The organism is Acinetobacter sp. Brlt_5, assembly GCF_051949055.1.
Taxonomy (GTDB): domain Bacteria; phylum Pseudomonadota; class Gammaproteobacteria; order Pseudomonadales; family Moraxellaceae; genus Acinetobacter; species Acinetobacter indicus.
In genome coordinates this window covers 1-57671 of record NZ_JAYJLP010000018.1, presented here as the reverse complement: position 1 = coordinate 57671, position 57671 = coordinate 1, and the positions used below count along the sequence as shown (strand labels likewise).

Here is a 57671-nt window from a genome sequence, read left to right as displayed (position 1 = left end):
CGACGGGCTGACCCCATCGACATAGGGCTGTTCCGCCAGCGCATCGGCATCTGCGGGAATCAGGGTTCTGACCTGAGAGGAACGTGAATTGTCCCCGAAGCCCCGGCCCTGATACACGGTGATGGTATTGGTACCCAGACTGCTGATGTTTTCCAGAATCTGTTTTTGTGAACCATTGCCGAGTGCCACCACTGAAACCACCGAGGCAATCCCGATAATAATCCCGAGCATGGTCAGAAAGGTTCGCATCCGGTGTGCATTCATGGCCAGTAAGGCCATACGGAAGGCTTCTCCCAGACGGTCCACCGCGGAGCGCCAGGACGAAATTTTCTTTTGTGTATTGCGTTGCAGTTGCTGTTTTTCTAGGGGCGCATCTTCAGTTTCTGGCGTATTCGGCTGATCGGAAATAATATTCCCGTCACTGATTTCAATAATCCGGCTGGCACTTTTGGCGACATTGTGGTCATGGGTGACCAGAATAATAGTATGACCCTGGGCATTCAGCTCGCGCAGAATCCGCATTACCTCAATGCCGCTGTTTTTGTCCAGCGCACCGGTCGGTTCATCGGCTAGAATCACATCGCCGCCATTCATTAGCGCACGCGCAATCGAAACACGCTGTTGCTGACCACCAGAAAGCTGGCTTGGACGGTTCTGGGTTTTCTCACCCAGACCCAAATCGGTCAGCAGTTTTTCTGCACGCTGATGACGTTCATCGGCATCGGCACCGGCATAAATCGCCGGCACTTCGACGTTTCCCGCTGCAGTTAAATCGCCCAGCAGATGATAGCGCTGGAAAATAAAACCAAAATATTCACGCCGTAACTGGGCCAGTTCATCGGGTTCCAGTTCACGGGTTTCGCGGCCATTGACGCGGTAGCTGCCCGAGGTTGGTTTATCCAGACAGCCTAAAATATTCATCAGGGTCGATTTGCCCGAACCGGACTGGCCGACAATCGCGACCAGTTCGCCGGGGTAAATCGCCAGATCGACACCCTTGAGAATCTGCACCGTTGATTCACCTGCCGGGAATTCACGAGTCAGATTCTTGACCTCGAGTAGAGGTTGCTGTTGTTGACTCATGCTTACATTCTCATTGGGCCGGAAGGACCACCACGGTTACTACGTTTGGCGCCATCGTTTGAAGTATCTGAACCATCGGCAATAATGACCTGATCACCCTCTTTCAAACCTTTGATGATTTCAACGCTAACCCGGTTATTTAAGCCAGTCAGGACCTGTTGCGGTTTGGCGCTGCCATCGGCCTGTAAGACACGTACCATTGCCAGTGCAGCTTTGCCTTGATCAATCAGGGCACGTTCCTGTTCGGTCAGGGTTAAGCGCGCAGGACGGTCACCGGCCGGGCGTTGACCACGAGCTTCAGATGCACCGCGTTCAGCCGGCGCCTGATCTGCACCCGGGGCACGGCTACGCTGTGGACGGTTAGAGGCCTGAATGGCTGCCGCTGGAATCATCAGGACATTTTTCGCTTCATCCAGCACAATTGACACCTGTGCGGTCATGTCAATACGCAACTTGCCATCTTCATTCGGAACATCAAACAGGGCGTTGTAATACACCGCAGAGCTTGAAGTGGATGAACTGTTATTGGTCTCGGTATTGATTGAATTTGGTGCCGGTTCAACCTGACGCAAGGTGGCGTAGTGTTTTTTCTCACTGTTGCCCAAGGTGGTGAAGTACACACGCTGGCCTTCTTCCACTTTCATAACGTCGGCTTCAGAAATCTCCGATTTTACGGTCATGGTGTCGAGCTTGGCCAGTTTGACAATAGTCGGCGCACTCTGGTTGGCGTTTACAGTCTGACCTTCTTCCGTAACAATCGCCACGACCGTACCATCCATGGGTGCAACAATACGGGTATAGCCTAAATCTTCACGTGTGGTGGCTAAGGTTAAGCGGGACTGTTCAATCTGGGCATTAATGGCAGCAATATCGGCCTGTGCGGTTTTGTAGCTGGCCAGTGCGGCTTCCAGTTCTGCACGTGAGGTCGCATCCTGGTCATACATGGCCTGTTGTCGGCGATATTCAGCTTCGACTTTGGCAAGATTGGCCTGACGCACCGCCAGTTGGGCCTGCTGGTTTTTAATGCTGGCTTCTGCGGTTTTTAATTCGTTTTCCTGACGTACCGAATCAATCTGGGCAATCAGCTGGCCCTGTTTGACCTGATCGCCGAGTTCAACATACATTTTTCTGACCTGTCCCGACACCTGGGCGCCGACACTGACCATTTTGGTGGCTTCAAGGACACCGGTGGCCAGTACTGAATTTTCAATATCGCCACGGCTGACGGCAGCGGTAATGTACTGTGGCTGTTCCTGTTTAGGTTTTAAAAAGAACCAGGCTGCAGCAATAAGTGCCACAATGGCCAGCGCAGCAAGCGCGAGTTTGGTTGGTTTTATTTTAGGCATGATCATCGAAACAGGTAAAAAGAATTAAACGGAATTATAAAAGCGAATTAAGGATAAATCGTGAATATTTTGAAGACATTGCAAATGATAATTATTCTATGTAGGTCCGGATATCCTGTTAAACAGCAAATAAAGGCCGACCACAGAGACTGGCAATGGCTTGCTGCACCAGCTGTTCCGGGTTGTCCTGACTGACGCCTTTAATAGCCGCATCAATATTTAATAACAGCGCTGGCCAGCTTAAAAACGTTTGTGGCGACAAACGGCGTACTGCCTGCTGGTAAGTGCTGACCTTGTTTTTCCAGATCCCCAGTTGCAAGGCATTCTGTGGTTGCTCAAACAGTTGCATCAGAAGCCGCATTTCCTTGCTGATACTCCATAAGATCAGGCTCATCGGCTCGCCAGAGGCAGTCAGATACTGAAAAATCTTGATAGATTGAGCCAGATTTCCGGCTAAAAGGGCATCGCTTAAATCATAAGTGGTATAGCGCGACTGGTCTTGCAGGCAGGCATATAAATGCTCAATCTGAATCTGTTCAAGGTCCGGAAATGTATCGCGCACCCGCATCAAGCTATTTTTGGCCGCCAGCAAGTTGTGTTCATGATGCTGTTCCAGCCATTGCCAGGCATCATTGGCCAGTTGAATCCCCAGTTTTTGTGCTTCAACTGCTAAAATCTGCTGACGATCGCGTGGGTAATTTGCCGTTAAGGCGACGCAAACGCCATTGGCCTCCACCGTCTGGAAAAAGCTTGACTTGAGGCTGCTGGCATCCTGCTTGGGCATGACCACCAGCAGCAGGTTATTGCTGTCTTGTTGTAAGTAGTTTTTCAGCAGTTTTAAGCTGCTGGCATCGGGCTTGATGTTGCCATGCACTTCAACTGCCAGTTGGGTGGAAAATAAAGACAGGCTGTTTAAGGCATTAAAGACATTTTTCCAGTCACTGACGCTGCTAATATCATAGCGCTGACGTTCAATGTCCTGCTTCTGCCAGCTTTGGCGAAAAGCATCAATCAGGTTTTGTTCTAGTAATGGTTCCTGACCATGCAGCACCCAGGCCCCCCGGGCATCATCAATCCGTTTCAGGGCCTGTAAGTAATCCAGTTTCATGGTGCAGCAGTTTGGCTGGTCGATGCGGCAGGTAAGCGGTTTGATGAAATCTGACGCACAATTTGCTGGGCCACATCATCAATGATCACATCACGCAGGAATTTCTGTTCCTGATCATCGGTGTTCACTGTTGCGACATCATATTGATAGCTTCGGGTGGCGACTACGGTACGCGGTTCAGTTACCGGATTGCCTTGTGCATCTTCAATACGGAAAGTCACATTTAAACGCAGCATGGTTTCGACCAGCTTGCCATTTAATTCCAGACGGCGCGGGCTATAGTCGAGTACCCGCAGCAGATAGGCATCATTGCTATTGCTGAGCTGGACACCGGCGGCACCCAAATAAATCGACAGTTTTTCCTGTAATTCTTCCGCTTGGGCAGGCAGCGCCAGACGCATTTTCGAATAGGCCACCGGGGCGACGGTTGGGTTGGTGCCTTTCAGATGAAAACCACAACCGACCAGGCTAGTAGCTAAACCGCATGTAAGTACAATAGCTGCGACACGTTTGCCCAAATGCATGTGTTGTCCTCTGTGTTGGCCTGAATCAAGCGAAAAATAAAATGAGGTTTTGATTGTATGTGCAAAGCCCGTTGACTGGCAACGGGCTTTGTGTTTTTTAAGCCTCCCTTTGGTAAAGGGTGAGAAGCATTGCTTCGCAAGGGAGGGATTCGTCCTTAAAGGTCCCCCTCTTGCGCCATATATGGCTCACCTTTTACAAAGGGGGACTTCCACGGTCCATATTATAAAAAATGGGTTCTCCTCCCTTTTTTAAAGGGTGAGAAGCATTGCTTCGCAAGGGAGGGATTGTTCCTTTATATTCCCTTCTCCCTTTGGGAGAAGGTTAGGATGAGGGTGCTTTTAATATTTCACCTCTCCCTAACCCTCTCCTGAGAGGAGAGGGAACCTAAGGAATTAAACCACCAAATTCACTAACTTATTCGGCACCACAATTTCTTTCTTGGTTGGACCGGTCAAGAATTGTTGAACTTCAGGTAATGCTTTTGCTTGTGCCAAAATGTCATCTTTCGATGCATCGACAGACACTTCAAGTTTGCCACGAAGCTTACCATTCACCTGAACCACGATGGTTTGGGTATTACGTGTTAATGCAGATTCATCCACAGTCGGGAATTGAGCAGAGGTTAACTCAATGCCAAACTGAGCCAATAAAGTCTGGCTTAAGTGTGGTGCAAATGGTGCCAGCAAAGTCAGAAGTGTGGTGATGGATTCACGAGCCACAGCCACGTCATTGTCATCTTTCGCTTCAAACTTGTTGTTCGCGTTTAGAAGTTCCATCATCGCTGCAATGGCAGTGTTAAATGCATGACGACGTTCGATGTCATCACCCACTTTTTGGATGGTTTCATGTGTTTTACGACGTAAGTCTTGTGCAGCAGTCGAAAGTGCAGCTTTGTCGATGTTTGAAGCAGTGTTACCTTGTTCAAGGAAACCTGTCGCTAAACGCCATACACGTTTCAAGAAGCGGTTTGCACCTTCAACACCAGCATCCGACCATTCTAAAGATTGATCAGGAGGGGCTGCAAACATCATGAACACACGTGCAGTATCTGCGCCGTATTGGTCAATAATCGCTTGTGGGTCGATACCGTTATTTTTCGATTTCGACATTTTCTCTTGACCACCAACGATCACGTCTTGACCATCTTCTTTGTACTTCGCAGACGTGATACGACCTTTTTCGTCTTTTTCAAGTTCGATGTCGGCAGGGTTGAACCAAGTTTTCTTACCTGATTCAGACTCGCGGTAATAGGTATCCGCAAGTACCATACCTTGTGTTAACAAGTTGGTGAATGGTTCGTTGCCTTGTACCACGCCTTCGTCACGCATCAATTTGTGGAAGAAACGTGCATATAACAAGTGCAGAATCGCGTGTTCCACACCACCGATGTATTGGTTCACAGGCAACCAGGTTTGACCCGCTTCAGGTTTCACCATGCCATCTGTAAAGTCTGGAGAAGCATAACGTGCATAGTACCAAGAAGATTCTACGAAGGTATCCAATGTATCTGTTTCACGACGTGCGTCGCCACCACAGCATGGACATTTGGTTTCGTAGAACTCAGGCATTTTATTGAGTGGGTTACCTGAACCATCAGGCACAACATTAGTCGGAAGTACAACCGGAAGTTGATCTTCAGGCACTGGCACTTGACCACAAGTGTCACAGTTGATCATTGGAATTGGACAACCCCAATAACGCTGACGAGATACACCCCAGTCGCGTAAACGGAATTGAACTTTGACATTGGCAAGACCTTGTGGTTCAAGTTTTGCCAAGAATGCATCAAATGCACCCTGGAAGTCTAAACCGTCAAACTCGCCTGAATTAACCAGTTTGCCTTCTTTCGAGCCGTACCATTCTTGCCATTCAGTTGCGTCAAATTCCGCATCATCTGCGCCTTTGGCATCAATCACTTGTTTGATGGTGAGGCCATATTTATTGGCAAATTCGAAGTCACGTTCATCGTGTGAAGGCACTGCCATCACCGCACCTGAACCGTATGACATCAGCACATAGTTTGCGATCCAAACAGGAACTTCTTCACCAGTCACAGGGTGTTTTACAGAAAGACCTGTTGCCATGCCTTTCTTCTCAGCAGTGGCAAGATCCGCTTCTGCAACTGAACCCATACGACATTCTTCGATAAATGCAGCAAGTTCTGGATTCGTTTCAGCTGCTTTAAGCGCCATCGGATGTTCTGCTGCAATAGCAACATAAGTCACACCCATTAAGGTGTCGGCACGTGTTGTGAAGACTGTTAAGCCATCTGCATACACGTCTGGATTCGCTGAAGGGAAAGTAATTTCCATACCCTGTGAGCGACCAATCCAGTTACGTTGCATGGTTAACACTTGTTGTGGCCAACCGTCTTTCAGCGTGTCTAAATCGTCCAGTAATTCTTGCGCATAGTCAGTAATGCGGAAGTAGTACATTGGAATATCACGTTTTTCAACCAATGCACCTGAACGCCAGCCACGACCATTTTCAACCTGTTCGTTGGCAAGTACTGTTTGGTCGACTGGGTCCCAGTTCACCGTTGAAAGTTTACGGTAGATCAGACCTTTTTTATAAAGCTGAACAAATAACCATTGTTCCCAGCGATAGTATTCTGGTGTACAGGTTGCAAATTCACGATCCCAGTCAATCGATAGACCAAGTTTTTTCAACTGATTACGCATGTAATCAATGTTTTCAAAAGTCCATTTTGCTGGTGCAACCTGGTGTGCAATCGCTGCGTTTTCAGCAGGTAGACCGAAGGCATCCCAACCCATCGGTTGCAGTACAGTTTCGCCTTTTAAGCGGTGGAAACGGCTGATCACATCACCAATCGTATAGTTACGCACATGACCCATATGCAGTTTGCCACTTGGGTAAGGGAACATCGAGAGGATATAACGACGTGGACCTTCTACAGTGTCGGCAACTTTAAAGGCTTTACGAGTTTCCCAGTCGCTTTGGACTTGAGGTTCAATCGCACTGGCTTGATATTCAGGGTCAATATGAGTAGTCATAAACGGATTAATGAATTACGGTTAAAAGTTTGTTGCACAGCATAGCGCAAAATGCAGCGAAAAGTGAATTTTGCGCGGCGGTTTCTGCTGGAAAAATTTAACTGATCGGGCCAGAGCAAGCAGAAACTTAAAAAACTTGCGGATTGGCACGTTCCTGTTGGGCTTGCTGCAGGGCAGCATTGGCTTCACGTTGCTGTGAATCCATCTCGGGAGCGGTTGCTGGCGTGTTCGCTGTCTGTGCTGTGGTTGGACTGTGCGTATTATTCGCTGCCGCCGTTTGCGCTGAAGTCGTTGGGGCAGAGTTGCGCCAGCCGTAAGTATCGACTTTGCCGTGTTTCTTGGCATTTTTCGGTGGCGGGGTGGTGGTGTAATGGGTTGAACCATTGGCATCGACCCATTTGTAGTACTGTTTGGCCATCACATTGGCGCTGGCCAGTGCGACTACTGAACATAATCCCCAAGTTAAAATAGAGCGATTCATCTTGTTATCCTCATGCTGTATTCAGCTGATCAATCTGCGCGTTTATCTTAGCAATAATTGGCGCCAAAGTTGATTAATTTTTAGGCTGGAAGATGAAAAATAACAGCATGAATCTGCGCCTGAATATCCTCGGCTGTTGTATCTGAAATAACCATTTTACTGCTGCAGAATGATCCATTTTGATGGGTGAATTATAAATAAACGATTTTTTATTTAATAAAATTCATTCATTTTTTTTATGTATTTTATATTTAAAATTTATGTGAAATAAAGGCAAGCACATGAAATATCATGTTTTATAACGGAAATTTAAATTTTTCTATGTAATGCTTGAAAACCAGATATGTTTAAAAAACAGGCACACAGCCAAGTTTAGGAAAAAAGCCAATTTTTAAACTTGACTTTAGGGGACGAAACTACAAAAATGCTGTCTTTAGTTTTATATGCCTTAGATCGATCACCCTTCGAATAAGTGTCATGTCATGCAATGGGCAACTTCTCTAGCCGAGAAGCTGAACAAAGCTGTGAAACGTGTTTATCCCAACATGTTTTTAGATCTCATATTGCTCAATCAGCAATCAGATCACAAATTTTTCCTATTGCGATGAAAACTATGAAATATGTGTGCTATAACAGTGCAACAATGAATTAATGAAACGCTGCAAATGCCTCCCATTTCGCAGTGATTAAGATTAGGGTGAATCACGTTGGAACTTTTATCTGGTGGTGAAATGCTCGTTCGTGCATTAGCGGACGAAGGCGTTGAACATGTATTTGGATACCCAGGCGGCGCCGTTTTACACATTTACGACGCGTTCTTTCAACAAGACAAAATCAATCATTACCTTGTGCGCCATGAACAGGCAGCAGGCCATATGGCTGATGCTTACTCGCGCGTAACCGGTAAGACCGGTGTGGTGCTGGTGACTTCAGGTCCAGGTGCAACTAACACCGTTACCCCAATTGCAACAGCCTATATGGACTCCATTCCAATGGTGATTCTGTCAGGTCAGGTTGCTTCTCATTTAATTGGTGAAGATGCGTTCCAGGAAACCGATATGGTGGGGATTTCCCGACCAATCGTAAAACACAGTTTCCAGGTGCGTCATGCCAGCGAAATTCCATCAATTATTAAAAAAGCATTCTATATCGCGTCATCTGGCCGTCCTGGTCCGGTTGTGGTTGATATTCCAAAAGATGCGACCAATCCGGCAGAAAAATTTGCCTACGAATATCCTGAAAAAGTGAAGATGCGTTCGTATCAACCACCACATCGTGGTCACTCAGGTCAAATCCGTAAAGCGATTGATGAACTGATTCATGCCAAACGTCCAGTGATTTATTCAGGCGGTGGTGTGGTGCAGGGCAATGCCGCAGCACAGTTAACTGAGTTGGCGCATATTCTGGGTTATCCTGTGACCAATACCTTAATGGGCTTGGGCGCATTCCCGGGTGATGATCCGCAATTCATCGGCATGCTCGGTATGCACGGTACCTATGAAGCCAACATGGCCATGCACAATGCAGACGTGATTCTGTGTGTCGGTGCGCGTTTCGATGACCGTGTCACCAACAATCCGGCAAAATTCTGTCCGAATGCTAAAGTCATTCATATTGATATTGACCCGGCAACAATTTCTAAAACCATCATGGCGCACATTCCAATTGTGGGCGCAGTTGAACCTGTACTCCAGGAGATGCTGGTACAGCTGAAACAGATGAATGTGTCGAAGCCAAATCCTGAAGCGATTGCAGCATGGTGGGAGCAGATCAATGAATGGCGTAAAGTTCATGGTTTGAAATATGAAAAGCCAACTGATGGCACCATGAAGCCACAACAGGTGGTGGAAGCTTTAGATAAAGTGACTAATGGTGAGGCCATTATTACTTCTGACGTTGGTCAGCATCAGATGTTTGGTGCGCTTTACTACAAATACAAGCGCCCACGTCAATGGATCAACTCGGGTGGCTTGGGCACCATGGGTGTAGGTTTGCCTTATGCAATGGCTGCGAAACTGGCATATCCAGACCAGCAGGTGGTGTGTATTACTGGTGAAGCATCCATCCAGATGTGTATCCAGGAGCTGTCGACCTGTAAGCAATACGGCTTAAACGTGAAAATTCTGTGCCTGAATAACCGTGCCTTGGGTATGGTAAAACAGTGGCAAGATATGAACTATGAAGGTCGTCACTCAAGCTCATATGTAGAGTCTTTACCTGACTTTGCCAAGCTGATGGAAGCGTATGGTCACGTGGGAATCCAGATTGACCATGCCGATGAGCTTGAATCGAAGTTGGCTGAGGCCATGGCCATCAATGATAAATGTGTATTTATTAACGTGATGGTTGACCGTACTGAACACGTTTATCCGATGCAGATTGCCGGTCAGTCCATGAAAGATATGTGGTTAGGAAAAGGGGAGCGTACAGAATGAGACACATTATTTCCGTTCTCGTTGAAAACGAAGCTGGTGCGCTTTCTCGTTTAGTGGGCTTGTTCTCTCAACGTGGTTATAACATTGAGACGCTGAACGTAGCACCGACTGAAGACCCGACTTTGTCACGTTTGACACTCACTACTTATGGTGATGACCACAAAATTGAGCAGATTACCAAGCAGCTGAACAAGCTGGTTGAAGTGGTCAAAGTGGTAGATTTGTCTGAAGGTGCGCATATTGAACGTGAACTGATGCTGATTAAAGTCAAGGCACTGGGTTCAGCACGTGATGAAATCAAGCGTACTGCCGATATTTTCCGTGGTCAGGTGGTCGATGTGACACCAACGACCTATACCATTCAAATTGCCGGTACCACAGAAAAGCTTGATGGCTTTATTGATGCGTTGGCTGAGAACACCATTCTGGAAGTGGTGCGTTCAGGCGTATCGGGTATCGCACGTGGCGAAAAAGTTTTAACTATTTAATTTAACAACGAATTCATCTCTCCCGGCTGGGAGAGGCGCTAGCAAGCTGAATAATGAAATTGCCCTAGCGGACAGGAATCAAAAGCATTTAAGCGGAGACAGCAATGCAAATTTTTTACGATAAAGACTGCGACTTATCTATCATCCAATCTAAGAAAGTAGCGATCATTGGTTACGGTTCACAAGGTCACGCGCATGCGCTTAACCTTAAAGATTCTGGCGTTGACGTAACTGTTGGTTTACGTGCTGGTTCAGCTTCTTGGAAAAAAGCTGAAAATTCAGGTCTTAAAGTTGCTGAAGTTCCTGCTGCAGTTGCACAAGCTGACGTGGTGATGATCTTGACTCCAGACGAGTTCCAAGCGCAACTTTATCGTGACGTGATTGAGCCAAACATCAAGCAAGGCGCGACTTTAGCATTTGCTCACGGTTTCTCTGTTCTTTATAACCAAGTTGTTCCACGTGCTGACTTAGACGTAATCATGGTTGCACCTAAAGCACCTGGTCACACTGTACGTTCTGAATACCAACGTGGTTCAGGTGTTCCTGATCTTATCGCGATTCATCAAGATGCTTCTGGTAACGCACGTAACCTTGCACTTTCTTACGCTTCAGGCGTAGGTGGTGGCCGTACAGGTATCATCGAAACTTCTTTCCGTGAAGAAACTGAAACTGACCTGTTCGGTGAGCAAGCGGTTCTTTGTGGTGGTGCAGTTGAACTGGTTAAAATGGGCTTCGAAACTCTGGTTGAAGCGGGTTATGCGCCTGAAATGGCTTACTTCGAATGTCTACACGAACTTAAATTGATCGTTGACTTAATGTTCGAAGGCGGTATCGCGGACATGAACTACTCTGTATCAAACAACGCTGAATACGGCGAATACGTAACAGGTACTGAAGTCATCAACGAACAGTCTCGTGAAGCAATGCGTAATGCGCTTAAACGTATTCAATCTGGTGAATACGCGAAGATGTTCATCCAGGAAGGTGCGTTGAACTACCCATCTATGACTGCTCGTCGTCGTCAAAATGCTGCTCACGGTATCGAAGTAACTGGTGCTAAATTGCGTGCGATGATGCCTTGGATTCAAGCAAACAAAATCGTTGATAAAGAAAAGAACTAAGTTCTAATTTCTGAGCCAAAAAGCCCTTGTGTTTCACAGGGGCTTTTTTATGTCATTTAAAAATAGAGCTTACTGAGTTAAGTTAACTTCCGTGCCTCAAAGTAAGGCAAAGCAATGCTTTCCCTTACTTTTCGTACCTTGGATTCAAGCAAACAAAATCGTAGACAAAGAAAAGAACTAATTTCTCGAATCATTTGATTTGAACGCGAAGACCCACTCACTAGAGTGGTTTTTTTACATTTAATATTGTGTGCCTTGCTTCATTCAAAGGAGTGCTTTTCTTCCTTGTACTTCATACAAAACACTGTTTTTTACTTCTTACGCTTCACTTAAAGTGCTGCTTTGACGTCGCTGCCAGATCATCTGCCCCAAAAATAACTACTGTACTGAGTGAGATGGCTAATCACGCTGGGTCACTAAATTGGCTGAAAAATACTTTTATTTAGAAGAATTATTTTTTACTCAGATTAAAAGTCGAGTGAAAAATGAATAAATGCGAAAAAAGTAAAAAATGAATCAGGAATAAAACAGATTGGGCTGCTTTGGTTTTTTCTGATGGGGTTTATGTATTTTATTATTTCTCCCTAACAGTTTATTGAATAAGGCTATCCCTATTACTAAGTATTTTATATTTAAAATAACAATCAAATAATCTGTTTAAATTGTCAGGCTTCTTAAGAATATGTGAAATTTCAACTAATTTTTGGTGGAAAATTCTAATATTTCGAGGGAAACTAAAAAAAAATGTAATAAATGTAAAGGAATGTTTATTAAGGGTATTTAATATTTTTTATAAAAAACATCTATTTGTTTTTATCTTAAAAAACTAGGTAGAAAAAAATCCCTAAAAATAGTGACCCAAGTAGCAAGGAGAATTTGGGTCACCAAAAAAAGAGAATTAGTCCAAAAACAGTCGATTAAAAAAGAAAAATAATTTTAAAAAATAAACACTTAGTCTTGTGTGAAAAATCCCGTATAGATGGTTTTTTCTGTGGAATACCTACAATAAAAGGACTTGCTCAGGATCGGGTTTTAATCAGTCTAAAGACATTCTGGTTTGGGTGAGTGATTAGAAAAATGGTTCTTATATTAAAGTTATGGAGAAACACGACATGTCTACATTAATTAAAACAGCTATGGCGGTATTATTTGCAGGTACTTGCTCATCAGCAATTTATGCAACAGAAGCTGAAACAGCTGGTAAACCAGGCGGTAAACATAACTGGAATAGCTGTACAACTTTAGGTTGTGAAAAAGATATTCCAATTAAACTAGAAGTTCCAAAAAAATGTGAAATTAAAGGCGGATCAGCAATTGAGTTGAGCAAAGCCGGTGGTACCAAAACATCTAACTATACAGTAAGAAGTAATACTCACTATGTATTAAATATTACAACTGCAAACAATGGTACCAATGCAAGTACATATGTTAAGCATGAAGATGATGGCACAGTACGTATTCCAACTACAATCACAACAACAAAAACAGGTGGTGGTGCGATTGCTTGGGGTAGCAGTAACCATGCTGGTCTAGCAGATGATGTCTATACTGTTTCGGTTACTAACTCGGCAGTAGCTCCATTCCAGCGTGCAGGTACATATTCAGACACTTATAAAATCAAAGTGTTCTACTAATTTAGTGTTTCGCCTAACTTGGTCTTCGGACCAAGTTAGGCTTTTTCGTTATAAAAGCTGGGGAATAATATGAAAAAAATAATAGCCTTTTTAGTTTCATCGCTGTGTTATGTATCTGCAAGTTATGCAGGTGTTTCTATTGATCCGGTTCAGATGTATATCAACAGTCAGGCTAAACAAAGAACCACAACGCTTACTTTAGAATCTACAGATGAAACTGAAGCAAAAATTTTTGAAATTAAAGCCTTTAAATGGACGCAACAAGGCAATGGTGAGAATGTTTTGGTACCAGATGACACCCTTATTTTAAATCCCAAAAACTTTATTCTGCAGCCGAATGGCAAACAGACTATCCGTGTTGGTTTTAATCGTCCTTTAGAGTCGGTACTCACCGGTAATCAGGAGGGTGCATGGCGCATTCTGGTGGAAGAAATTCCACAGGCCGTGAAAGAAACCTCAGTTAACTTTCTGCTCAGCTTTAACCTGCCTTTATTTGTCGGTAAGCAGGAAGATACGAACGTTAAATTTAATATTGAGAATAACCGGCTGGTTGCACAAAATCAGGCCAATTCGCATGTTCAGATTAATAATTTGAAGATTGTTGATGCCAATAAGAAGGAAGTGTTTAAGGCCGATACTATGGCTTACTTATTGGCCAAAATGAATTACAGCTATGAGTTAAATGGAACCAAGATTGCAGATCCAAAAAAGTATACTGTCCAATTTTTTACGGATAAGAACGATAACATGGTGGAGCTTAAATTCTCGGACTAGCGGTATAAGGGGAATTTGCGATGAATATAAAAAATCGGTGGTTTATTGTTGTTCATATTTTATTTAGCTTCGCAGCGAATGCGAATGAAAATCCGATAGAAGAAAGTCTTGCCAATCTGTGGATTAATGAACTTGATCATCATACTGATATTATTTTAATCACAGAAGGGCAGCATTATTATATGGGTTGTGATGTGCTGTCCGAACGGCAAATTCAAGTGCAAAAGTTAAAGAAACATCAGCAGCGTGCGGATTTCTGTCTGGTCAGTGAAGGCGATATTCAAGCGGTTTTTGATAGTTCATCGCAGTCCATTAAATTAACCATCCCCACTCACTATTTTCAATCCGATTTAAACGTTTTTAACCAGAAAGTGATTCCTGAAAAAGCCAGTTTTGGTGGCTTTATGAATTATGACTGGGTCTATGCCAACAGCGATTCAAATGAAGCTTATAGTGGTCTGGCCGAGTTGGGGATCTTTAAAGATTACTGGATTCTCAAGAATTCGGTGCTGTATCAGAATACCTCTGTCGAGGAGCAGGTGGTACGTTTAAATAGCAGTTTTGATCTGGAATTTCCGGAAAGCATGACCCGTCTAACCCTGGGCGACACCACAACAACCTATAACCCGTTAATTAACTCTTTGCGTTTTGCCGGTTTAAACTGGGGAACCAACTACACCGAGCGTCCAAGTTTTGTCTATTGGAATATTCCAACCTTACAGGGTAGCGCGCGTATTCCATCTACTGTTGAGCTGTTTATTAACGGGGTGAGTATTTATAGCCAGAAAGTCAGCCCGGGTGATTACATGCTGGAAACAGGGGCGCAAATTCAGCAGGCGGGTGATGCACAAATTGTAGTTGAAGATGTTTTAGGTAATCGCAGTGTGCAAACTTTTCCGGTGCTGGTCACTAACCGTTTATTACGTGATGGCCTAGATGAATATAATATTGCCTTAGGTAAGCTGCGTTATAACTACAATCTGGACAGTAGCGATTATCGGGATTTCTTTGTTAATGGCTTTTACCGCAGGGGGCTGTCTAACGCAACCACCTTGGGAACCAACCTGTCCTATAGTGAAGATATTCAGAATGCAGGGGTTATGTGGACTCAGGCCATTAGTAATATTTTAATTGTAGATAGTGTGGTCATGGCCTCGCATGATGACCGGAATCAGATGAACTATTCCTATGGTTTATCCGCCAGCAAAGATTTCGGGAATTTTTCACTGGGTGCCAGTTCCAAGTATACCGAACGGGATTTTAAGTTTTTAGGCGATGATCTGGACAATGTTTCGAATTATCCAAAATTTGAAAATCTGGTGTATTTAGGGCTGACCAATGTGCCTTATGTGCACAATATTAATCTGAACTATGCTGAACAGAAATACTATGATCATCCTGAATTTGAACAGCAGAACCAGCGGGTGATCAATGTTGGATTTAACCGGAATTTTGGACGCCAATTTGCTGTCGGGCTCAGTTATTTCAATGCCTTTGGCGATCGTAAAGATTCTGGCGGGATATTATCTCTTAGTTATAATTTTGATAATGATAAATCCGTCTATTTTAGTCAGTCTGCAGACCAGAACACCAACCTGCAGCTGGTAAAAAGTGACTCGAGTCAGGTCGGCTTTGACTATGCTGTCGGTGTGAATCATCGCAATGATGACACACTTTATAATGTAAATGGCCTGCTGAAAACCAAGGTGGGTGATCTAGATTTTTACCATGTTCAGGGCAAGGAAACGCGTGACTCGCAACTGGCTTATCGTGGTGCTGTTGTCTGGTTGGGTAATCAGCTAAGTTTTACCAAAATTGTTGAACATGCTTTTGGTTTGGTCAAAGTCGGGGATTATCAAGATATTGATATTCTACGCTCACTGGTTTATGTCGATAAAACCAACAAAGACGGCTATGCCTTTGTGCATGACATTATTCCTTATGTGAAATACGACATTGCCTTTGATGAAAATCAGTTACCTATCGAAGATAAAATTCTTTATTCAAGTAAACAAATTACCGCGTTAAACCAGCGCGGCTACAAAATCAATTTCCCGGTTTTCCATGCTAAACAGGTTCGTATCCGGCCGGTAGATGTCCAAAATCGCAGTTTTGTACCGGGATCAGAGCTGCATATTAACAATGAAGGTGGCGAGGTTTATCCGATTGGTTCGGATGGAACGGTCACTTTATATGGCTTGATTCCAGGGAATTATAGTGTCCGGATTAAAACCCGAGAGGCGCAAACCTGTAGCGCTGTATTACAGGTTTCAGCTCAGGCACAAGATATAACTGTACCGGTTGAACTTGTGTGTAAATAAAAGGAGTAGGGGTGATGAAAGCGAGTGTACTGTTTTTAGTCTGTTGTATCAGCAGCAGTCTGTCTCTGGCACATGCGAGACAATGCCAAATTGAGCGTTTAACGGCAACCCAATTGAATTTGAATGCCTCTTATTTAAGTCAGGCTGCGACTTCCTTTTCGGTGAATTGTGATAGTCGTTATGCTATTAAATTTAATAGCCGAAATCTGGTGAATAGTACAGGCAGCAGTTATCTGGTGAATGAGAAGAATTATAAGCTCAGAACCCAGATGAATATTAGTGGTGCCAGCTCTTCACGCTGGAATGTTCCGCTTAGTCAGGCCCCCACTGGTCAAGATAAATTTGTGGTGTTGGTTCAATTAATGGAACGTCCAACGGCAAGAACACCTGCCGGTGTATACCGGGACAGTCTATATATTAATTTGATGTTTTAATTATGCTTTAAATATTGGAAATATCGAATATTTTTCCAAGGCTCTAACCAGGCGGGTGCAATACCACGAGTTTGATACATGTATGAAATTAATTTCATGAATTTATCATAAAACTGCAAACTGTAAGGATTATGCTGGGCAGACAACAACAACAGAGGAATACGCGGATGTCAGCGTCTTCACGCACACTGGTATTAAAGTCGCCTAATATTCCTGAGAATTTTAAATTTTATTTTAAACAGGAAAAACAAAAAAACGCGATTAATGAAGTTATTGAAATTGAAGAGCTGGTGCGACCTCGTTTAAGAATTGCGTTAGTGACAGAAACCTGGCCGCCAGAAATTAATGGTGTGGCCAATTCATTATTACAACTGTGCAAAGGATTGCAAAAACTGGGACACAAAATTCTACTGATTCGTCCTGAACAAAAACAACCTTGTACCGATTTTAGTCCCAACAAAGAATGTCTGGTCAAGGCGCAGTCTATTCCGAAATATGGCCATCTGCAGTTTGGCTGGCCACAGCTGTATAAACTCTCTACCGCCATGGATGAGTTTGAGCCAGATATCGTGCATGTGGTGACCGAAGGGCCGCTGGGTCTGGCTGCTTTACAGGTGGCAAAATCCAAGCAGATTCCGGTATCTAGCGGTTTTCACTCTGCCTTTCAGGACTTTAGCCGCTTTTTTGACCTGGCTTTTCTGGTTAAACCGATCCAGCGTTATCTGTGCTGGTTCCATAACAATACGCAACTGACCTGTGTGCCTAGTACTGATACCGAGCAGTCTTTACGCCAGTTTGGTGTGGAAGGCCCACTGGTGGTCGTTGGTCGTGGGGTCGACGTCGACAGGTTCTCACCGCAACATCGTTCAGAAGCCTTACGTTTACGTTGGGGCGCCGATGAACAGACCCGGGTGCTGATTTATGTGGGCCGGGTGTCGCCAGAAAAAGAAGTGAATGTGGTGATTGATGCCTATCGGGCCATGCAGGCCATTGTCAAATATCCAACCAAGCTGGTGGTGGTAGGCGATGGCCCAGACCTGAAACGTCTGGAAGGGCTGAACACCGATGGCGAGGTCATTTTTATGGGCAGCTTAAGCGGGCAAAAACTGGCTGAAGCTTATGCCAGTGCAGATGTGTTTGTCTTTGCCAGTCAGGTAGAAACCTTTGGCAATGTGGTGCTTGAAGCCATGGCCAGTGGCTTGCCAGTTGTGGCGTATGACTATGCCTGCGCCAATTTGCATGTCAAGCAAGATGAAACCGGCTGGCTTAGTCCACTGGGTGATGTCGCCGGAATTATGCGTTCGATTTATCAGTTGCCAAGCGCAAAAGTATTAAGACAGATGGGTAAAAAAGCCCGTGAATCTACCCAGCATATCGGCTGGCAATATCCGATCCAACAATTTGAACAGGCACTTTATCGGGTGGTGCAGGAGTCGCATATGACGACCTAGATTTTAAGCTCAAGCTTAAAGGAGAGCATAGAATGAAACTTAAAAATGCAAAAATAAGAATACTTGATCTCGACTTGAAAGGCTGTTTGTATCTCAATCATTTTTCCCACTCCGAACGGGTGGCTTATTTCTTTAAAGTGGTGAGCCGCTTAGGCGACGGTTTATTCTGGTATGTCATGCTGGCCACGGTCTGGTTATGGCAGGGCCTGCTGTATGGATTGCAGATTATCTACTTGCTGTTAGGTGGATCGGTCGGTACGGGCATCTATAAACTGCTTAAAAGCAAAACCGTGCGTCCCCGTCCTTATCAGGTACATCAGGTGATTCGCTTGGGCGAGCGTCCGCTTGATCACTTTAGTTTTCCTTCCGGTCACACTTTGCACGCGGTCATGATTACCACAGTGCTGGGCTATATTCAGCCGCTACTGCTGGTGTTGATGTTACCTTTTACCATTCTGGTGGCGCTATCACGTATGGTGCTGGGGCTGCATTATCCAAGTGATGTGGCGGTCGGTGCACTGATTGGCGGTGTGGTGGCCAGCGGCATTATTTCGGCTGCGCCGTATCTGGAAATTGCGCTATAGCCCATTCACCGGCGGTACGGCCTGTCAAAGCTGGTACAGCATTTGCAAAATTTGCTAAAGTAGTGCATCACACTAAATTGCCTTAGGAATAGACATGGGTTTACGTTGGACAGATAGCATCGATATCGCCATTGAACTGTATGAAGCACATCCAGATGTCGATCCGCAATGGATCCGTTTTACTGACCTGCATGCCTGGGTTTGTGCACTTCCAGATTTTGAAGATGATCCGACCAAGTCAACCGAAGGTCTGTTAGAAGCCATTCAAATGGCATGGATTGACGAAGCACGTTAACAGCGACCTCAAAAAACCGATTTTTTTTACAGATTAAACGCAGAAAAAAGCCCATTTTTCGGTATAATGCGGCAAAATTTCTGTCAACTTTGACTTTAAGGAGCCAATCATGGCTATCGAACGTACATTATCTATCGTTAAACCAGACGCAGTTGCTAAAAACGTAATCGGCGAAATCTTCGCACGTTTTGAAAAAGCGGGTCTTAAAATCGTTGCAACTAAAATGAAACACTTGACTCAAGCTGAAGCTGAAGGCTTCTACGCTGAGCACAAAGAACGTGGTTTCTTCGCTGACTTAGTTGCGTTCATGACTTCTGGTCCAGTTGTTGTTTCAGTTCTTGAAGGTGAAAACGCAGTTCTTGCTCACCGTGAAATCCTGGGCGCAACTAACCCTAAAGAAGCGGCTCCTGGCACTATCCGTGCAGACTTCGCTGTAAGCATCGACGAAAACGCTGCTCACGGTTCTGACTCTGTAGCATCTGCTGACCGTGAAGTTAACTACTTCTTCGCTCAAACTGAGATTGCTCCACGTACTCGTTAATACGCAGTATTCAAACCAGATAAGTGTTATTATACTTATCTGGTTTTTTTATTCTCTGAATAATCCCTCGCTCAGATCTTGAGCATCTCCTTTCATCCTCAGACATGATTTAGGTAATACACATGAGTAATGAAGTGGTCGCTTCATCTGCAACATCTGATGAGCAGCAACAATCTTTGTCCACTCCAGCGCAATCAACTTCTGTGCAGAAAGTGAATTTACTGGGCATGTCGCGTGCTGAGCTGGAAAAATTCTTCGAAGATTTAGGCGAGAAGAAATTTCGTGCCGGCCAGGTGATGAAATGGATTCACCAGTATTTCGTGACTGATTTTGCCGAAATGACCAATATTTCAGGCAAGTTGCGCGCAAAACTGGAACAGATATGTGAAATTAAAGCGCCAGATGTGGTGCATAAAAACTATTCTAAAGATGGTACGCGTAAATGGGTGTTCCGTGTTGGTGATGGTGCGGGTTCCTTGGTTGAAACCGTGCTGATTCCTGCGGAAGATAAAACTGGCTCACGTAAGACCTTGTGTATTTCTTCACAAGTTGGCTGTGCGCTGGACTGTTCATTCTGTTCAACCGGTAAACAGGGCTTTCAACGTGACCTGACCCAAGCTGAAATTATTGGTCAGCTGTGGATGGCCAACTATTCCTATATGGAAGATGTGCCGGTTGCAGAGCGTGAGCGTTCGGTGACGAACGTGGTGATGATGGGCATGGGCGAGCCGCTGCTGAACTATGATGCGGTCTTAAACTCGATGCGTATTATGCTGGATGACTTCGCCTATGGCATGTCAAAACGCCGTGTAACGCTGTCGACCTCGGGTGTAGTGCCAAAAATTGACCAGCTGGCTGAAGATATTGATGTCGCGCTGGCGATTTCTTTACACGCCACCAACGATGAACTGCGCAATGAGCTGGTGCCAATCAACAAGAAATATCCACTGGAACAGCTGATTGCAGCCTGCCAGCGTTATATCAAAAAAGATGGCAACGAAAGTGCGCGTAAGCACGTGACCATTGAATATGTCATGCTCGATGGCGTGAATGACAGCATTGAACATGCCAAAGAGATGATCAAGCTGCTCAAAGACCTGCCAAGCAAAATCAATTTAATTCCGTTTAACCCGTTCCCGCATGCGCCATATGGCCGTTCAAGCCGGAACCGGATTATTTCTTTCCAAAAAACTTTGTCTGATGCCGGATTTGTGTGTACGATTCGTCAGACACGCGGTGATGATATTGATGCTGCGTGTGGCCAGCTGGTGGGACAGGTGGCAGACCGTACCCGTCGTGCGGAACAATGGAAAAAGAAAGTTGCAGAGCGAAATGAAATTATGCGCTCTCAAGGATAATTAAATTTAGGGGGAGAGGTCCATTGACTAAGTTGATGTATAAATTCACAACCATCAGCACATTGTGTGTGGCTGCATGGATGAGCACCGGCTGTCAAACCACAACTCCTACTTTAAGTCCGAAAGATCCGGAAAAGGCAATTCAGGTGCGTACCCAGCTGGCGGCCGAGTATTTAAAATCGGGTGATTTAGACTCGGCCAAACGTGCCCTGGATCAGGCACTGGAAACAGATTCGCGTGATTCTATGGCCAATATGATGATGGGCGTGCTGCTACAGCAAGAAGGTAGCAAGCTGAATCTGGAGAAGGCCGATACGTATTTCAAGCGTGCCATCTCTGCCGATCCGAACAATGCGCAGGCGCGTAACAACTATGGTACGTATTTGTATCAGGTTGAACGCTATAATGATGCCATTGAACAGCTGAGTATTGCCGGGGCAACACTCGGTTATGATCAACGTTTTCGTGCATTGGAAAACGTGGGGCGGATTTACCTGAAACTGGGCGATATGGCGAATGCTGAAAAATCATTCAAGCAGGCCCTGCAGGCAAACCGTGACTCCTATGTTTCAATGTTAGAGTTGGCGGAAATTTTTTATTTCAACCAGCAGACTCCTGCCGCATCCAGAATGTATGAACAGTTTGTGCGTGCTGTGGGACAAAAAAATCAAGGTGCGCGTGCCTTATGGATTGGGATCCGTGTTGCGCGTGCAAATGGCGATCAGTTAGGACAGCAGGTGCTGGTCAATCAGCTCCGGGCATTGTTCCCTGAAAGCCAGGAATATCAACGTTATTTGCAATTACAGCACAGTACTGAGGCCGTATGGAAGTAAATCCTAATTCACCGCAATCAAATACAAATGTAGCGCCCAATGCATTAGGAAATATCCAACGCCCAGGTGAGTATCTGCGTCAAATCCGTCAAAATCAGAAGCTTGAGCTTGAAGATGTGGCGCAAGAATTGAATATTCCGGTCAAAACCCTGACGGCGCTGGAGCAGGATGAATACAAGTCACTGCCTGAAGCGACCTTTATCAAGGGTTATTACCGCACCTACGCCAAATATTTAAAAGTCGATGCCACCAGTATCATCCAGCGTTTTGATGAAATCTATGCCAATGATACCGGCATGCTGCCGAATCATGCCCTGAATAATTCCCCAATTAAAATTATGGGCAAACTGCCTGGCTCGAATCGTGACCGTAACCGCAAATGGTTAAAACGTATTGCGCTGGCGGTAGTGGCACTGGCCTTAATCTGGATTATCATCGCGGCCGTGCAAAACTGGTCATCTTCGCAGTCGAGCGACACTGAGCAGAATATTGTGCCAATGTCTGATGTCGAAATTATTAATTTAGACAACAGCAGTGCCGTGACCGGCGATCAGCTGTCTTTAAGCTTTAATCGTCCGACGTCGGTTCATATTGTGGATTCGACCGGGAAGGTGCTGGCCACTGGCCGTCAGGCGTCCAGCTTGAATTTAACTGGTGAGGCACCATTTCAGATTCGTTTAGATGATGCAACCGCAGTGTCATTAAGTCTAAACAATGAAAATATTTCATTGTCTCCATATACCGTCAATGGCAAAGCGGAATTCCGTTTGTCGCCTTAATGGCACAGAGTAGAGCGAAATCATGATTGAGAATCCAATTCGACGCCGTCCAACCCGTAAAATTCGTGTCGGTTCAGTCTATGTGGGCGGTGATGCGCCAATCAGCATTCAGAGTATGACCAATACCGAAACCTGTGATGTCGCTGCAACGGTTGCGCAAATTCAGCGCTGTGTTGATGCTGGTGCAGACATCATGCGGGTATCGGTACCAAGCATGGAAGCCGCACAGGCTTTTGGTGAAATCCGTAAGCAGGTCTCTGTTCCTTTGGTGGCTGATATTCACTTCGACTATAAAATTGCTTTGGCTGTGGCCGATTTCGGTGCTGACTGTCTGCGGATTAACCCGGGTAATATCGGTTCGGAAGCGAAAATCCGTGAAGTGGTGGCTGCGGCCAAACATCATGATATTTCCATGCGGATTGGGGTCAATGCCGGTTCACTGGAAAAAGATATTCAAAAAAAATACGGCGAGCCGACCGGTGCAGCCTTGCTTGAATCGGCCATGCGCCATATTGATATTTTAGACCGTCTGGATTTCCAGGAATTTAAGGTCTCGGTGAAAGCATCGAATGTATTTTTAACCATGGATGCCTATCGTTTGCTGTCGCAGCAAATTGATAATCCGCTACATTTAGGTGTGACTGAAGCGGGAATCTATCGGACCGGTTCGGTGAAATCAGCGATTGCCTTAGGTGGCCTGCTGATGGAAGGCATTGGCGACACTATGCGTATTTCCCTGGCAGCAGAGCCGGAAGAAGAAGTCAAAATTGGCTTTGATATTTTAAAATCGCTCGGCCTGCGTTCTAATGGCATTAACTTCATTGCCTGCCCAAGCTGTTCACGTCAGGAATTTAACGTGATTAAAGCCATGCAGATGTTGGAAGAGCGTCTGGAAGATGTCCGCACTCCAATGGATGTGTCGGTGATTGGCTGTAAAGTTAACGGTCCGGGCGAAGCCAAAGAAGCTGATATTGGCGTGGTAGGTGCAAGTCCGCGTTCACTGGTGTATCGTAATGGTGAAAAGAGCCATTTAATTGATACCAATCAATTGGTTGATGAAATCGAAACAATGGTTCGTCAACGTGTTAAAGAGCTTGAAGAAGCTAAGTCAAAAGAGATTATTCGCACAGGTTTTTCTGAGTAGATCATGAGTTCAATCGTCGCAATCAAAGGTTTTAATGACATTCTCCCAACCCAGACCCCGGCTTGGAGACGTCTGGAACAGCATCTGTCCAGTCTTATGGATGCTTATGGTTATCAGCAAATCCGTTTGCCGATGGTTGAGCAGACCCATCTGTTCAAGCGTTCCATTGGTGATGCAACCGATATCGTTGAAAAAGAAATGTACACCTTCCTGGACAAAGGCAATCCGCCAGAGTCATTGACTTTACGTCCGGAAGGTACGGCAGGCTGTGTACGTGCCATGCTTGAGCATAACCTGCTGCGCGGTGCAACGCCTCGCGTGTGGTATATCGGCCCAATGTTCCGTTATGAAAAACCGCAAAAAGGCCGTTATCGCCAGTTCCATCAGTTTGGTGTGGAAACTTTTGGTGTCGCTACCCCAGATATGGATGCCGAGCTGATTTTAATGACCGCGCGTTTATGGAAACGTATGGGCGTTGCAGATAAAGTTCAACTTGAACTGAATACTTTAGGTGAGTCAGATGAACGTGCCGCGTATCGCGCCGCCTTGGTTGAGTTCCTGGAAACGCACAAAGCCGATCTCGATGAAGATTCTCAGCGCCGTTTAAGCACCAACCCGCTGCGTATTCTGGACTCTAAAGATGCCAAAACTCAAAGCATCCTGGAAAATGCACCAAAACTTCACGACTTTATGGGTGAAGACACCATGGCGCATTTTTCCCAGTTGCAGCAGTATCTGACTGATGCCGGTGTCAGCTTCGTGATTAATCAAAAATTGGTCCGTGGTCTGGATTATTACAACAAAACTGTATTTGAATGGACCACCACCCATTTGGGTTCACAGGGGACAGTGTGTGCCGGCGGCCGTTATGATGGTCTGGTGGGGCAGTTAAAAGGCAAGCCAGAACAGTCGGTTCCGGCAGTTGGTTTTGCCATGGGCATGGAGCGTTTATTGCTTCTATTGGAACAGGTCGAAGACAACAGCCCAAGCCGCGATTGTGAAGTGTTCCTGGTGGCCGATCCGGCATCACAAGGTAAAGCACTGGTGCTGGCAGAGCAGATTCGTGACCAGCTTGAAGCCAGTGGTAGTGCCATTCGCCTGAAAGTCGGCTCACAAGGCTCGATGAAAAGCCAGATGAAAAAAGCCGACCAGTCGGGTGCACTGTATGCTTTAATTCTGGGTGAGCGTGAGTGGGAAAACCAGCGCTTCGCCGTTAAAGAACTGGCCACTGCCGAGCAGTTGGATGTAGCTGTGGCAGGGATTGTGCCATTTATGATTGAAAAATTTTCTTCAAAATAAGCCAAAGAACATAAGGAAAAGGGTAATTCAATGAGCGCATTAAGTGATGATGAACAACTTGATCATTTAAAATCATTCGCTAAGAAATATGGTTCTGCAATTATTAGCGGGATTTTGATTGCGCTGATTGCCTTTTTCGGATGGCAATACTGGCAGAAGAAAAACCTGGCTGAAGATCAGACCAACACCGCCAAAGTCCAGCAACTGATGGACGAGGCGCGTGCGGCTGAAGGCGATGACAAAGCTTTCCAGAATCTGTCGACCACGGCCGATAAGATTGTGAAAGAAGCTCCAGATTCCGTCCAGGCCATTCAGACCCAGTTCTTAATGGCGAAACTGGCCTATGATCAGGGCGATTATGCCGGTGCAGAAAAAGCCTTAAAGAAAGTTGAAAATTCTAAAGTCGATGATGCCGGCTTAATGCAGGTATTAAAACTGCGTTTGGCCTATGCGCAATTGGCACAAAAGAAATATGATGAGGCACTGAAAACCTTGTCTGCCGTCAACGATCCTGCCTTTAAAGCAACAGCTGAAGAAGCGCGTGGTGATGTGTACGTGGCGAAAAATGATATTGAAAATGCCAAAAAAGCGTATCAGAACGCATGGAATGCGTTACTTGAACGTCAACAGGAACGTCAAATTTTACAAATTAAACTCGAAAGTGTCGGCGTTTTAGTTGATGATCCTGAAATTGAACGTCCTGTAATCGACACACAAGTGGATGAAACTGAATGAATAGAAAATATAAGATCCCGTTTGCACTAACTGTTTTAAGCCTTGCATTGGTTGGCTGTTCAAGCAACAGCATTAAAGTTGAAAAAGTAAAACCGAATCCTTTGCCAAAACTGCAACAGGCCAAAACCCTGGTGCCTGTATTTTCTCAAAACACCTCATCGACTGCTGAAGAAGATCCGCTGCGTTTACAGCTAGATGTCGATAATGGCGTGGTATTTAGTATTGATCCTAAAGGTGAAGTAGCGGCCTATCGTGGCAAGCAGCGTTTGTGGCAGACCGAAGTCAGCAAACAGGGGCTCAGCTCAGGTGTAGAAGCGGCAGAAGGTCTGGTGATTGTTGGGAATCAGAAAGGTCAACTGTTTGCACTGGATCAGGCTACAGGTGAGAAAAAATGGACCGCACAATTGACTGGCGCCATTCTGGCACCTTCGCTGGTGCATGCCAACCGTGTGGTGACCATCAGCAATGATGGTATTGTCTATGCGCATAACCTGGCGACTGGCCAGCAAATGTGGACTTACAATTTGCCGAATGTCCAGTTTAGCCTGCGTGGTAGCGCTGCACCGGTAGCGGTTGATCCGCGTACCGTGCTGGTAGCAACCGCCAATGCTTATATTTATGCAATTGATGTGGTGACCGGTACGCCGCGTATGCAGCGCCGTGTGGCCATCAGTGAAGGTCGCTCCGATATTCAGCGTTTAAATGATATTGATGGCGATCCGGTAGTAGCTGGCCAGTTCCTGGTCACTACCAGCTTCCAGGGCCAGGTGACCGTCACTGATCTGGCTTCACAGCAAGTGGTTTGGAGCGAAGACCTGAGCAGCACCAAACGTCCGGAAGTGGTCGGCAATGGGGTTTTTGTCGCCAGTGCCGATGGCCGTTTAGTGGCTTATGAAATTACCAGTGGCCAGAAGCTGTGGGAAAATAACCAGTTGCTTAACCGTCGTTTAAGTAACCCGGTAATGCTGGGTCAGGACCTGGTGGTGGGAGATATGGATGGTGTCTTGCATCTGTTTAACCCGAGCAACGGTCAGCTGATTGGTCGCGCCAAAACCAGCGGTGAAGTGCGTTCTTTACGTGTCATCGACAACCAGTTATATGTTGGTACGCAAAAGGGTGCATTCAGCATTTGGCAGAACCGTTAACTTTTTGTTGCCTTATGTTAAACTAGGCGACAATTTCCGTATTTTTTAACGCGGGGTGATTGAATGTTCAATGCCCCGTGTTTTTATTCAGGTCTTTGACTGAAATTTTTTCTTCCCATTTGTTTCTGATGTTCAGACCCGTGTAGTGGACTGATCTCAAATAAAGGTTAATCTATGAAACCCGTAATTGCGCTCATTGGTCGTCCGAACGTCGGAAAATCAACGTTGTTTAACCAGATCACCAAGAGTCGTGATGCTCTGGTCGCAGACTTTGCCGGCCTGACGCGTGACCGTAAATATGGTGATGCGACCTATCAGAATAAATCCTTCATCGTGGTCGATACCGGCGGTATTGGCGAATCTGAAGGTGGTATCGATTCTTACATGGCCGAGCAGTCGAAAACCGCCATCCATGAAGCCGATATGATCATCTTCGTGGTCGATGCGCGTGCCGGTCTGCTGGCTTCGGATGAGCAGATTGCCCGTGAACTGCGTACGCTGGGTAAAAAAGTCTTTCTGGTGGCCAACAAGGTCGATGGCGTACATGCAGAAGCCGCGCTGGTTGAATTCTTTAAACTGGGGATGGGCGAGCCAATGCAAGTGGCCGCCAGCCATGGTCGCGGTGTTCAGCAGATGCTGGAAGAAGTACTGCAAGATGTGCCGGAAGATGAAAACCCGGAAGAGCGTGATGAAGACACGGGTCTGCGTCTAGCGATTATTGGTCGTCCAAACGTGGGTAAATCGACGCTGGTGAACCGTTTGCTGGGTGAAGAGCGCGTGGTTGCTTTTGACCAGCCGGGCACAACACGTGACTCGATCTATATTCCGTTTGAGCGTGAAGGGCGTAAATACACCATGATTGATACTGCCGGTGTACGCCGTAAAGGCAAGGTCGATGAAATGATCGAGAAATTCTCGATTGTAAAAACCTTGCAGGCGATGAAAGATGCCAACGTGGTGGTTGTGGTGGTCGATGCGCGTGAAGGGATTGTCGAGCAGGACCTGCACCTGATTGGTTATGCGCTGGAAGCTGGCCGTGCCATGGTGATTGCGATCAATAAATGGGACAACATGTCTGAATATGATCGCAAGCAGTGTAAGCTGGATGTCGAGCGCCGCTTTGACTTTATTCCTTGGGCGCGTATTCACCTGATTTCAGCGCTGCATGGCACTGGGGTGGGTGATCTTTATCCATCGATTCATCGTGCTTATGAGTCTTCGCGCTTAAAAGTATCACCAGCCAAACTGACTCAGATTCTGAATGATGCAACTGAAGCGCACCATCCGCCAAAAGTGCAGGGTCGTGCCATTAAAATGCGTTATGCACACATGGGAGGCCAGAACCCGCCAACGATTGTAATTCACGGTAACAAGGTGGATAAAACCCCGGCCGATTATCGTCGTTACCTGGAAAACGTGTTCCGTAAGGTCTATAAGCTGGAAGGAACTCCGGTGAAGATTGAATTTAAAACCTCTGAGAACCCGTTTGAAGGACGTAAATCACAGGTGGATGAACGTACTGCTGCGCGTCGTCGTCGTTATGTACAGAAGTTTAAGAAAGCCGAGAAGAAATTTAAACGCGGTTAAGCGGTTTGTCGCTTGATACAAAAAAAGCCCGAATCAGATTCGGGCTTTTTTATGGCCATTAGTTTCTAGTCTGGACGCCGTGCCAGCAACATATTGCTATAACGATTCACCCACTGCGGGCTTAGGCGTGACAGGGTAAACAGGAATTTGCTTTTTAATCCGACCGGCTGATGGGTGGCGGTAAATAACGAGTTTTTTCGCGTAACACAACTGAAAATTTCATCGGCCACATCTTCCGCGCTTAAATGTACCCCCATATTTTGGATGGTGCCGGCATCCATATCTTTGACCATGGCGGTTTGTACAAACAGAGGCATCACATCCAGCACCCGGATACCATATTTTTGCCATTCAACATCCAGCCCTTCGCTTATACCGCGTACCGCAAATTTGCTGGCCGAATACGACACCAGATCGGCCTGTCCATAAATGGCCGAAGCTGATGACAGGTTCACCACCCGGGCAAAAGTCGCCTGTTTTAAATAAGGCAGTGCGGCATGACAGCCATTTAGCACCCCATTGACATTAACCTGCATGGTACGCTGATGCGCCTGAATCTCGGTGTCTTCAAAAGCACCCGAATATAAGATACCGGCATTATTGACTAGAATATTCAGCTCGCCAGCCCAGTCTACAAAACGCGCCAAAGCCGTTTGCCACTGTGCATAATCCGCGACATCCAGCCCGCCGGCTTGCGCATTGGGACCCAGCTGCTGCGCCAGTTGCTCGGCCTGTGCAACATTTAAATCATAAATTCCGACTTTATAACCCGCCTGATAAAATAAGCGGGCCACTGCTGCACCAATGCCTTGTGCTGCGCCACTAATGAAGATACTGTGCATGTGGCTAACTCCTTGTGTTTTTGTTTTTCAAAGTGTTGTTCTGTTGAGAGCATAGCAAATATTTTTATGTAGATGATGGTTGAAGAAGGTGGAAATCGGCATGGATCAGTTATTGGCAGTGATGAAACGGCTTCGTGAGCAATGTCCGTGGGACCAGAAGCAGACCCCAGAATCGCTGACCAAGTATGCGATTGAAGAAGCCTATGAAGTCGAAGCGGCCGTGCGCAGTGGTCATGCTCAGGACGTCAAAGAGGAACTGGGCGATCTATTGCTGCAAGTGGTGTTTCAGTCGCAAATGTATAGCGAGCAGGGTGCTTTTGATTTTCAGGATGTGGTGCAGGCCATTACCGATAAAATGATTCGCCGTCACCCGCATGTATTTCAGCCGGAGCAGTTTGCGGCTTTAAGCCCGGAAGATGTCAGTGCATTGTGGCAGCAGATCAAACAGCAGGAAAAAGCCGGAAAACCTGCATCGCGCTTATCTGAGGTCAAACATGGCCCGGCCATTCAGCAGGCGCAGCAGTTACAGCACAATGTCGCGAAGATTGGCTTTGATTTTTCCGATGTCGCTGGCGCGATGCAGAAAGTCGATGAAGAGTTGCAGGAGTTGAAACAGGCGGTGGATCGGCAAGATTCCGACGAAATTCTGGATGAGCTGGGTGACTGTTTATTTTCTTTAATTAATGTTGGCCGTAAACTGAATCTGTCCAGCGAAATGGCTTTGCTGAGTACCGTACATAAATTTAGAACCCGCTTTGCTTTCATTGAACAGCAGTTACAACAGCAGCATAAAAATATAGAACAGGTGTCGTTGGCTGAAATGGATCAGCTGTGGGAGCAGGCAAAACAACAATTAAAATGACAGAGTGACCATGACAAGAAGAATAAGATTTCAACACGCTCAAGCTCTAATTCAACTGGCGTTAATGTTCTGCCTGTTTTGTAGTTTTTTCGCGCTGCAAAATGCGCAGGCAGAAAATTATGATGCGCGTTATCTGCAATGGAAGGCTGAACAAGAGGCGATTGATGCCCGCTTAAGCTCGTCGGCTTCTACGAAGACTTCCCAACCCCGTTCAGCTAGCGCAGGCAGTAGTGAAAAAATTAATCTGAATATGGCAACAGCCGCGCAATTACAGCAATTATCTGGCGTGGGACAAAAGAAGGCGGAAGCTATTATTGAGTACCGCAATCGGCATGGAAAATTCAAACGGATTGAAGATTTACAGTTAGTCAAAGGGATTGGACCGGCATTATTGGCCAAAAACCGGCACCGGCTGGGTATTTAATCGGGTCTGATCATCGGCCAACACCGCATCAGCCGGGCCCGAGTATTGAGATAATCAAATTGCCCTTTGATTGTGTTAGAGATATGATTAGCGTCATCTAATCTATTTTACGTTCAGACGTAGGAGACAGCGTCTTTTGCAAACTTTGCGCGCGTCAAAATGTGGTTTATCAACCACGCAATTACCTGCTTACATTCTAGATGTTATTGATGCTTTAACCAAAGCTGGCTATGAAGCTTATATCGTTGGTGGTGGTGTTCGTGACCTGATGTTGGGCCTGAATCCGAAGGATTTTGATGCCGTGACCAATGCCACGCCATCTCAGGTCAAAGAGGTGTTCGGACGCCGCTGTCGCATTATCGGACGCCGCTTTGAGCTGGCTCATGTCTATTCTGGACGTGAACTGGTGGAAGTTGCTACCTTCCGTGCACCGCCGAAAAGAGCGGTGACCTCTGCTGCGGGCATGATTTTAAGAGACAATAACTGGGGCACGATTGAGCAGGATTTTGCCCGTCGTGACTTCAGTATCAATGCTTTGTATTACCAGCCACGTAAAGGAATCGTGCTGGATTTCTGTCATGCAGTTGATGACATTAAATCCAAAACCTTGCGTCTGCTCGGTGATCCGACCGTCCGTTTTGAAGAAGATCCGGTGCGGATGCTGCGGACCTTACGTTTTGCGGCCAAGCTGAATTTCAATATTGATCCGGCCATTCTGGAGATTTTTACTCCGGAAATGACTCAGTTGCTGCGCGATGTTTCTCCGCACCGTCTGTATGATGAATCGCAAAAACTGTTCACCATGGGGCATTTAAATCGCGTCTTGCCGATGCTAATCGACTTCGGTATCTGGCGTCAGCTTTTTGCCGACATCAAGCCGGACATCACCCCCTTTATTGAACTGGCTGCAAAAAATACCGATCAGCGCATTGCGATTGGCAAAACCATCAACCCGGCCTTTTTCTATGCGGTGCTGCTGTGGAAGCCATTTTTAGAGCGCTGTGATTTTTATCTGTCCAAAGGGGTAATTCCGGCAGAAGCACGTGCACAGGCTGGGCTGGATGTGTTGAAACGTCAGGCCACCCGCACGGTGATTCCGCGTTTTGCCGAAACCTTTATTCGTGAAGTCTGGGAAATGCAAACCCGTTTGCTGAATCCAAAACCTCAGCAAATTGCTGCCCTGTCCAACCATGCACGTTTCCGTGCCGGTTTCGACTTTTTGCTGCTGCGTGAAAGATCTGGCGATGCCCAGACTCAAGAGATGGGTACGTGGTGGGATCAGTACCAGACCATGAGCACCGATGAAAAAGAACGTGCCATTGGCCAGTACAACCGTCAGCGGGCCAAGAGCCGTCGCAAAGCTGCACAGGAAGAACATCTGGAGCAGCAGCTGAATGCCGCGCAGACCGCCGAAATTGAACCGCTGGTGAATGAGCCGGAGCCACGCAGCCGCCGTGCCCGTAAAGCCAAACAGCAGGAAGATGCCCGTGCCCAAGTTGCATCAATATCATCAAGCAATGGCTCGGGGATTGGTGCAGACCATCCAATTCTGAAGCGCAAGCGGGTACAACGGGATTTAAGTCAGGTTATTTTCGGGCCAACACAATGAGTAGGGTGACTTATATTGGCCTGGGTAGTAACCTGGGCGATTCACGCCAGATTCTGACCGAAGCTGTACACAAGCTGGCGACGTTGGGTCAGGTCAAAACCTCTAAACTGTATCAAAGTCCGCCAATGGGGCCACAAGACCAGCCGAATTATTTAAATGCGGTGGTACAGCTGCGTACAGATTTACCGGCGCTGGAATTGCTGGATCAGCTGCAGCGTTTTGAGCAGGAAGCCGGACGGGTGCGTTTACGCCATTGGGGTGAACGCACGCTCGATCTGGATTTACTCCTCTATGGACAGGAGCAGATTCAGCATGAACGTCTGACTGTGCCGCATGTCGGCGTTTTAGAACGCGATTTCGTGGTCATTCCATTACTGGATTTAGACCCCGAACTGCGTGTGCATACGCAATTATTAAAAGACTTGCCGTTCATTCAACAGCCCGCACTGGATGTGCTGGACCATGAACACTGGGCAAATATTTAAAGTGATTTTTAGCATGTTCTATGCTTTTCCTAGAGGAACATCTCCATGATTAGTCTCAGTGACTTAAGACAATTTAAAGCCGATGGTCGCAAATTCTCCTGCCTGACTTGTTATGATGCGAGTATGGCCAAGGCAATGGAAATTGCTGAAATTGATAGTATTTTAATTGGCGACTCGCTGGGGATGTCGATTCAGGGCCGTGACTCTACCTTGCCGGTGACTGTTGAAGATATGGCCTATCATACGGCAGCAGTGCGTCGTGGCAATCAGCATGCCTTTATCATGACCGATCTGCCATTTATGAGTTATGCCACCTTGAATGATGCACTGCAAAGCTCGAAAACCGTGATGCAGGCCGGTGCGCAAATGGTCAAAATGGAAGGTGGTGCCTGGCTGGCTGAAACCGTAGAAGTGCTGACCCGTAACGGAATTCCAGTGTGTGTGCATTTGGGCCTGACGCCGCAATCGGTACATGTCTTTGGCGGTTATAAACTCCAGGCGCGTACCCGTGAAGCGGCGGACAAGTTGATTGCCGACTGTCAGGCGGTGGTTGATGCCGGTGCTGCGCTGTTATTGCTGGAATGTGTACCGGCGCAGCTTGGTCAGGAAATTAGCGCCCTGTTCCCGCATATTCCGGTAATTGGAATTGGTGCCGGTGCAGACACCGATGGTCAGGTGCTGGTGGTGCAAGATATGCTGGGTCTGACGTTTGGCCGCGTTGCCAAATTTGTACGGAACTTTATGAAAGAGCAGTCTGGTGAAACAGCCATTTTAGATGCCTTCAAAGCCTATCATGCTGCGGTACAAGACGGTTCTTTCCCGGCACGTGAACAAACTTTCCAAGTTGAGTTGTAAAACATGAAAACAGAAACCACGATTCAGGGATTGGCAGCCTCATTAAATCCTGCACGTGCAGCGCGTAAAATTATTGGTTTTGTCCCGACCATGGGCAATTTGCATGAAGGCCATCTGAGCCTGGTGCGTGAAGCGCGTCAATTATGTGATGTGGTGGTGGTCAGCATCTTCGTGAACCCGATTCAGTTTGGTCCAAATGAAGACTTTGACAACTATCCACGGACCTTGGAACAAGACAGTCAATTGCTGGCAGAAGCCGGTTGTGACATTGTATTTGCGCCTTCTGTCGAGCAAATGTATGGCAAAAGCCCGCGTTTAACCAACATCAGTGTGTCTGAAATTACCGAAGACCTGTGTGGTTTGCAGCGTCCGGGACATTTTGATGGTGTCGCGGTGGTGGTGACCAAGCTGTTTAATATTGTGCAGCCGAACTATGCCTTCTTTGGCCAAAAAGATTATCAACAGCTGGCGGTGATTCGTCAGTTTGTACGTGACCTGAATATTCCACTGGAAGTGATTGGCGTGCCAATTGTCCGGGCAGAGGATGGTCTGGCGCTCAGTTCACGTAACGGTTATTTAAGTGAACAGGAACGTAAAACGGCACCAGTAATTTATCAAAGCCTGAAAAATGCTGAACAGGCACTGCAACAGGGTGAAAAGCTGTCAGAAGTGTTAGCGAATATTAAGGCAGCATTGACGCAGGCCGGCTTTGTTGTGGACTATGTAGAGGCACGTACACCTGAACTGCAAAAAATTGATGAATTTAATCAAGAGATTGTTTTGTTCGTGGCGGCAAAATTGGGAAGCACCCGCTTAATTGATAATATGCAGATCAAACCGACTGCATAGCTCAGCAATGGAAAGGACAGCCTTGTCATGAAGCGTATTTTGATTGTGACCGGACAATCAGGTTCAGGAAAATCCTCGGCTTTGCAGGTTCTCGAAGACCTCGGATATTACTGTATTGATAACCTTCCTCTGGCATTGCTGCCCGAAATTGTGGCCAAGCTTGATCTGGAAAATAATCTGGAACAGCTGGCGCTAGGGGTCGATGTACGCAGTACCCGCGCCAATTTGCAGGAATTTGACCAGGTGTTTGAACAGCTGCAAGGTCATGGCTCGGTCGATATTATTTATCTGACTGCCCAAGATCAGGAGCTGATCACCCGCTTTAGTGCTTCGCGCCGTCCGCATCCTCTGGCCAGCCGGTTTAAAAGTCTGCATCAATGCATTCAGGAAGAAAAAGTCCTGCTTATGCCGATTCAGCTGCGCTCCACGGTGCACATTGATACCACCGACAAGAGTGTGCATGACTTAAAGCATACCTTGCTGTCGAAGCTGGGTCAGACCGATAAACTGATTGTGATTTTGCAATCTTTTGGCTACAAGTATGGTATTCCGCTGGATGCCGACTATGTCTTTGATATCCGGCATTTGCCGAACCCACATTGGGATCTGTCTTTGCGCAAATATTCCGGACTGGATGAGCCGGTGCAACAGTTTCTGGAACAGCATGAACAGACCAATGAAATGTTCCAGGATATTTATCAGTTTTTAAATAAATGGCTGCCTGCATTTGCAGAAGGGCATCGTCATTATATGACCATCTCTATTGGCTGTACCGGTGGGCAGCACCGATCTGTTTATATGGTGGATAGACTAAAAAAGGCACTTGAGGCACAATGGTCTATTCAAGTCTTACACCGGGAAATGAAGCACTGGTCATGATTGACACAACTGTTGACGTAATTAATAAACTAGGTTTACATGCGCGTGCATCAGGCAAACTGATTGAAGTCACCACGAAATTCCGTTCGTCCATTCAAATTGGCAAAGGTGACAAGTTGGTCGATGCAAAAAATATCATGTCCCTGCTCATGCTCGGCGCAGGTAAGGGCACAACTTTACGTTTAGTGATTGAAGGTGCAGATGAAGAACAAGCTTTATCTGAAATTCAGGCACTTTTTGCAGCAAAATTTTACGAGGCAGATTAATCGTGGCACGTCGACCGCACCGTTTTACCGAAGATGATTTCGAATCTTTAGAAGGACGTGCAAGTAAAACTGAACAGAAAAAAGCCGTACAGCGTATGGCTGCTTTGGGCGAGCAGTTGGCTCAACTGAACCCGAAGCAAATTCAAAAGCTTCCTGTAGATGAGCGTTTAATTGATGCACTCATTGAAGTGCAGAATATCAGTTCGCATGAGGCGCGTCGCCGTCAGTTCCAGCGGATTGGGAAACTGCTGCGCAATGAAGATGAATCGGTAATTCTGTCTTATTTAACCCCGCAGCAGGGTGCCAAAAAAACCGCACAGCTGCAACGCTGGGTCGAGCGGATTATTAAAGATGGTGATCCGGTAATTAATGATTTCTGCAAAACTTATAATGCGGCAGAACGACATACCCTGCGTCAGCATGTGTTGCGCATTCACCGTGATTTGAAAGTGGAAATGCCGGAAGCAGAGCTGGAAGCATCCAAGTTAAAATTGTTTAACTATGTGCAGCAAGTGGCGCTGTTATCTGACAATTAAGCTAATCAGACTTCATCTGGTCCGAAGCCATTAAAAACGACTCAATGGAGTCGTTTTTTTATTGCGGTTCATTTTTGGGTGACTGATTTGAAAACGGGCACTATGACCCGCATCAACATCTCAGCTGGCTTTAACCGAACTCGCCGACAGCGCGTTCTTTGGCCCATTCACGTAATACAAACTTCTGTAATTTGCCGGTCGAGGTTTTAGGAATCTCGGTAATCACCACTTCTTTTGGCACTTTAAAGCGCGCCAGATGCTGCTGGCAGAAGGCAATGATTTCATCTTCGGTCACGGTTTTACCTTCTTTAATTTCAATAAAGGCGCACGGGACTTCCTGCCAGCGCGGATCCGGTTTGGCCACCACTGCCGCGGTGAGGACCGCAGGGTGCTGGTACAGCACCTCTTCAACCTCCAGCGAGGAAATATTTTCACCGCCGGAAATAATCACATCCTTGGAGCGGTCGGTAATTTTGGCATAGCCATCCGGCTGGCAAACGGCCAGGTCGCCGGTATGGAACCAGCCACCGGCAAAGGCTTCGGCCGTCGCTTCCGGATTTTTTAAATAGCCTTTCATCACGATATTGCCACGGAACATAATTTCGCCCATGGTTTCGCCATCGTTCGGTACCGGTTGCATGGTCTCCGGGTCAAGGACTTTCATGCCATCTTGCAGCGGATACGGCACGCCTTGGCGTGAATGCAATTGCGCCTGTTCCTGAATAGTCAGCTCAGACCAGCCAGCTTGTGATGCACATAGCGCCGATGGGCCATAGGTTTCAGTTAAGCCATAAACATGGGTCACGTTAATGCCCAGATTACGCATCCCTTCAATAATCGCCGCAGGTGGTGCAGCACCGGCCACCATCACTTCTACGCGATGCTCAATTTTGATCTGTTGCTGTTCCGGAGCATTAATCAGCATCGACAGTACAATCGGTGCGCCGCAGAAGTAATCAACTTTATGTTCAGCAATCAGTTTAAAAATCAGCTCAGGATCGACTTTACGCAGGCAGATATTGGTACCGCCATTGGCTGCCATGGTCCAAGCAAAACACCAGCCGTTGCAGTGGAACAGTGGCAAGGTCCATAAATAGGTGGCACGTGGGGTCATACCGCAGGCAATAATATTACTGGCGGCATTGATATAAGCCCCACGATGATGATAGACCACGCCTTTCGGGTTGCCAGTGGTGCCAGAGGTATAGTTCAGGCTAATCGCATCCCATTCATCTTGTGGGAGTGACCATTCAAAATTGGCATCGCCTTCAGCCAGCCAGTCTTCATATTCAATCTGGCCAATCGGGGCAGTAAAGCACTGCTCATACAGCTCATCTTCAACATCAATCACAAAAATCTCTTGTGGCACCAGCGCCAGCGCTTCTTTGGCCACGGCGGAAAATTCCGGATCAACCAGTAACACTTTGGATTCGGCATGTTCCAGCATAAAGGCCAGACTTTTGGCATCGAGTCGGGTATTGAGGGTATTAAGGACGGCGCCTGCCATTGGCACGGCAAAATGTGCTTCCAGCATGGCTGGTACGTTCGGGAGTAAGGTGGACACGGTATCATTCTTGCCGACCCCCAGCTGTTGTAGCTGATGGGCAAACTGGCGGCAGCGCTGATATTTTTCTCGCCAGGTAATGCGGCGTTTACCGTGAATAATGGCATCCTGATGCGGGTAGATATAAGCAGCGCGTTCAAGGTATCTCAGTGGAGACAAGGCCACGAAATTGGCAGGGGTACGCGGCAATTGATCATATGCGCTAACCATTATTATTACTCCCTAATCATATTTATTGTTTCTCTGGTTTAAAGATATTCATTTCAGTGCAGGCTTGCAGTTATTCTTTAGTCGAGTGAGCGGTATTGCAGCTAAATAGGCACGCTATCACCTGAAATATAAACCTTTTTTGATCCGGTAAAATTGTATGGAGATATTTCTTTTTTATCTGGGTGTAGCTGATGATGGCAGTTGCAGATAGATTGGCCAGATCAGCATATAAAAAGCCACATCATCCGTTTGACCGGTAAATCCGGAAATAAAATTGGCCCATGCAGCACATTTTTTTAAATCGGAAAAAATTAAGCATAAACACGAGGCTTAATTTGAATTTTCTCGGAGAAAAGGTTTAATCACCGCGCCAAGACGTGTAAAATTCTAGTCGATTTTTTATTTACCACCGTTTTTTATCTTTTGAGGTTCTCCTCGATCATAATCTCGCGGTGACATGCTCCATGGTACGGGGCATCACTCCTTAAGGATTTTCTATGCCAATTATCACTTTGCCGAATGGTGATCAAAAACAATTTGATCAAGCCGTATCTGTGATGGAAGTTGCACAAAGCATCGGCCCGGGTCTTGCCAAAAATACTGTGGCAGGTCGTGTGAACGATCGTTTAGTCGATGCCTGCGATTTAATTACTGAAGATGCCACCTTACAAATCATCACACCGAAAGACGAAGAAGGGGTCGAAATTATTCGTCACTCTTGTGCGCACCTGGTGGGCCATGCGGTAAAACAATTGTTCCCTGAAGCAAAAATGGTGATTGGTCCGGTCATTGAAGAAGGTTTCTACTATGACATCTGGATGCCACGTCCATTTACTTTAGATGACATGGCGGCCATCGAAGAGCGTATGAAAAAGCTCATCGACCAGGACTACGATGTTGTGAAAAAAATGACCCCGCGTGATGAAGTTATTGCTGAATTCACTGCGCGTGGCGAAGAATACAAACTGCGCCTGATTGCAGACATGCCTGAAGAAACTCAAATGGGCCTGTACTACCATCAGGACTATCTGGATATGTGCCGTGGTCCGCACGTACCAAATACCAAATTCTTAAAATCGTTCAAGCTGACCAAAATCTCGGGTGCTTACTGGCGCGGTGATGCCAAGAACGAGCAGCTGCAACGGATTTACGGTACCGCTTGGGCTGACAAAAAACAGCTGGCTGCCTACATCAAACGTATTGAAGAAGCAGAAAAGCGTGACCACCGTAAAATTGGTAAAGCCTTAGACCTGTTCCATATGCAGGAAGAAGCACCGGGTATGGTGTTCTGGCATCCAAATGGCTGGACCATTTACCAGGTGCTGGAACAGTACATGCGTAAAGTGCAGCAGGACAACGGTTATCAGGAAATCCGTACCCCGCAGGTGGTCGATTTCACCTTATGGGAAAAATCGGGTCATGCCGCGAACTATGCGGAAAACATGTTTACCACGCATTCTGAAAACCGTAACTACGCAGTGAAGCCAATGAACTGCCCATGTCACGTGCAGGTGTTTAACCAGGGCCTAAAGTCGTATCGTGATTTACCAATCCGTCTGGCAGAATTTGGTTCATGTCACCGTAATGAGCCATCGGGTTCATTGCACGGTATTATGCGGGTACGTGGTTTCACGCAAGATGACGCGCATATTTTCTGTACCAAAGAGCAGATTGGCCAAGAGGTTGCTGACTTTATTCAATTAACCTTAGACGTCTACAAAGACTTTGGTTTTGAAGATGTGCAAATGAAGTTATCGACTCGTCCTGAAAAACGTGTGGGTGATGATGCACTGTGGGATCTGGCGGAAAAATCACTGGCCGATGCTTTGGATGCAGCGGGTCTGGCCTGGGAATTACAGCCGGGTGAAGGTGCATTCTATGGTCCGAAAATTGAATTCTCATTGAAAGACTGCTTAGGCCGTGTATGGCAGTGCGGTACCATTCAGTGTGACTTTAACTTGCCAGAACGTTTAGATGCTTCTTATGTGACGGAAGATAACGACCGCGATCAGCCGGTAATGTTACACCGTGCGATTCTTGGGAGTTTTGAGCGTTTTATTGGTATACTTATTGAACACTATGCGGGCTTTATGCCACCTTGGTTATCGCCAACACAAGCCTGTGTAATGAATATTACCGACGCGCAAGCTGAAGCCTGTGGGTCAGTCGTCGAGAAACTGAAAGAAAACGGTATTCGTGCGATTTCTGACTTGAGAAATGAGAAAATCGGCTTTAAGATTCGTGAACGTACTTTAGAGCGTATTCCTTACTTGCTGGTTCTTGGCGACCGTGAAGTAGAGGAAGGTACAGTGAACGTGCGTACCCGCTCAGGAAAAAATTTGGGTACTATGTCAATTGATGCTTTCGTTGACCTAGTAAAAGCAGCCGTTGCCGAACGCGGCCGGTACATTGTGGAGTAAGAAAGATTAAACAGCCTGACCGTAACCAACAACAAGGTGCTAAGAGTAACCGCCCTGCAATTAATGACGAGATCCGTGCAAAAGAAGTACGCCTCGTTGCAGCGGATGGTGAACAAAAAGGAATTGTTTCTTTAGCGGAAGCATTGCGTGCTGCAGAGGATGCAGATCTTGACCTCGTTGAGATTGTGGCAAATGCAGAGCCGCCTGTTTGTAAAATCATGGATTACAACAAGCACTTGTTTGACCTGAAGCAAAAGCAAAAAGATGCCAAGAAAAAGCAGCATCAAGTGCAGGTAAAAGAAATTAAATTGCGCCCAGCAACCGATGTAGGTGACTACAACGTAAAACTGCGTGCCATTTTAAAGTTCTTGGAAGAAGGCAACAAAGTCAAAATCACACTGCGTTTCCGTGGTCGTGAAATGGCGCACCAACAATTGGGTCTGGCACAATTACAGAAAATTGAAGCGGATGTAGCTGAAATTGGTGTAGTTGAACAGGCGCCAAAAATGGAAGGTCGTCAAATGGGTATGCTGCTTGGACCGAAAAAGAAAAAGTAAGCATCTCCGAATCAAAAAAGCACTGCCCAGCAGTGCTTTTTTTGTGACTACAGTTTATGAGGTCACTAATATTTTGACGTAATGATCGTTCGGTATGTTGAGCAGCTCAGCATACTTTGCATGATAAAAGCTCGGTGACTTTCGAACAGCTGCGGGTCATCTCTGGTGTTTAATTTTTATGTGACAACAGTTGCCCTGCTCAGGCTTATCTCGTATCTTTAACGGCAGAGCAATAACACATGACAACGACAAGAGCGCAAGGATATACACATGATTGATCTTTATTATTGGGGCACGCCCAATGGTCATAAAATTACGATTGCCTTAGAAGAAATGGCGCTGCCATACCAGATTTTCCCGATTAACATCCTTGAAAACGACCAGTTCCAGCCAGATTTTCTGCGCATTTCTCCCAACAATAAAATTCCAGCTATCGTCGATCAGGATGGACCGAATGGCCAGCCGATTTCGATTTTTGAATCGGGGGCGATCTTGCAATATCTGGGCCGTAAAACCGGCATGTTCTATCCGGTAGATGAGCTCGAGCGGGTAGAGGTGGAGCAGTGGCTGATGTGGCAAATGGGTGGCTTAGGCCCGATGCTGGGGCAGAACCATCACTTTAGCCGCTTTGCACCCGAGCGTATAGCCTATGCCACCGAGCGTTATGTCAATGAAAGCAAACGTCTGTATGGCGTGTTAAACAAGCAGCTGATCGGGCAGAAATATGTAGCCGGTGAATATTCAATTGCCGATATGGCGATTTTACCGTGGTTGTTACGCCATGAATGGCAGCAGATTCCGCTAGAAGATTATCCGCATGTGCAGGATTATATTGAGCGTTTAACCGCCCGTCCGGCAGTACAACGCGCCCTGGCGATTCAGGTTTAAATAATCATCATAAAATCACCTAAAGCATCTTCGGGTGCTTTTTTTGTGATTTCAGTTAAGATGGGCAGAACCTGTTAACTGCATCTGTTATGGCTTATCTGCTGTTATTTCTGTCGGCCTTTGGGGCGGCTACCTTATTGCCGTTGCAATCTGAAGCGGTATTACTGGGCCTGCTCATTCAAGAGCAACATTCGGTGATGGCTTTAATAGCCATCGCCAGTCTGGGCAATATTCTGGGCAGCTGTGTGAACTGGTGGTTAGGACTCAAGATCGAGCAGTATAAAGACAAGCGCTGGTTTCCGGTGTCTGAACCCAAGCTGCAGCAGGCACAGCAGATTTATCGGAAATATGGCTTCTGGTCCTTACTGCTGAGCTGGGTGCCGGTGATTGGTGATCCAATCACCTTAATTGCCGGTTTAATGAAAGAAAACTTCGCCCGATTTCTGCTGATGGTGAGTGTAGCCAAAATCGGGCGTTATCTGTTTATTTATCTGGCTTATGCCATGTTCTAGTTTAGCCCTCACATTCTGCTGGCTGAAAACGGACTTCATCTTTCAGGTTGGATTTTTTATAGATCCAGAATTTGCGTGGTACATCGACCTGTGCACCTTGCAGCGCCTGAATCAGTTTCTGGTCCAGCGCATAACGGCCGGAACCTTGCTGAATTTTAACCTTGTGGATGTTGCCGTATTTATCGGCTTTCATTTTGAACTGAATCCGGCGGGCATGACCATTTAACTCATCTTCGGTGACGTTCAGTTGAGGCTGGCTGCGATATTGAAACGCGCTTTTTGCGCCGGCTTGCTGCGCTTGCCAGACAGTCGAGTCAAAGCTGTAGTGGCAGTCCTGAGCAGTATCTTTTAAATCCAGATGAAAGACCTGATAACCAATCACTGGAACCGGGGTATCATCGACCAGATGTGGTTTGATTCTGGCCTGTTTTACCGCCTGGCTAATCAGCTGATCTAAAGATTTTAGTCCGGTGCTTTCCTGTACCGTGACCTTGTTGATTTGCCCCGATTCATCGGCATGAATCCGTAAAATGGCCGCGCGGTTTTGCTGCTTTAAATCGGCATTGCTATAACGCAGCTGCGGAAACTCGGTCCATTGAATACGCGTGGTCAGATGGGCAGCCAACGCCGAGGTTTTTTGTACTTGCAGTTGTTCGGCAGGGGCAGCAATGGCAAGCGTGGCACTAAGCGGCAGCGCCAGACACAGACTCAGGCAAATGGTTTTTTTCATGAGGATTAGCTTGTTGTTGGGCAAAAGAAGGAACGCTGCGCAGTATTTCCTGAATTGGCCGTCAGTACAAGTCTTCCGCTATAAAAATAAGAGGTTCCATCTGTATGTTTTGGCTGTTCAATAAAAAGGAGAGATCCTGCTAATCTCAAAGACCTCATCTGCCGATAGAAGGCGAGCGACTTTTGCAATATCTGCTTTTGTTTTAGACAAAGATGCTTTAGAATACGTGCTCCCTTACCTGCAGGTCGTTTGTAATGGTGCAAATGAGCCGAACAGGTACTTAAAAGAGGTTGTTATGGCTAAGTTAAAAACTCGCCGTGGTGCAGCTAAACGTTTCAAAGCGACTGCTAACGGTTTCAAGCGTAAACAAGCGTTCAAACGCCACATTTTGACCAAAAAATCTGCTAAACGTATCCGTCAATTGCGCGGCTGTGTAATGGTTCACGTGAGTGACGTTGCTTCAGTTCGTCGTATGTGCCCATACATCTAAGGAGATTTATAAATGGCTCGTGTAAAACGTGGTGTACAGGCTCATCGCCGTCATAAAAAAATTCTTGCTCGTGCTAAAGGTTACTATGGTGCTCGTTCACGCGTATATCGCGTAGCGTTCCAAGCGGTAATCAAAGCAGGTCAATACGCTTACCGTGACCGTCGTCAGAAGAAACGTCAATTCCGTGCTCTATGGATTGCGCGTATCAATGCTGGTGCTCGTCAAAACGGCTTGTCTTACAGCCGTATGATTGCTGGTTTGAAGAAAGCTCAAGTGATCATCGACCGTCGCGTACTTGCTGACATCGCTATGCATGACGCAGTTGCATTTGCTGCTTTAGCTGAAAAAGCGAAAGGTGCATTGGCTGCCTAAGTCCTCGTGACTTAAAAGAAGACCGCTTTATGCGGTCTTTTTTATTGCGCAGAATCAGGGTCTGAATGATAGAGTAGGGAAATTGTATGCAGCGAATTAATGTGGTTGGTACTTCGGCTTCAGGCAAATCGACTTTTGCCCGGGCGCTGGCAGAAAAGCTGGGACTGGCCTATATCGAGCTGGATAATCTGTTCTGGTTAGATGACTGGCAGCAAAGTGCTGATACAGATTTTTTTGCCAAAATTCAGGCAGCCATTGAGCAGGCACCCAATGGCTATGTGATTGATGGCAACTATACTCGCACCATTCCCATTAAATGGGCGCAGGCCGATACCATCATCTGGCTGGATTTACCGTTTCATAGCAATTTACTGCGTTCTGTACAACGCGCCGTGCAGCGCGCGGTTTCACAGCAAACCCTCTGGCCTAATTCCAATAATCAGGAAACGATCAGACAGCTGTTTAGCCGCGATTCGATTGTCTGGTGGATGATTAAAACCCATCAGAAAAATCGCCGGCATTATCTGCAGCTGATACAATCTCCCGAATATGCCCATCTGCACTGGATTCGGCTGACTTCAGCGACTGAAGTTGAACGGTTTCTGAATCGCGTTTAAAGTCCGAAATAATAGGCCAATAAACAAATTACCACAGTAATAAGAATCAGCTTGATGACTCCAGTCGCACCAACTTTATGATGAGACGGGGCTTTGGCTGAATGCGCTGCTTGCGCATGGGTAGCCTTGTTGTCAGATGCGAACGGTTCCAGCGGATTCGGCTGTGCGACAGGCATCAGCTGGGCGCTTTGGTAATGGTTGGCCACCTTGACAATAAATTTGGCGCTTAAATCATCCAGCTTCTGGGCAAAATGGCGCAGGTCAAGCTGCTCTTCCGGACTCAGCACTTCATTATCTGCATTATAGGGATGCTGGATTTTCTGTTGAATATCATCTTTTAGCGCTTCTAAACGGTACAGCATGCGATGTGCATAATCGGCCTGATAGTGAGTCGGTAATAAAGACAGCTGATGCGGATCAGGTGTATCTGCCGTAAGCGGAACACCATAATAGGGTAAATTCTGCTGTTCAGGTGGCTGAAAGTCGGCCGCCAGTGTATGGGAAAACAGCTCCTGCTCGGTAAACAGATGAATTTCATCCCAGTGAGCGGGTTCTAGATCGGCCTCTACCTTTTTGGCCAGCTTACTATTGAGTTCATAACGCCAGAACGTTTCCTGGCGCAGTTCAATACGCTGTGCCGATGGAAATTCATAATCATTGTCGGCGTTATACCATTCCGGCAATTCCTTGCCACAAATCCAGGCGAATTTTTTATGTGCTTCATGGCTGACAATAAAATGCGGGTAGGGCAGCAGCTCGACATTGGCGTTGGGATTTTTTTCATCGACCAGCAGGCTGGCATTGTGCAGACTCAGTCGGGTTGTACCCTGGCGTTTTAAGCCTTCCAGCCAGATTTCAAAATGCTGGGCCAGCAGATGCTGGGAATTTAAATCACGAAACCAGAACAGGTGCTGATTAAAAATGGGATGCGCACGCCAGCGACTGAAACTCAAATCTTGGCTCAGATATTCATTGCCATAGGTGACCAGGGTCAGTTGCTGTTTCCAAATTTGATCGAGCGCCATAGTGTTTGATCTCATTGATATTTTGATTATCTTATACTTTTTCCAAATTGCGATGCCAATCTAATTTTCCTGCAATGCAACTTCATTCTACTGTCCAAAAACTGTTAGAATGTGGGGTTTTTAATTATATTCAAAATTTGTTGCTTTGAGAGTTACTATGTCACTGGAAGCCCTGACCACTGAAGCGCTCGCTGCCATTGCAGCAGCAGACGACCTTGCTACACTCGATCAAGTACGGGTGCAATTTACGGGGAAGAAAAGCCAGCTCGCGGAACAATCTAAGTCACTTGGTAAAATGGATCCTGAACAGCGTAAAGCGTTTGGTGCGCAAATCCATGCGGTGCGTGAAGCCATTAATACTGCATTAACCGAGCGTCAGGCAGCATTACAGCAAGCGGCATTAGAACAAAAACTTGCCAGCGAAACGGTGGATATTACCTTACCCGGCCGTGGTCAGACCATTGGCTCCATTCACCCGGTAACTCAGGTGCAAGAGCGTATTTGCCAGTTCTTTACCAAAGCCGGTTTTACTGTGGCTACTGGCCCAGAAGTTGAAGATGATTATCACAACTTTGAAGCGCTGAATATTCCAGGCCATCACCCGGCCCGTGCCATGCACGACACGTTCTATTTTGATGCGACTCATTTGCTGCGTACCCATACCTCTGGTGTACAGATTCGGACCATGGAAACCCAGCAGCCGCCAATCCGTATTGTCTGCCCGGGCCGTGTTTATCGCTGTGACTCCGACCAGACGCATTCACCAATGTTCCACCAAATTGAAGGTTTGTACGTGGCGGAAAACACCAGCTTTGCTGAACTGAAAGGTTTACTGGTGAACTTGCTGAACGAATTCTTTGAAAAAGATTTGAAAGTCCGTTTCCGTCCGTCGTATTTCCCGTTCACAGAGCCAAGTGCTGAAGTGGATATTATGGATGAGCGCGGTAAATGGTTAGAAGTGCTGGGCTGCGGTATGGTGCATCCAAATGTATTACGCGCGGCAGGTATTGATCCGGACAAATATAAAGGCTTTGCCTTTGGTCTGGGCGTAGAGCGTTTTGCAATGTTACGTTATGGCATTAACGACTTGCGTATGTTCTACCAGAATGATGTGCGTTTCTTACGCCAGTTTGCTTAAAACAAATTTATACCTCTCCCTGACCTCTCCTAAAAGGAGAGGGGTTGTCCATCGGTAACATAGGGTTCTCCCCCTTTTTTAAAGGGGGAGTTAGAGGGGGATTTTAGAGATTTGAATTACAGGTTTTATATTAATGAAAATTAGCGAAAATTGGCTACGCACGTGGGTCAACCCAGCCATCGACAGCGAAAAACTCTCCGATCAACTGACCATGCTGGGTCTTGAAGTCGATGATTTATCTCCAGCTGCAAAACCATTTACAGGTGTTGTGGTTGGTGAAGTGCTGACGGTTGAACAACATCCAGATGCAGACCGTTTACGTGTAACGACGGTGAACATTGGTTCCGGTGAGCCTTTACAAATTGTCTGCGGTGCGCCAAACGTACGAGCTGGGATGAAAGCGCCTGTGGCAACCATTGGTGCGGTATTACCAGGCGATTTTAAAATCAAGAAAGGTAAGCTGCGTGGTGTGGAATCACAAGGCATGCTCTGCGGTGCATCTGAAATTGACTTAGAAGACAAAATCGACGGTCTGTTAGAGCTACCTGCGGATGCACCTGTGGGTGTGAACGTTCGTGAATATCTGGACCTGGATGACAACGTGATTGACATCAGCATCACCCCAAACCGTGGTGACTGTTTCAGTATTCGTGGGATCGCACGTGAAATTGGGGTCATTAACCAACTGCCTGTGACTGCGCCTGACATTCAAGAAGTGGCTGCAAGCATTGCTGATGAAAAGAAAGTGGTTGTATCGACTGAAGGCTGTCCACGTTATTTAGGTCGTGTGATCAAGAACGTGAACACCAAAGCCGCGACGCCTGAATGGATGGAGCGCGCATTGGCACGTTCGGGTATCCGTCAGCACAGCATTCTGGTTGATATTACCAACTATGTCTTGATGGAACTGGGTCAACCACTCCATGCCTTTGATGCTGCAAAAGTGCAAGGTGCTGTGCAGGTGCGTCAGGCGACTGCGGGCGAAAAACTTGTTCTATTGAATGAACAAGAAGTAGAACTGCAAGACGATGTCATGGTGATTGCTGATGATGAAAAAGCACTGGCGATTGCCGGTATCATGGGTGGTCTGTCTTCATCGGTTACCGATGAAACCACTGAAATCTTCCTGGAATCTGCTTTCTTTGCACCGCTGCATATTGCCGGTCGTGCGCGCCGTTTTGGCCTGCATACCGATGCCTCTCAGCGTTATGAGCGTGGTGTCGATTTTGAATTGCCATTGATCGCCATGCACCGTGCCTCTCAGTTAATTTCTGAGCTTGCAGGCGGTGAGTTTGGCCCAATTACGGTGGCGGAAAATGCAGCAGTATTGCCAACACGTGACGCGATTGAACTGAAACAGGCACAGGTCGATCAGCTGCTGGGTTATAGCGTAGATTCAGACTTTATTACCGATGCTTTAACACGCTTGGGTTGTGAAGTGACGGTAAAAGCGCAAGGTCAATGGTCTGTGGTACCGCCATCGCATCGTTATGACATGGCCATTTACCAGGACCTGATTGAAGAAGTCGCGCGTATTCACGGTTATGACAATATTCAAATCAGCCTGCCGGTGATTGACACTAAACTGGCAAAGTATCAGGATCAGTTTGAAGTGGCACAGCTGCGTCAAACCCTGGTGACTTTGGGCTATCAGGAGGCAATCAGCTTTAGCTTTGCTGACCTGAAACTGGAAAAACAGCTAAATGCGGCGGTCAACCCGCTGGCATTGGCGAACCCGATTTCAAGCGATCTGGCGGTGATGCGTTCAACCTTGCTGTCGAGCCTGATTCCTTGCGTACAGTACAACATTAACCGTCAGCAAAGCCGTGTGCGTTTCTTTGAACTGGGTTTACGTTTTGATTATCAGAATGCAGCTTCAATTCATGATCTGAAACAGATTCCAACCCTGGCGATGATTGCGGTTGGTGCTAAAACAGCAGAATCATGGCATGGCAAACCACAAGCCATGGACTTCTTTGACTTGAAAGGTGAAGTTGAAGAGTTGCTGGCGGCAGGTCGTGTACAGGTCGAATATGTACGTTCAGAGCGTAGCTGGTTGCATCCAGGCCAATCTGCAGAGATTCTGGTCAATGGTCAGTCAATTGGTTATTTGGGCCGTTTGCATCCATCTCTGGAAAATGAACTGGATTTGGGCACCACTTGGGTGGCGGAACTGGATCAGCAGGCTGTTTTGCAAACTTATGTATCTAATTTTACAGAATTATCACGTTTTCCGTCGGTAAGACGTGATATTGCGCTTTTAATTAGTGATAAGATTAATGTTAGCGAAATTCAGCAACTTATCGAACAAACGGGCGGCGAGCTTCTGCATTCAACCTGGTTATTCGATGTGTACACTGGTCAAGGTGTTGAAGCGGGTAAACGCTCATTGGCATTTGCACTGTTATGGCAACATCCGACACGTACGCTTGAAGATGCTGAAATTAAATCAGGTATGGACAATATCCTAAAAGTGTTAGAAAACACTTATCAAGCGACATTGAGGGCTTCATGACAGCATTAACAAAAGCAGAAATGGCTGATCATTTAAGTGAGCTCACGAGTTTAAACCGTCGTGAAGCGAAACAAATGGTCGAGTTATTCTTCGATGAGATTAGCCAGGCGCTAATCTCTGGGGAGCAGGTGAAACTTTCAGGTTTTGGTAACTTCGAGTTGCGTGATAAACGTCAACGTCCAGGCCGAAATCCGAAGACGGGTGAAGAAATTCCGATTTCTGCACGCCGGGTGGTAACCTTCCGTGCCGGACAGAAGTTCCGCCAACGTGTTGGAAATGAGCAGATCGATTGATCTGCTTTTTTATGCCGCTAAAAAAGTAAGGGCTGAGGTTCTAACGGCAGGTATTACCGTGTTCCTTGTATGTGATGATGAGATGTTGTAAGAAATATTCAGACAATAAAAAAGAGAGCCAAAAGGCTCTCTTTTTGTCAATAATCTAAGATTATTGAGCTTCAGAAGCAGCAGCGTCAACAGCAGCATCAGCAGCGTCAGTAGCAGCATCAGCAGCGTCAGTAGCAGCAGCAGCAGCAGTGTCAGCAGCATCAGCAGCAGCGTCTACAGCAGCATCAGCGCCAGAAGCAGCTTCAACAGCAGCAGCGTCAGCAGCAGCTTCAGCTTCAGAAGCAGCTACAACAGCTTCAGATGCAGCTTGGTTAGCGTCAGCAGCAGCTTCTTCAGTTTTTTTAGCACAACCAACGAAAGCTAAAGTAGTAGCAACTGCAGCAGCAATAGCGATTTTTTTGAATAACATGGCATCACTCTCTAAAAAATTGAGATTAAAAAAAACCGACGTTAGCCTGTTATATGCTTTTATTATTCCTAATTTTGTTAGGCACTAACAACGCAGGAGCAGTCTAACTGGTCTGCGAATATGCTATCACTGAGTTTTTTTAATTACTACTAGCTTGCTCTAAAAAAAGCCGAAAAAAGCCCTAAAATGCGTTGTTTTTTAACAGAAAATAACAATCAAGAGTTCAGTTTATATTGGCGAAAGGCGATTTAAATCATTAAAAACTATAGGGTTTTTTTGAAATACTTATTTATAATCATTTACTTAAAAATAAGTTTACACAGAAAACTTCCAATTGTGTCTTTATGTAAAGATGGTCAACCGAAATAAAAAAGCCATCGTTATACGATGGCCTTTTTAAAAAGTTTTGATCTTAGTTGCTGGCTTTACGCTTCATATGATCAAAGAACTCGTCATTGGTTTTGGTTTCTTTCATACGATCCAGCAGGAATTCCATGGCTGCCAGTTCATCTTGGGTATGCAGCAGCTTACGCAGAATCCAGACCTTACGCAGGTTGTCTTCAGACATCAGGCGCTCTTCACGACGGGTACCTGATTTCTTGATGTTCATGGCAGGGAACACGCGTTTTTCGGCAATACGACGATCAAGCGTAATTTCCTGGTTACCGGTACCTTTGAATTCTTCGTAAATTACTTCATCCATCTTGCTGCCGGTTTCAATTAACGCGGTTGAGATGATGGTCAGTGAGCCGCCTTCTTCAATATTACGTGCGGCACCAAAGAAACGCTTTGGACGTTCCAGTGCGTGAGCATCGACACCACCAGTCAGGACTTTACCTGAAGATGGCACCACGGTGTTATAGGCACGCGCTAAACGGGTAATCGAGTCAAGCAGAATCACCACATCTTTTTTGTGTTCTACCAGACGCTTGGCTTTTTCAATCACCATTTCGGCCACTTGTACGTGACGGGCTGGAGATTCATCAAAGGTAGAGGCAACCACTTCACCACGCACGGTACGTTCCATTTCGGTCACTTCTTCCGGACGTTCGTCAATCAGCAGAACAATCAGGAATACTTCCGGGTTATTACGTACAATCGACTGGGCGATGTTTTGTAATAACATGGTTTTACCAGCTTTTGGCGGCGCTACAATAATTGAACGCTGGCCTTTACCAATTGGCGCAACCAGATCCACCACACGCGCGGTTAAATCTTCAGTGGTGCCGTTACCAAGTTCCATCACCAGTTGTTCGGTTGGGAACAGTGGGGTCAGGTTTTCAAACAGGATTTTATTGCGCGAGTTTTCTGGCGTGTCGTAGTTAATCTGGTTAACTTTTAACAGGGCAAAATAACGTTCGCCTTCTTTTGGTGGGCGAATGGTGCCAGTAATGGTGTCACCGGTACGCAGGTTAAAACGACGAATTTGCGAAGGGCTGACATAGATATCGTCAGGACCGGCTAAATAAGAGCCTGCTGCAGAGCGTAAGAAGCCAAAACCATCTGACAGAATTTCGAGCACGCCATCACCAAAAATCTCTTCGCCATTCATTGCATGACGTTTTAAGATGGCAAAAATAATGTCTTGCTTACGGTTACGAGCCATTCCTTCAAGGCCCATAAACTCGGCAATCTTGATGAGTTCGCCAATCGGTTTTTTCTTGAGTTCGGTTAAATTCATAGGTGATCAGATAGAATCAAAAATTCTGGGGTACAGGTTGGAAGGGAAGCAACATTTGACCGCATGCAGGCAATAAAACGAACGCAATTGTATTTGCACAATAACAATTCAGAGGACTGATTAATTGTTTCAGAGAAAAATGTGAAAAAACAATTTCTGTTGCCGAGCGGCATTTTTGTGTTGTGTCTTTTAAGAAACGGGCGGGACGGGAAGTCCTTTATTTCTTGAGCAAACAATATATGAGAGAAACGCCGATTTGTCAATTTATAGACGAAAAAAATACGCTATGAAACATAGCGTATTTTAATTTTTCTAAACAGACAGGATTTAGATGTTTTCATCAATAAATGCAGTCAGTTTCGATTTTGGTGCAGCACCAATCTGCTGGGCAACCACTTCACCATTTTTGAACATCAACAGTGCAGGGATGTTACGGATGTTGTAGTTCACGGCAGTTTGTTCGCAAGCGGTCACGTCAACTTTCACAATTTTAACTTTGCCTTCATATTCAGTCGCCAAAACTTCAAGTACTGGCGCAATTGCCTTACAAGGCGCACACCAGCCCGCCCAGAAGTCAACCAATACAGGTGTTTCAGATTGAAGAACGTCTGCTTCGAAGTTTGCATCCGTTGTGTTTACGATGTTGCCAGACATGGAATGTGCTCCAAATGAATTTTTGTATAGATAGCTATATTTATTAGTATTACATAGCCATCTAGAACAATGTAGAGGAATATGTAAATTTTCGATCTTTCCTGTGAATTTGTCTAATTGATGCTCACGATGCTGATGATCGTGTCACACAATTGTCACATCTGCCGAAAATTTAAATACTCATCGAAATGTGCGCACAAATGGCTTTTAAATTGCATGTATGTGAATTACTCTAGGCACAATTCTGTATAGGTTTGTTTGAAGAATGTCTGATTTTTTAATTGATGAAGAGTTACTTGCAGCCATCGATATGGGGTCGAACAGCTTCCACCTGGCCATTGCCCGTGTGGATCATGGTGAAGTAAAAAAAGTGGCATCAATGTCAGAAAAAGTACAGCTTGCCGCTGGTTTAGATGAGAATAAAAATTTAACCGAAGCCGCACAGCAGCGCGGTTTAGCCTGTCTGGCACGCTTTGTCGGACGTTTAAGCGCTGTACAGCCGAACCGTTTACGTATTGTTGCCACCAACGCCTTGCGTCAGGCCAAAAACGGACATGAATTTATTCAAAAAGCCGCAGAAATCTTGCCAAAACCCATTGAAATTATTGCCGGTCGTGAAGAAGCCCGCTTAATTTATCTGGGTGTGTCGCACACCATGGAAAACAGTGGTCGCCGCCTGGTGATTGATATTGGCGGTGGTTCAACCGAGCTGATTATTGGTGAAGAATTCGAACCTATTCATACCGAATCTTTACAGATGGGCTGTGTGGCCTATACCAAAGCCTTTTTCGCCGAAGGTGAAATTAACCATAAAAGTTTTGACAAAGCCGTGTTTGCCGCACGCAAAGAATTATCCACCATTGCCAATACCTATAAAAATGCCGGCTGGGATACCGTAGTAGGCTCAAGTGGTACCATTAAAGCTTGCCGCCAGATTACCGTGAATATGGGCTGGAGCAATGCGCAGGAAAATCTGACCCGTGAGGGCCTGGAAAAACTTAAAGATAAGCTGCTTAAATACAAGCATGTCTCTGAAATGGACTTTGACGGTTTAAAAGAAGATCGACGAGCAGTTTTGCCAGCCGGGATTGCGATTTTATATGCAGTTTTTGATATTTTAGATATTGATAAACTGGTTTATTCCGATGGTGCCTTACGTGAAGGCGTAATGTATGACCTGCTGGGCCGTTTCCAGCATGAAGATATCCGAGACCGCAGTGTGCAGGCGCTGATGGGCCGTTATAACGCCGATCCGAAACAGGCAGAACGTGTGGTCAAAACCGCGCAGCACCTGTTTGAAGGCGTAGCCGCGGAGCTGAAATTGACCAGCGATGACAGTGATTTACTGCGCCGCGCGGCCTATTTACATGAAATTGGTCTGGCGATCAGTCATGGTGGCTATCATCGTCATGGTGCTTATTTATTACAACATTCGGATATTCCGGGCTTTTCACAAATTGATCAAAACCATCTGTCGCATCTGGTTGCGCATCATCGCCGCAAGCTGCGTCAGGACGATAAAATTGATGTCAACAAGGTCGGTGGCCATAAATTAATGCATTTATGTCTGCTGCTGCGCCTAGCAGTTTTAGTCAATCACAGTCGCAGCGATCAGATGCTTCCTGCCATTGAATTGAGTGTTCAGAATGCGCAACAATGGCAGCTCAGCGTTTCGGGTGATGCTAAACAATGGCCATTGCTTGTCGCTGAATTGCACGATGAACAAGTGCAGTTCAAGAATTGGGACATTGAATTAAAAATTCATTCGGAACAATTTGTCGATTAACGTTTTGGTTAATTTAGGGATAACAGTCGACTTATGAAAAATAAAGCTGCTCAATCAAAAGCATGGACAACGGTCCAAATTGCACGTCATCCAGAGCGTCCGCAATTCCTGGACTATGTAGGCGAAATTTTCACTGAATTTGATGCGTTGCACGGCGACCGTTTATTTGGTGATGATGGTGCAATGGTGGGTGGCTTGGCACGCTTCGATGGTCAGCCGGTCATGGTCGTGGGCCAGCATCGTGGTCGTAGTACCCGCGAGAAATTGCAGCACAATTTCGGCATGAGTAACCCGGAAGGTTACCGTAAAGCACAGCGTTTGCTGGATATGGCAGAACGTTTCAAGCTGCCGGTCTTTACCTTTATTGACACCATGGGTGCTTATCCGGGTGTGGGTGCAGAAGAACGTGGTCAGGCGGAAGCGATTGCTACCAGTCTTGCTCAATTATCGAACCTGAAAGTGCCGGTCGTGGCAACAGTTTTAGGTGAAGGCGGTTCAGGCGGTGCCTTGGGTATTGGTGTTGCGGATCGTGTGGTGATGTTATCTCACAGTATTTATTCAGTAATTTCTCCAGAAGGCTGTGCATCTATTTTGTGGAAAACTGCAGAAAAAGCAGAACAGGCAAGTGAAGCATTGGCACTGACTGCTGAAAAATTACAGCAGATGGGCATTGTTGAATATGTGGTTGATGAAGGTGAGGGTGCTCACTTGCAACCAGAAAAAGTCATGCAAGATTTAAAAGCCGTGTTAAAACAGGCTCTAGAAGAATTGCAACCGATGGATGCACAAGAACGATGCGAAGCACGTTACCAGCGTTTGATGAAGTTTGGCAGCGACAATTTAGGACTGGCGTCTTAACCCAGATTCAGTCTTTTCCAGAAGATACGCATTTTCTCATCGGATGTAGTGGCGGCATGGATTCCATGCTGCTGCTGCATCTGATGGCGTTTTTATGCCCGGAAAAAGTCCGGGCCATTTATATTGATCATCAATTACAGTCTTCCAGCCAGGCCTGGGGCGAATTTGTCCAGCAGCATTGTCAGGCCTTCAATATTCCGTGCATGATTCAAGCCGTACAGGTCGCCGAAGGCAATCTGGAACAGCAGGCACGCGCCGCACGTTATCAGGCATTTCAGCAGCATATTCAAACCAACGAGATATTGGTACTGGCCCATCATCAGCAGGATCAGGCAGAAACGGTGTTATTGCGCCTGTTTTCTGGTGCCGGTATTCCTGGCTTGTCGGCCATGAAAACTTTCGATTCACGTCCTGAGCTGTCAATCTGGCGGCCGTTGCTATCTTTATCGCGTGAGCAGATTCAGACCTGGTGCCAGCAGCTTTCGATTCCACATATTCAAGATCCGACCAATCAGGATATTCACTACGACCGGGCCTGGTGTCGGGAACAGTTGTGGCCGCTGTTAAATGCACGGTTCCCCAAAATGCAGCAAAGCATTTGCCGCAGCAGCCAGCTGATGCAGGATGCTGAGCAGATTTTGGCCGAAGTATTGCTGCAGGATTTGGCCAGCTGTGGCGATGCCGAGCATCTGGATTTACACCGTATTCAGCAATTGTCCGAGGCACGGCAACGCCAGTTACTGTCATTCTGGATGAAAGGGGACAGCCAGTACCGGCCAAGTTTTGACATGGTGCAGCGCATTCAGCAGGAAGTGATTCAGGCCCGGGCCGATGCGCAAGCAGCTTTGCATTGCAATGGCTTTTATTATGTGCGCTATCAAAATGTCATTTACCGTCTGCCCCAGCTGGAATATTTGGCCAGTCAACAGGCCATCCCTGCGCGGGAACCAGTGTGCTGCCAGTTGGGGCAAACCCTAGATTTACCAGCCGGACAGTTTCAGTTGAATGCACCGCATCAGGTTGGTTTGTCTTTTGCATTACTTCAACAAGAATTGACTTTAAGTACGCGAGTGGGCGGAGAAAAAATCCATCTTCATGGACGTGTCGGGGCCTGGCCATTAAAAAAGGCGATACAGCAGGCACAAATTTTTCCCTGGAAGCGTCATACAATTCAAATATTAAGCAGAGATAATGTTATGCTAGGGGTTTTCACGCCAAAAGGGTTTTGGCTGGCAGATTCTGCCTATTGCGAACCGGATGGCTGGCAACCGACTTTAATCTCTTAACTATAAAGAACTCAACCAAGAGTGTGAATCATGAGTGCAGTGTTAAATTGTAATATTAGTTTTATTGGTGGCGGAAATATGGCACAGGCCTTAATTGGTGGCCTGATTGCACGTGGCATGCCTTCAACGCGTATTACAGTTGCTGATCCGGTCGAAAAAATCCGTTTGTTGCTGGAAGAAAAAGATGTACATGTGACCGAAGACAACCAGGCTGCCATTCGTGACGCCGATATTGTGGTGTTCGCAGTCAAACCGCAGGTGCTGGCCAGCGTGCTGCAACCGCTAAAAGGGCAGTTTGAAGGCAAACTGGTGATTTCGATTGTTGCCGGTGCAGAAATTGCCACCATTTCGGCATTGCTCGATACCGACCGTGTGGTGCGGGTGATGCCAAATACCCCGGCACTGGTACAAACTGGTGCGCATGGTTTATATGCGCATGATGCGGTCGATAGCAAAGACCGTGAATTGGCAAGTCAGGTTTTGGCTGCCACGGGTTTAACAATTTGGGTAAACTCTGAAGCGCAAATTGATGCAGTCACGGCAGTATCCGGTTCTGGCCCGGCTTACTTTTTCTATATGATGGAAAGTATGATTCGTGCCGGCAAAAACTTGGGCCTGGATGAAAAAGTGGCAACGGCTTTAACCTTGCAAACTGCGTTGGGTGCGGCACAAATGGCAATTACCAGTTCCAATACCCCGGCAGAGCTGCGTAAAAACGTGACCTCTCCAAACGGGACCACGCAGGCAGCGTTGGAAGTGTTTGACCGTGCGCAAGTGTCGCAGAATATTCAGGCGGCGTTGGCGGCTGCCAAAACACGCAGTCAGGAACTGGCTGCCGAGCTGAGTGACAGCATTAAATAAAGTATTTAATTTTAGGAACGTTCAAGTATGGGTGCAAATTCTGCGCTAATTTTTGGCATCATCATTAACGTAGCGATTTTGCTCGTCTTCTTCCGTTTTCTCATGCAGCTGGCTGCGGTGAGTCCTTATAATCCGGTGGTGTTGTCTACGATCAAGGCCACGAAAATTGTAGATGTATTTAGCCGTATTTTCCCGACCGTGGCAAAAGGCCGGGTGAATCTGGCGGCATTGGCGCTGCTGGTGGTGCTTTATCTGCTGAAAAATTACGGCATGATGTATTTAAACGGGGCGATGCCTAATGGCCCGGTACATCTGCTGATTCTCACCTTTGTGACCATGATTCAGGACCTGCTACGTTTCTGTCGTTACCTGATTTTTGCCACCATTATTTTAAGTTGGGTAGTGATGTTTACCCAGTCACGCGGGCCTTATATTGAAGTGATTCAGGAGCTGGCAGAACCTTTACTGGCGCCGTTTCGCCCGATCATGCCGAATATGGGCATGATTGACCTGTCTCCAATTCTGGCATTTCTGGCGTTATATATTGCTGAAATTCTGATGAACCAGGTGGCGATTGTTTTGCTGACCGGCTTCTAATAAATTCAGCTCAAGAAAAAAAGGACTCAATTGAG

At 46.3% G+C, this 57671-nt stretch carries 56 protein-coding genes (1 of these 56 running past the window's edge); 43 read left to right on the top strand and 13 right to left on the bottom strand.

What is annotated here, in order from left to right; translation table 11 throughout:
- The 6 genes from VF685_RS11985 to VF685_RS11960 all read right to left on the bottom strand — a co-directional run.
- Positions 1–1083 carry the 5' portion of a MacB family efflux pump subunit gene (locus VF685_RS11985; RefSeq protein ID WP_005182346.1) on the bottom strand. It extends 897 nt beyond the left edge of the window, so the window shows 1083 of its 1980 coding nt (coding positions 1–1083); it begins with the start codon at positions 1081–1083; the stop codon falls past the left edge of the window.
- A 2-nt stretch (positions 1084–1085) separates the two neighbouring features.
- Positions 1086–2429, bottom strand: a complete 1344-nt coding sequence (locus tag VF685_RS11980) for a MacA family efflux pump subunit (RefSeq protein WP_005182348.1) — start codon at positions 2427–2429, stop codon at positions 1086–1088.
- Between the two features lie 118 nt (positions 2430–2547).
- On the bottom strand, positions 2548–3537 hold the full coding sequence (gene holA, locus VF685_RS11975; RefSeq protein WP_163142809.1) for a DNA polymerase III subunit delta: 990 nt from the start codon (positions 3535–3537) through the stop codon (positions 2548–2550).
- Positions 3534–4061: an LPS-assembly lipoprotein LptE gene (locus VF685_RS11970; RefSeq protein ID WP_005182353.1), complete on the bottom strand. Its 528-nt coding sequence runs from the start codon at positions 4059–4061 to the stop codon at positions 3534–3536. Before VF685_RS11970 ends, holA begins: the two co-directional genes overlap by 4 nt.
- Positions 4062–4454: 393 nt before the next feature.
- Complete coding sequence (gene leuS / locus VF685_RS11965) at positions 4455–7076, bottom strand: leucine--tRNA ligase (RefSeq protein ID WP_127799888.1); 2622 nt, start codon at positions 7074–7076, stop codon at positions 4455–4457.
- Between the two features lie 127 nt (positions 7077–7203).
- A complete protein-coding gene (locus VF685_RS11960) occupies positions 7204–7557 on the bottom strand; it encodes a DUF4124 domain-containing protein (protein WP_005182363.1) in 354 nt (117 codons plus the stop codon).
- Positions 7558–8264: 707 nt separating this feature from the next.
- Between VF685_RS11960 and VF685_RS11955 the strand changes: the two genes are divergently transcribed.
- The 19 genes from VF685_RS11955 to der all read left to right on the top strand — a co-directional run bounded on the left by VF685_RS11955 (position 8265) and on the right by der (position 28515).
- Positions 8265–9992, top strand: coding sequence for an acetolactate synthase 3 large subunit (locus VF685_RS11955; protein WP_035363671.1), 1728 nt, complete (start codon positions 8265–8267; stop codon positions 9990–9992).
- Positions 9989–10480 (top strand): acetolactate synthase small subunit, encoded by a 492-nt coding sequence (ilvN, locus tag VF685_RS11950; protein WP_005182370.1) that lies wholly within the window; start codon positions 9989–9991, stop codon positions 10478–10480. Before VF685_RS11955 ends, ilvN begins: the two co-directional genes overlap by 4 nt.
- Positions 10481–10584: 104 nt before the next feature.
- Positions 10585–11601, top strand: coding sequence for a ketol-acid reductoisomerase (ilvC, locus tag VF685_RS11945; RefSeq protein ID WP_005182373.1), 1017 nt, complete (start codon positions 10585–10587; stop codon positions 11599–11601).
- A 1112-nt stretch (positions 11602–12713) separates the two neighbouring features.
- Entirely contained in the window at positions 12714–13235 is a 522-nt protein-coding gene (locus tag VF685_RS11940; protein WP_005182374.1) for a hypothetical protein, read from the top strand.
- Between the two features lie 69 nt (positions 13236–13304).
- Positions 13305–14009, top strand: a complete 705-nt coding sequence (locus tag VF685_RS11935) for a fimbrial biogenesis chaperone (protein ID WP_005182375.1) — start codon at positions 13305–13307, stop codon at positions 14007–14009.
- Between the two features lie 20 nt (positions 14010–14029).
- A complete protein-coding gene (locus VF685_RS11930) occupies positions 14030–16330 on the top strand; it encodes a fimbria/pilus outer membrane usher protein (RefSeq protein ID WP_127799068.1) in 2301 nt (766 codons plus the stop codon).
- A 14-nt stretch (positions 16331–16344) separates the two neighbouring features.
- Positions 16345–16764, top strand: a complete 420-nt coding sequence (locus tag VF685_RS11925) for a hypothetical protein (protein ID WP_005182377.1) — start codon at positions 16345–16347, stop codon at positions 16762–16764.
- Positions 16765–16931: 167 nt separating this feature from the next.
- Positions 16932–18215 (top strand): glycosyltransferase family 4 protein, encoded by a 1284-nt coding sequence (locus VF685_RS11920; protein ID WP_286385243.1) that lies wholly within the window; start codon positions 16932–16934, stop codon positions 18213–18215.
- A gap of 32 nt (positions 18216–18247) precedes the next feature.
- Positions 18248–18799 carry a phosphatase PAP2 family protein gene (locus tag VF685_RS11915; protein ID WP_104470590.1) on the top strand — a complete coding sequence of 184 codons (552 nt, stop codon included), beginning with the start codon at positions 18248–18250 and terminating at the stop codon, positions 18797–18799.
- A 94-nt stretch (positions 18800–18893) separates the two neighbouring features.
- Positions 18894–19094, top strand: a complete 201-nt coding sequence (gene iscX, locus VF685_RS11910; protein ID WP_005182385.1) for a Fe-S cluster assembly protein IscX — start codon at positions 18894–18896, stop codon at positions 19092–19094.
- A gap of 109 nt (positions 19095–19203) precedes the next feature.
- Positions 19204–19635: a nucleoside-diphosphate kinase gene (ndk, locus tag VF685_RS11905; protein WP_005182388.1), complete on the top strand. Its 432-nt coding sequence runs from the start codon at positions 19204–19206 to the stop codon at positions 19633–19635.
- Between the two features lie 122 nt (positions 19636–19757).
- Positions 19758–20993: a 23S rRNA (adenine(2503)-C(2))-methyltransferase RlmN gene (gene rlmN, locus VF685_RS11900; protein WP_005182389.1), complete on the top strand. Its 1236-nt coding sequence runs from the start codon at positions 19758–19760 to the stop codon at positions 20991–20993.
- A gap of 35 nt (positions 20994–21028) precedes the next feature.
- Entirely contained in the window at positions 21029–21826 is a 798-nt protein-coding gene (pilW, locus tag VF685_RS11895) for a type IV pilus biogenesis/stability protein PilW (protein ID WP_104470591.1), read from the top strand.
- Positions 21817–22605: a helix-turn-helix domain-containing protein gene (locus tag VF685_RS11890; RefSeq protein ID WP_127799074.1), complete on the top strand. Its 789-nt coding sequence runs from the start codon at positions 21817–21819 to the stop codon at positions 22603–22605. Before pilW ends, VF685_RS11890 begins: the two co-directional genes overlap by 10 nt.
- Positions 22606–22627: 22 nt before the next feature.
- Positions 22628–23749, top strand: coding sequence for a flavodoxin-dependent (E)-4-hydroxy-3-methylbut-2-enyl-diphosphate synthase (gene ispG, locus VF685_RS11885; RefSeq protein WP_005182396.1), 1122 nt, complete (start codon positions 22628–22630; stop codon positions 23747–23749).
- A 3-nt stretch (positions 23750–23752) separates the two neighbouring features.
- Complete coding sequence (gene hisS, locus VF685_RS11880; RefSeq protein ID WP_127799076.1) at positions 23753–25048, top strand: histidine--tRNA ligase; 1296 nt, start codon at positions 23753–23755, stop codon at positions 25046–25048.
- Positions 25049–25078: 30 nt separating this feature from the next.
- Positions 25079–25783 carry a YfgM family protein gene (locus VF685_RS11875; protein WP_005182401.1) on the top strand — a complete coding sequence of 235 codons (705 nt, stop codon included), beginning with the start codon at positions 25079–25081 and terminating at the stop codon, positions 25781–25783.
- Positions 25780–26928: an outer membrane protein assembly factor BamB gene (gene bamB / locus VF685_RS11870; RefSeq protein ID WP_127799078.1), complete on the top strand. Its 1149-nt coding sequence runs from the start codon at positions 25780–25782 to the stop codon at positions 26926–26928. Before VF685_RS11875 ends, bamB begins: the two co-directional genes overlap by 4 nt.
- A gap of 174 nt (positions 26929–27102) precedes the next feature.
- Positions 27103–28515, top strand: a complete 1413-nt coding sequence (der, locus tag VF685_RS11865) for a ribosome biogenesis GTPase Der (RefSeq protein ID WP_440203654.1) — start codon at positions 27103–27105, stop codon at positions 28513–28515.
- Positions 28516–28580: 65 nt separating this feature from the next.
- On the opposite strand, the gene VF685_RS11860 is transcribed toward der, so the two are convergent.
- Positions 28581–29357, bottom strand: a complete 777-nt coding sequence (locus VF685_RS11860; RefSeq protein ID WP_253097286.1) for an SDR family oxidoreductase — start codon at positions 29355–29357, stop codon at positions 28581–28583.
- 100 nt (positions 29358–29457) lie between these two features.
- Here VF685_RS11860 and mazG point away from each other — a divergent pair, with 100 nt between their 5' ends.
- From mazG to yjgA, 9 genes are all read left to right on the top strand, one after another.
- Positions 29458–30219: a nucleoside triphosphate pyrophosphohydrolase gene (mazG, locus tag VF685_RS11855; RefSeq protein WP_127801698.1), complete on the top strand. Its 762-nt coding sequence runs from the start codon at positions 29458–29460 to the stop codon at positions 30217–30219.
- Positions 30220–30229: 10 nt separating this feature from the next.
- The gene (locus VF685_RS11850; RefSeq protein ID WP_127801699.1) at positions 30230–30643 is read left to right on the top strand and encodes a ComEA family DNA-binding protein; all 414 of its coding nucleotides are present in this window, start codon (positions 30230–30232) and stop codon (positions 30641–30643) included.
- A gap of 136 nt (positions 30644–30779) precedes the next feature.
- The gene (gene pcnB / locus VF685_RS11845) at positions 30780–32252 is read left to right on the top strand and encodes a polynucleotide adenylyltransferase PcnB (protein WP_127801700.1); all 1473 of its coding nucleotides are present in this window, start codon (positions 30780–30782) and stop codon (positions 32250–32252) included.
- Positions 32249–32737 (top strand): 2-amino-4-hydroxy-6-hydroxymethyldihydropteridine diphosphokinase, encoded by a 489-nt coding sequence (folK, locus tag VF685_RS11840; RefSeq protein WP_005182411.1) that lies wholly within the window; start codon positions 32249–32251, stop codon positions 32735–32737. The genes pcnB and folK overlap by 4 nt, the downstream gene beginning before the upstream one ends.
- A gap of 45 nt (positions 32738–32782) precedes the next feature.
- Positions 32783–33592, top strand: a complete 810-nt coding sequence (panB, locus tag VF685_RS11835; protein ID WP_005182412.1) for a 3-methyl-2-oxobutanoate hydroxymethyltransferase — start codon at positions 32783–32785, stop codon at positions 33590–33592.
- A gap of 3 nt (positions 33593–33595) precedes the next feature.
- Positions 33596–34441 carry a pantoate--beta-alanine ligase gene (gene panC / locus VF685_RS11830; RefSeq protein WP_016659526.1) on the top strand — a complete coding sequence of 282 codons (846 nt, stop codon included), beginning with the start codon at positions 33596–33598 and terminating at the stop codon, positions 34439–34441.
- Positions 34442–34468: 27 nt separating this feature from the next.
- Positions 34469–35320: an RNase adapter RapZ gene (gene rapZ, locus VF685_RS11825; RefSeq protein ID WP_016659525.1), complete on the top strand. Its 852-nt coding sequence runs from the start codon at positions 34469–34471 to the stop codon at positions 35318–35320.
- On the top strand, positions 35317–35586 hold the full coding sequence (locus tag VF685_RS11820) for an HPr family phosphocarrier protein (protein ID WP_034598158.1): 270 nt from the start codon (positions 35317–35319) through the stop codon (positions 35584–35586). Before rapZ ends, VF685_RS11820 begins: the two co-directional genes overlap by 4 nt.
- Before the next feature lie 2 nt (positions 35587–35588).
- Positions 35589–36122 carry a ribosome biogenesis factor YjgA gene (yjgA, locus tag VF685_RS11815; protein WP_005182421.1) on the top strand — a complete coding sequence of 178 codons (534 nt, stop codon included), beginning with the start codon at positions 35589–35591 and terminating at the stop codon, positions 36120–36122.
- A gap of 130 nt (positions 36123–36252) precedes the next feature.
- Here the strand turns inward: yjgA and VF685_RS11810 are convergent, their stop codons facing one another.
- Entirely contained in the window at positions 36253–37896 is a 1644-nt protein-coding gene (locus VF685_RS11810) for an acyl-CoA synthetase (RefSeq protein WP_127801702.1), read from the bottom strand.
- Positions 37897–38393: 497 nt separating this feature from the next.
- Here VF685_RS11810 and thrS point away from each other — a divergent pair, with 497 nt between their 5' ends.
- The 4 genes from thrS to VF685_RS11790 all read left to right on the top strand — a co-directional run bounded on the left by thrS (position 38394) and on the right by VF685_RS11790 (position 42273).
- Positions 38394–40316, top strand: a complete 1923-nt coding sequence (gene thrS / locus VF685_RS11805; protein ID WP_016659522.1) for a threonine--tRNA ligase — start codon at positions 38394–38396, stop codon at positions 40314–40316.
- Positions 40317–40321: 5 nt separating this feature from the next.
- Positions 40322–40873, top strand: coding sequence for a translation initiation factor IF-3 (infC, locus tag VF685_RS11800; RefSeq protein WP_075167371.1), 552 nt, complete (start codon positions 40322–40324; stop codon positions 40871–40873).
- Between the two features lie 270 nt (positions 40874–41143).
- Complete coding sequence (locus VF685_RS11795) at positions 41144–41761, top strand: glutathione S-transferase N-terminal domain-containing protein (RefSeq protein ID WP_045795980.1); 618 nt, start codon at positions 41144–41146, stop codon at positions 41759–41761.
- Positions 41762–41850: 89 nt separating this feature from the next.
- On the top strand, positions 41851–42273 hold the full coding sequence (locus tag VF685_RS11790; protein ID WP_005182435.1) for a YqaA family protein: 423 nt from the start codon (positions 41851–41853) through the stop codon (positions 42271–42273).
- 1 nt (position 42274) lies between these two features.
- Here VF685_RS11790 and VF685_RS11785 read toward each other — a convergent pair whose 3' ends face one another.
- Positions 42275–43003: an energy transducer TonB gene (locus VF685_RS11785; protein ID WP_127799086.1), complete on the bottom strand. Its 729-nt coding sequence runs from the start codon at positions 43001–43003 to the stop codon at positions 42275–42277.
- Positions 43004–43298: 295 nt separating this feature from the next.
- Between VF685_RS11785 and rpmI the strand changes: the two genes are divergently transcribed.
- The 3 genes from rpmI to VF685_RS11770 all read left to right on the top strand — a co-directional run bounded on the left by rpmI (position 43299) and on the right by VF685_RS11770 (position 44482).
- Positions 43299–43493: a 50S ribosomal protein L35 gene (gene rpmI, locus VF685_RS11780; RefSeq protein WP_001096359.1), complete on the top strand. Its 195-nt coding sequence runs from the start codon at positions 43299–43301 to the stop codon at positions 43491–43493.
- 12 nt (positions 43494–43505) lie between these two features.
- A complete protein-coding gene (gene rplT, locus VF685_RS11775) occupies positions 43506–43865 on the top strand; it encodes a 50S ribosomal protein L20 (RefSeq protein ID WP_005182440.1) in 360 nt (119 codons plus the stop codon).
- Between the two features lie 86 nt (positions 43866–43951).
- On the top strand, positions 43952–44482 hold the full coding sequence (locus tag VF685_RS11770; protein ID WP_127799088.1) for an AAA family ATPase: 531 nt from the start codon (positions 43952–43954) through the stop codon (positions 44480–44482).
- On the opposite strand, the gene VF685_RS11765 is transcribed toward VF685_RS11770, so the two are convergent.
- Positions 44479–45507, bottom strand: coding sequence for a hypothetical protein (locus VF685_RS11765; RefSeq protein WP_286385232.1), 1029 nt, complete (start codon positions 45505–45507; stop codon positions 44479–44481). The genes VF685_RS11770 and VF685_RS11765 overlap by 4 nt on opposite strands.
- A 157-nt stretch (positions 45508–45664) precedes the next feature.
- On the opposite strand from VF685_RS11765, the gene pheS reads away from it, so the two are divergent.
- From pheS to VF685_RS11750, 3 genes are all read left to right on the top strand, one after another.
- Positions 45665–46645: a phenylalanine--tRNA ligase subunit alpha gene (gene pheS / locus VF685_RS11760; RefSeq protein ID WP_016659518.1), complete on the top strand. Its 981-nt coding sequence runs from the start codon at positions 45665–45667 to the stop codon at positions 46643–46645.
- Between the two features lie 133 nt (positions 46646–46778).
- Complete coding sequence (pheT, locus tag VF685_RS11755; protein WP_104470604.1) at positions 46779–49160, top strand: phenylalanine--tRNA ligase subunit beta; 2382 nt, start codon at positions 46779–46781, stop codon at positions 49158–49160.
- Positions 49157–49453 carry an integration host factor subunit alpha gene (locus tag VF685_RS11750; protein WP_004649746.1) on the top strand — a complete coding sequence of 99 codons (297 nt, stop codon included), beginning with the start codon at positions 49157–49159 and terminating at the stop codon, positions 49451–49453. The genes pheT and VF685_RS11750 overlap by 4 nt, the downstream gene beginning before the upstream one ends.
- A gap of 151 nt (positions 49454–49604) precedes the next feature.
- Here the strand turns inward: VF685_RS11750 and VF685_RS11745 are convergent, their stop codons facing one another.
- From VF685_RS11745 to trxA, 3 genes are all read right to left on the bottom strand, one after another.
- A complete protein-coding gene (locus VF685_RS11745; protein ID WP_005182453.1) occupies positions 49605–49913 on the bottom strand; it encodes a hypothetical protein in 309 nt (102 codons plus the stop codon).
- Between the two features lie 412 nt (positions 49914–50325).
- On the bottom strand, positions 50326–51594 hold the full coding sequence (rho, locus tag VF685_RS11740) for a transcription termination factor Rho (RefSeq protein ID WP_005182456.1): 1269 nt from the start codon (positions 51592–51594) through the stop codon (positions 50326–50328).
- Between the two features lie 327 nt (positions 51595–51921).
- Positions 51922–52248 (bottom strand): thioredoxin, encoded by a 327-nt coding sequence (gene trxA / locus VF685_RS11735; protein WP_016659515.1) that lies wholly within the window; start codon positions 52246–52248, stop codon positions 51922–51924.
- Between the two features lie 265 nt (positions 52249–52513).
- Here trxA and ppx point away from each other — a divergent pair, with 265 nt between their 5' ends.
- From ppx to VF685_RS11710, 5 genes are read left to right on the top strand one after another with little or no spacing between them, the layout of a single operon-like run.
- A complete protein-coding gene (gene ppx / locus VF685_RS11730; protein ID WP_005182484.1) occupies positions 52514–54034 on the top strand; it encodes an exopolyphosphatase in 1521 nt (506 codons plus the stop codon).
- Between the two features lie 33 nt (positions 54035–54067).
- Positions 54068–54892, top strand: a complete 825-nt coding sequence (locus VF685_RS11725; RefSeq protein ID WP_045795976.1) for an acetyl-CoA carboxylase carboxyltransferase subunit alpha — start codon at positions 54068–54070, stop codon at positions 54890–54892.
- Complete coding sequence (tilS, locus tag VF685_RS11720) at positions 54829–56178, top strand: tRNA lysidine(34) synthetase TilS (protein WP_286385227.1); 1350 nt, start codon at positions 54829–54831, stop codon at positions 56176–56178. Before VF685_RS11725 ends, tilS begins: the two co-directional genes overlap by 64 nt.
- A 30-nt stretch (positions 56179–56208) precedes the next feature.
- A complete protein-coding gene (gene proC / locus VF685_RS11715) occupies positions 56209–57039 on the top strand; it encodes a pyrroline-5-carboxylate reductase (RefSeq protein ID WP_005182498.1) in 831 nt (276 codons plus the stop codon).
- Between the two features lie 27 nt (positions 57040–57066).
- Positions 57067–57636 carry a YggT family protein gene (locus VF685_RS11710; protein WP_440203653.1) on the top strand — a complete coding sequence of 190 codons (570 nt, stop codon included), beginning with the start codon at positions 57067–57069 and terminating at the stop codon, positions 57634–57636.
- Positions 57637–57671: the final 35 nt, after the last annotated feature.

Bases quoted from the DNA above. Each gene is read 5' to 3' on its own strand.
- VF685_RS11980 (WP_005182348.1), bottom strand. From the start codon at position 2,429: ATGCCTAAAATAAAACCAACCAAACTCGCGCTTGCTGCGCTGGCCATT.
- holA (WP_163142809.1), bottom strand. From the start codon at position 3,537: ATGAAACTGGATTACTTACAGGCCCTGAAACGGATTGATGATGCCCGG.
- VF685_RS11970 (WP_005182353.1), bottom strand. From the start codon at position 4,061: ATGCATTTGGGCAAACGTGTCGCAGCTATTGTACTTACATGCGGTTTA.
- leuS (WP_127799888.1), bottom strand. From the start codon at position 7,076: ATGACTACTCATATTGACCCTGAATATCAAGCCAGTGCGATTGAACCT.
- VF685_RS11960 (WP_005182363.1), bottom strand. From the start codon at position 7,557: ATGAATCGCTCTATTTTAACTTGGGGATTATGTTCAGTAGTCGCACTG.
- ilvN (WP_005182370.1), top strand. From the start codon at position 9,989: ATGAGACACATTATTTCCGTTCTCGTTGAAAACGAAGCTGGTGCGCTT.
- ilvC (WP_005182373.1), top strand. From the start codon at position 10,585: ATGCAAATTTTTTACGATAAAGACTGCGACTTATCTATCATCCAATCT.
- VF685_RS11940 (WP_005182374.1), top strand. From the start codon at position 12,714: ATGTCTACATTAATTAAAACAGCTATGGCGGTATTATTTGCAGGTACT.
- VF685_RS11935 (WP_005182375.1), top strand. From the start codon at position 13,305: ATGAAAAAAATAATAGCCTTTTTAGTTTCATCGCTGTGTTATGTATCT.
- VF685_RS11930 (WP_127799068.1), top strand. From the start codon at position 14,030: ATGAATATAAAAAATCGGTGGTTTATTGTTGTTCATATTTTATTTAGC.
- VF685_RS11925 (WP_005182377.1), top strand. From the start codon at position 16,345: ATGAAAGCGAGTGTACTGTTTTTAGTCTGTTGTATCAGCAGCAGTCTG.
- VF685_RS11920 (WP_286385243.1), top strand. From the start codon at position 16,932: ATGTCAGCGTCTTCACGCACACTGGTATTAAAGTCGCCTAATATTCCT.
- VF685_RS11915 (WP_104470590.1), top strand. From the start codon at position 18,248: ATGAAACTTAAAAATGCAAAAATAAGAATACTTGATCTCGACTTGAAA.
- iscX (WP_005182385.1), top strand. From the start codon at position 18,894: ATGGGTTTACGTTGGACAGATAGCATCGATATCGCCATTGAACTGTAT.
- ndk (WP_005182388.1), top strand. From the start codon at position 19,204: ATGGCTATCGAACGTACATTATCTATCGTTAAACCAGACGCAGTTGCT.
- rlmN (WP_005182389.1), top strand. From the start codon at position 19,758: ATGAGTAATGAAGTGGTCGCTTCATCTGCAACATCTGATGAGCAGCAA.
- pilW (WP_104470591.1), top strand. From the start codon at position 21,029: ATGTATAAATTCACAACCATCAGCACATTGTGTGTGGCTGCATGGATG.
- VF685_RS11890 (WP_127799074.1), top strand. From the start codon at position 21,817: ATGGAAGTAAATCCTAATTCACCGCAATCAAATACAAATGTAGCGCCC.
- ispG (WP_005182396.1), top strand. From the start codon at position 22,628: ATGATTGAGAATCCAATTCGACGCCGTCCAACCCGTAAAATTCGTGTC.
- hisS (WP_127799076.1), top strand. From the start codon at position 23,753: ATGAGTTCAATCGTCGCAATCAAAGGTTTTAATGACATTCTCCCAACC.
- VF685_RS11875 (WP_005182401.1), top strand. From the start codon at position 25,079: ATGAGCGCATTAAGTGATGATGAACAACTTGATCATTTAAAATCATTC.
- bamB (WP_127799078.1), top strand. From the start codon at position 25,780: ATGAATAGAAAATATAAGATCCCGTTTGCACTAACTGTTTTAAGCCTT.
- der (WP_440203654.1), top strand. From the start codon at position 27,103: ATGAAACCCGTAATTGCGCTCATTGGTCGTCCGAACGTCGGAAAATCA.
- VF685_RS11860 (WP_253097286.1), bottom strand. From the start codon at position 29,357: ATGCACAGTATCTTCATTAGTGGCGCAGCACAAGGCATTGGTGCAGCA.
- mazG (WP_127801698.1), top strand. From the start codon at position 29,458: ATGGATCAGTTATTGGCAGTGATGAAACGGCTTCGTGAGCAATGTCCG.
- VF685_RS11850 (WP_127801699.1), top strand. From the start codon at position 30,230: ATGACAAGAAGAATAAGATTTCAACACGCTCAAGCTCTAATTCAACTG.
- folK (WP_005182411.1), top strand. From the start codon at position 32,249: ATGAGTAGGGTGACTTATATTGGCCTGGGTAGTAACCTGGGCGATTCA.
- panB (WP_005182412.1), top strand. From the start codon at position 32,783: ATGATTAGTCTCAGTGACTTAAGACAATTTAAAGCCGATGGTCGCAAA.
- panC (WP_016659526.1), top strand. From the start codon at position 33,596: ATGAAAACAGAAACCACGATTCAGGGATTGGCAGCCTCATTAAATCCT.
- rapZ (WP_016659525.1), top strand. From the start codon at position 34,469: ATGAAGCGTATTTTGATTGTGACCGGACAATCAGGTTCAGGAAAATCC.
- VF685_RS11820 (WP_034598158.1), top strand. From the start codon at position 35,317: ATGATTGACACAACTGTTGACGTAATTAATAAACTAGGTTTACATGCG.
- VF685_RS11810 (WP_127801702.1), bottom strand. From the start codon at position 37,896: ATGGTTAGCGCATATGATCAATTGCCGCGTACCCCTGCCAATTTCGTG.
- thrS (WP_016659522.1), top strand. From the start codon at position 38,394: ATGCCAATTATCACTTTGCCGAATGGTGATCAAAAACAATTTGATCAA.
- VF685_RS11795 (WP_045795980.1), top strand. From the start codon at position 41,144: ATGATTGATCTTTATTATTGGGGCACGCCCAATGGTCATAAAATTACG.
- VF685_RS11790 (WP_005182435.1), top strand. From the start codon at position 41,851: ATGGCTTATCTGCTGTTATTTCTGTCGGCCTTTGGGGCGGCTACCTTA.
- VF685_RS11785 (WP_127799086.1), bottom strand. From the start codon at position 43,003: ATGAAAAAAACCATTTGCCTGAGTCTGTGTCTGGCGCTGCCGCTTAGT.
- rpmI (WP_001096359.1), top strand. From the start codon at position 43,299: ATGGCTAAGTTAAAAACTCGCCGTGGTGCAGCTAAACGTTTCAAAGCG.
- rplT (WP_005182440.1), top strand. From the start codon at position 43,506: ATGGCTCGTGTAAAACGTGGTGTACAGGCTCATCGCCGTCATAAAAAA.
- VF685_RS11770 (WP_127799088.1), top strand. From the start codon at position 43,952: ATGCAGCGAATTAATGTGGTTGGTACTTCGGCTTCAGGCAAATCGACT.
- VF685_RS11765 (WP_286385232.1), bottom strand. From the start codon at position 45,507: ATGGCGCTCGATCAAATTTGGAAACAGCAACTGACCCTGGTCACCTAT.
- pheS (WP_016659518.1), top strand. From the start codon at position 45,665: ATGTCACTGGAAGCCCTGACCACTGAAGCGCTCGCTGCCATTGCAGCA.
- pheT (WP_104470604.1), top strand. From the start codon at position 46,779: ATGAAAATTAGCGAAAATTGGCTACGCACGTGGGTCAACCCAGCCATC.
- VF685_RS11750 (WP_004649746.1), top strand. From the start codon at position 49,157: ATGACAGCATTAACAAAAGCAGAAATGGCTGATCATTTAAGTGAGCTC.
- VF685_RS11745 (WP_005182453.1), bottom strand. From the start codon at position 49,913: ATGTTATTCAAAAAAATCGCTATTGCTGCTGCAGTTGCTACTACTTTA.
- rho (WP_005182456.1), bottom strand. From the start codon at position 51,594: ATGAATTTAACCGAACTCAAGAAAAAACCGATTGGCGAACTCATCAAG.
- trxA (WP_016659515.1), bottom strand. From the start codon at position 52,248: ATGTCTGGCAACATCGTAAACACAACGGATGCAAACTTCGAAGCAGAC.
- ppx (WP_005182484.1), top strand. From the start codon at position 52,514: ATGTCTGATTTTTTAATTGATGAAGAGTTACTTGCAGCCATCGATATG.
- VF685_RS11725 (WP_045795976.1), top strand. From the start codon at position 54,068: ATGAAAAATAAAGCTGCTCAATCAAAAGCATGGACAACGGTCCAAATT.
- tilS (WP_286385227.1), top strand. From the start codon at position 54,829: ATGCGAAGCACGTTACCAGCGTTTGATGAAGTTTGGCAGCGACAATTT.
- proC (WP_005182498.1), top strand. From the start codon at position 56,209: ATGAGTGCAGTGTTAAATTGTAATATTAGTTTTATTGGTGGCGGAAAT.
- VF685_RS11710 (WP_440203653.1), top strand. From the start codon at position 57,067: ATGGGTGCAAATTCTGCGCTAATTTTTGGCATCATCATTAACGTAGCG.